At 73.8% G+C, this 57341-nt stretch carries 49 protein-coding genes, 1 tRNA gene, 1 pseudogene and 1 riboswitch (1 of these 52 running past the window's edge); of the genes and pseudogenes, 35 read left to right on the forward strand and 16 right to left on the reverse strand.

All coding sequences use genetic code 11. The annotated features are described in order from the left end of the window. From AB0L25_RS32055 to AB0L25_RS32065, 3 genes and pseudogenes are all read left to right on the forward strand, one after another. Positions 1 to 510 (forward strand): annotated as a pseudogene (locus tag AB0L25_RS32055) (IS5 family transposase); the annotation flags it as partial. Positions 511 to 1046: 536 nt separating this feature from the next. Next, positions 1047 to 2951, forward strand: a complete 1905-nt coding sequence (locus AB0L25_RS32060; RefSeq protein WP_500176485.1) for a TolB family protein — start codon at positions 1047 to 1049, stop codon at positions 2949 to 2951. Between the two features lie 1050 nt (positions 2952 to 4001). Next, positions 4002 to 4295 carry a hypothetical protein gene (locus AB0L25_RS32065; RefSeq protein WP_500176486.1) on the forward strand — a complete coding sequence of 98 codons (294 nt, stop codon included), beginning with the start codon at positions 4002 to 4004 and terminating at the stop codon, positions 4293 to 4295. A 208-nt stretch (positions 4296 to 4503) separates the two neighbouring features. Here AB0L25_RS32065 and AB0L25_RS32070 read toward each other — a convergent pair. Further along, positions 4504 to 4577, reverse strand: a tRNA-Arg gene (locus tag AB0L25_RS32070). Positions 4578 to 4691: 114 nt separating this feature from the next. Here AB0L25_RS32070 and AB0L25_RS32075 point away from each other — a divergent pair. From AB0L25_RS32075 to AB0L25_RS32090, 4 genes are all read left to right on the forward strand, one after another. Further along, complete coding sequence (locus AB0L25_RS32075) at positions 4692 to 5459, forward strand: phosphotransferase (RefSeq protein ID WP_500176487.1); 768 nt, start codon at positions 4692 to 4694, stop codon at positions 5457 to 5459. Further along, positions 5434 to 6339, forward strand: coding sequence for a cobalamin biosynthesis protein (locus tag AB0L25_RS32080; protein WP_500176488.1), 906 nt, complete (start codon positions 5434 to 5436; stop codon positions 6337 to 6339). Before AB0L25_RS32075 ends, AB0L25_RS32080 begins: the two co-directional genes overlap by 26 nt. Further along, positions 6324 to 7829, forward strand: a complete 1506-nt coding sequence (locus AB0L25_RS32085) for a cobyric acid synthase (RefSeq protein ID WP_500176489.1) — start codon at positions 6324 to 6326, stop codon at positions 7827 to 7829. Before AB0L25_RS32080 ends, AB0L25_RS32085 begins: the two co-directional genes overlap by 16 nt. A 79-nt stretch (positions 7830 to 7908) precedes the next feature. After that, complete coding sequence (locus tag AB0L25_RS32090) at positions 7909 to 8499, forward strand: DUF1444 domain-containing protein (protein WP_500176490.1); 591 nt, start codon at positions 7909 to 7911, stop codon at positions 8497 to 8499. Here AB0L25_RS32090 and AB0L25_RS32095 read toward each other — a convergent pair. Further along, complete coding sequence (locus AB0L25_RS32095) at positions 8483 to 10027, reverse strand: ArnT family glycosyltransferase (protein WP_500176491.1); 1545 nt, start codon at positions 10025 to 10027, stop codon at positions 8483 to 8485. The genes AB0L25_RS32090 and AB0L25_RS32095 overlap by 17 nt on opposite strands. Positions 10028 to 10136: 109 nt before the next feature. Next, complete coding sequence (locus AB0L25_RS32100) at positions 10137 to 11531, reverse strand: amino acid permease (RefSeq protein ID WP_500176492.1); 1395 nt, start codon at positions 11529 to 11531, stop codon at positions 10137 to 10139. Positions 11532 to 11699: 168 nt separating this feature from the next. Between AB0L25_RS32100 and AB0L25_RS32105 the strand changes: the two genes are divergently transcribed. Beyond that, a complete protein-coding gene (locus tag AB0L25_RS32105) occupies positions 11700 to 12671 on the forward strand; it encodes an alpha/beta hydrolase (protein WP_500176493.1) in 972 nt (323 codons plus the stop codon). A gap of 24 nt (positions 12672 to 12695) precedes the next feature. On the opposite strand, the gene AB0L25_RS32110 is transcribed toward AB0L25_RS32105, so the two are convergent. From AB0L25_RS32110 to AB0L25_RS32125, 4 genes are all read right to left on the reverse strand, one after another. Further along, entirely contained in the window at positions 12696 to 14549 is a 1854-nt protein-coding gene (locus AB0L25_RS32110) for a serine/threonine-protein kinase (protein WP_500176494.1), read from the reverse strand. A gap of 87 nt (positions 14550 to 14636) precedes the next feature. Then, entirely contained in the window at positions 14637 to 15998 is a 1362-nt protein-coding gene (locus AB0L25_RS32115) for a DUF4389 domain-containing protein (protein WP_500176495.1), read from the reverse strand. A 52-nt stretch (positions 15999 to 16050) separates the two neighbouring features. Then, complete coding sequence (locus AB0L25_RS32120) at positions 16051 to 17013, reverse strand: quinone oxidoreductase family protein (RefSeq protein WP_500176496.1); 963 nt, start codon at positions 17011 to 17013, stop codon at positions 16051 to 16053. A gap of 128 nt (positions 17014 to 17141) precedes the next feature. Continuing rightward, positions 17142 to 17804, reverse strand: coding sequence for a TetR family transcriptional regulator (locus AB0L25_RS32125; protein ID WP_500176497.1), 663 nt, complete (start codon positions 17802 to 17804; stop codon positions 17142 to 17144). A 282-nt stretch (positions 17805 to 18086) separates the two neighbouring features. On the opposite strand from AB0L25_RS32125, the gene AB0L25_RS32130 reads away from it, so the two are divergent. The 3 genes from AB0L25_RS32130 (at position 18087) to AB0L25_RS32140 (ending at position 22229) form a co-directional block, all read left to right on the forward strand. Continuing rightward, positions 18087 to 18377 (forward strand): hypothetical protein, encoded by a 291-nt coding sequence (locus tag AB0L25_RS32130; RefSeq protein WP_500176499.1) that lies wholly within the window; start codon positions 18087 to 18089, stop codon positions 18375 to 18377. Positions 18378 to 18517: 140 nt separating this feature from the next. After that, positions 18518 to 18793, forward strand: a complete 276-nt coding sequence (locus AB0L25_RS32135) for a DUF6504 family protein (RefSeq protein ID WP_500176500.1) — start codon at positions 18518 to 18520, stop codon at positions 18791 to 18793. 4 nt (positions 18794 to 18797) lie between these two features. Continuing rightward, complete coding sequence (locus AB0L25_RS32140) at positions 18798 to 22229, forward strand: DNA polymerase III subunit alpha (protein ID WP_500176501.1); 3432 nt, start codon at positions 18798 to 18800, stop codon at positions 22227 to 22229. Between the two features lie 168 nt (positions 22230 to 22397). Here AB0L25_RS32140 and AB0L25_RS32145 read toward each other — a convergent pair whose 3' ends face one another. The 4 genes from AB0L25_RS32145 to AB0L25_RS32160 form a co-directional block, all read right to left on the reverse strand. After that, positions 22398 to 23090 (reverse strand): DUF4328 domain-containing protein, encoded by a 693-nt coding sequence (locus AB0L25_RS32145; RefSeq protein ID WP_500176502.1) that lies wholly within the window; start codon positions 23088 to 23090, stop codon positions 22398 to 22400. 88 nt (positions 23091 to 23178) lie between these two features. Next, a complete protein-coding gene (locus tag AB0L25_RS32150; RefSeq protein WP_500176503.1) occupies positions 23179 to 23502 on the reverse strand; it encodes a hypothetical protein in 324 nt (107 codons plus the stop codon). A 78-nt stretch (positions 23503 to 23580) separates the two neighbouring features. Then, positions 23581 to 24231, reverse strand: coding sequence for a response regulator (locus tag AB0L25_RS32155; RefSeq protein WP_500176504.1), 651 nt, complete (start codon positions 24229 to 24231; stop codon positions 23581 to 23583). Between the two features lie 13 nt (positions 24232 to 24244). Continuing rightward, positions 24245 to 25498: a sensor histidine kinase gene (locus tag AB0L25_RS32160; protein ID WP_500176505.1), complete on the reverse strand. Its 1254-nt coding sequence runs from the start codon at positions 25496 to 25498 to the stop codon at positions 24245 to 24247. Between the two features lie 120 nt (positions 25499 to 25618). On the opposite strand from AB0L25_RS32160, the gene AB0L25_RS32165 reads away from it, so the two are divergent. From AB0L25_RS32165 to AB0L25_RS32185, 5 genes are all read left to right on the forward strand, one after another. Continuing rightward, positions 25619 to 25780 (forward strand): hypothetical protein, encoded by a 162-nt coding sequence (locus AB0L25_RS32165; protein WP_500176506.1) that lies wholly within the window; start codon positions 25619 to 25621, stop codon positions 25778 to 25780. After that, complete coding sequence (locus AB0L25_RS32170; protein WP_500176507.1) at positions 25777 to 26478, forward strand: ABC transporter ATP-binding protein; 702 nt, start codon at positions 25777 to 25779, stop codon at positions 26476 to 26478. Before AB0L25_RS32165 ends, AB0L25_RS32170 begins: the two co-directional genes overlap by 4 nt. Continuing rightward, positions 26478 to 28466, forward strand: a complete 1989-nt coding sequence (locus tag AB0L25_RS32175) for an FtsX-like permease family protein (protein ID WP_500176508.1) — start codon at positions 26478 to 26480, stop codon at positions 28464 to 28466. The genes AB0L25_RS32170 and AB0L25_RS32175 overlap by 1 nt, the downstream gene beginning before the upstream one ends. A 163-nt stretch (positions 28467 to 28629) precedes the next feature. Continuing rightward, the gene (locus AB0L25_RS32180; protein WP_500176509.1) at positions 28630 to 28830 is read left to right on the forward strand and encodes a hypothetical protein; all 201 of its coding nucleotides are present in this window, start codon (positions 28630 to 28632) and stop codon (positions 28828 to 28830) included. Between the two features lie 143 nt (positions 28831 to 28973). Beyond that, positions 28974 to 29771 carry a methyltransferase domain-containing protein gene (locus AB0L25_RS32185; protein WP_500176510.1) on the forward strand — a complete coding sequence of 266 codons (798 nt, stop codon included), beginning with the start codon at positions 28974 to 28976 and terminating at the stop codon, positions 29769 to 29771. A 17-nt stretch (positions 29772 to 29788) separates the two neighbouring features. Here AB0L25_RS32185 and AB0L25_RS32190 read toward each other — a convergent pair whose 3' ends face one another. The 5 genes from AB0L25_RS32190 to AB0L25_RS32210 form a co-directional block, all read right to left on the reverse strand. After that, positions 29789 to 31444, reverse strand: coding sequence for an acetolactate synthase large subunit (locus AB0L25_RS32190; RefSeq protein ID WP_500176511.1), 1656 nt, complete (start codon positions 31442 to 31444; stop codon positions 29789 to 29791). 98 nt (positions 31445 to 31542) lie between these two features. Continuing rightward, entirely contained in the window at positions 31543 to 32562 is a 1020-nt protein-coding gene (locus AB0L25_RS32195; protein WP_500176512.1) for an LLM class F420-dependent oxidoreductase, read from the reverse strand. A gap of 123 nt (positions 32563 to 32685) precedes the next feature. After that, positions 32686 to 32886 (reverse strand): DUF397 domain-containing protein, encoded by a 201-nt coding sequence (locus AB0L25_RS32200; protein ID WP_026404609.1) that lies wholly within the window; start codon positions 32884 to 32886, stop codon positions 32686 to 32688. Beyond that, the gene (locus AB0L25_RS32205; protein WP_500176513.1) at positions 32883 to 33725 is read right to left on the reverse strand and encodes a helix-turn-helix domain-containing protein; all 843 of its coding nucleotides are present in this window, start codon (positions 33723 to 33725) and stop codon (positions 32883 to 32885) included. Before AB0L25_RS32205 ends, AB0L25_RS32200 begins: the two co-directional genes overlap by 4 nt. A 6-nt stretch (positions 33726 to 33731) precedes the next feature. Beyond that, a complete protein-coding gene (locus AB0L25_RS32210) occupies positions 33732 to 34802 on the reverse strand; it encodes an RRXRR domain-containing protein (RefSeq protein WP_500176515.1) in 1071 nt (356 codons plus the stop codon). A gap of 280 nt (positions 34803 to 35082) precedes the next feature. Here AB0L25_RS32210 and AB0L25_RS32215 point away from each other — a divergent pair, with 280 nt between their 5' ends. The 19 genes from AB0L25_RS32215 to AB0L25_RS32305 form a co-directional block, all read left to right on the forward strand. Then, positions 35083 to 35715: an ATP-binding protein gene (locus AB0L25_RS32215; RefSeq protein WP_500176516.1), complete on the forward strand. Its 633-nt coding sequence runs from the start codon at positions 35083 to 35085 to the stop codon at positions 35713 to 35715. 57 nt (positions 35716 to 35772) lie between these two features. Then, positions 35773 to 35896: riboswitch (cobalamin riboswitch) on the forward strand. Positions 35897 to 35953: 57 nt separating this feature from the next. After that, positions 35954 to 38008, forward strand: coding sequence for a putative cobaltochelatase (locus AB0L25_RS32220; RefSeq protein ID WP_500176518.1), 2055 nt, complete (start codon positions 35954 to 35956; stop codon positions 38006 to 38008). A gap of 59 nt (positions 38009 to 38067) precedes the next feature. Continuing rightward, positions 38068 to 38682 (forward strand): cob(I)yrinic acid a,c-diamide adenosyltransferase, encoded by a 615-nt coding sequence (cobO, locus tag AB0L25_RS32225; protein WP_500176519.1) that lies wholly within the window; start codon positions 38068 to 38070, stop codon positions 38680 to 38682. 11 nt (positions 38683 to 38693) lie between these two features. Continuing rightward, the gene (locus AB0L25_RS32230; RefSeq protein ID WP_500176545.1) at positions 38694 to 40058 is read left to right on the forward strand and encodes a cobyrinic acid a,c-diamide synthase CobB; all 1365 of its coding nucleotides are present in this window, start codon (positions 38694 to 38696) and stop codon (positions 40056 to 40058) included. After that, positions 40055 to 40987 (forward strand): GNAT family N-acetyltransferase, encoded by a 933-nt coding sequence (locus tag AB0L25_RS32235; RefSeq protein ID WP_500176520.1) that lies wholly within the window; start codon positions 40055 to 40057, stop codon positions 40985 to 40987. The genes AB0L25_RS32230 and AB0L25_RS32235 overlap by 4 nt, the downstream gene beginning before the upstream one ends. Next, a complete protein-coding gene (locus AB0L25_RS32240) occupies positions 40984 to 41427 on the forward strand; it encodes a hypothetical protein (protein WP_500176521.1) in 444 nt (147 codons plus the stop codon). Before AB0L25_RS32235 ends, AB0L25_RS32240 begins: the two co-directional genes overlap by 4 nt. A gap of 2 nt (positions 41428 to 41429) precedes the next feature. Then, entirely contained in the window at positions 41430 to 42482 is a 1053-nt protein-coding gene (locus AB0L25_RS32245; RefSeq protein WP_500176522.1) for a hypothetical protein, read from the forward strand. A 20-nt stretch (positions 42483 to 42502) separates the two neighbouring features. Further along, positions 42503 to 43009 (forward strand): cobalamin biosynthesis protein, encoded by a 507-nt coding sequence (locus AB0L25_RS32250; protein WP_500176523.1) that lies wholly within the window; start codon positions 42503 to 42505, stop codon positions 43007 to 43009. Positions 43010 to 43026: 17 nt separating this feature from the next. Continuing rightward, positions 43027 to 43620, forward strand: a complete 594-nt coding sequence (locus AB0L25_RS32255; protein ID WP_500176524.1) for a precorrin-8X methylmutase — start codon at positions 43027 to 43029, stop codon at positions 43618 to 43620. 8 nt (positions 43621 to 43628) lie between these two features. Then, complete coding sequence (cobC, locus tag AB0L25_RS32260; RefSeq protein ID WP_500176546.1) at positions 43629 to 44651, forward strand: Rv2231c family histidinol phosphate aminotransferase CobC; 1023 nt, start codon at positions 43629 to 43631, stop codon at positions 44649 to 44651. Continuing rightward, complete coding sequence (cobT, locus tag AB0L25_RS32265; protein WP_500176525.1) at positions 44635 to 46437, forward strand: nicotinate-nucleotide--dimethylbenzimidazole phosphoribosyltransferase; 1803 nt, start codon at positions 44635 to 44637, stop codon at positions 46435 to 46437. The genes cobC and cobT overlap by 17 nt, the downstream gene beginning before the upstream one ends. Before the next feature lie 150 nt (positions 46438 to 46587). After that, positions 46588 to 47850, forward strand: a complete 1263-nt coding sequence (gene cobA / locus AB0L25_RS32270; RefSeq protein ID WP_500176526.1) for a uroporphyrinogen-III C-methyltransferase — start codon at positions 46588 to 46590, stop codon at positions 47848 to 47850. Then, complete coding sequence (locus AB0L25_RS32275) at positions 47847 to 49871, forward strand: GTPase family protein (protein WP_500176527.1); 2025 nt, start codon at positions 47847 to 47849, stop codon at positions 49869 to 49871. Before cobA ends, AB0L25_RS32275 begins: the two co-directional genes overlap by 4 nt. Continuing rightward, positions 49868 to 51568: a P-loop NTPase family protein gene (locus AB0L25_RS32280; RefSeq protein ID WP_500176528.1), complete on the forward strand. Its 1701-nt coding sequence runs from the start codon at positions 49868 to 49870 to the stop codon at positions 51566 to 51568. The genes AB0L25_RS32275 and AB0L25_RS32280 overlap by 4 nt, the downstream gene beginning before the upstream one ends. 170 nt (positions 51569 to 51738) lie before the next feature. Continuing rightward, entirely contained in the window at positions 51739 to 52137 is a 399-nt protein-coding gene (locus tag AB0L25_RS32285; protein ID WP_500176529.1) for a single-stranded DNA-binding protein, read from the forward strand. A 344-nt stretch (positions 52138 to 52481) separates the two neighbouring features. Beyond that, a complete protein-coding gene (locus AB0L25_RS32290) occupies positions 52482 to 53768 on the forward strand; it encodes a GGDEF domain-containing protein (RefSeq protein ID WP_500176530.1) in 1287 nt (428 codons plus the stop codon). Positions 53769 to 53868: 100 nt separating this feature from the next. Next, entirely contained in the window at positions 53869 to 55533 is a 1665-nt protein-coding gene (gene ettA, locus AB0L25_RS32295) for an energy-dependent translational throttle protein EttA (protein ID WP_500176531.1), read from the forward strand. Positions 55534 to 55672: 139 nt separating this feature from the next. Next, positions 55673 to 56104: an acyl-CoA thioesterase gene (locus AB0L25_RS32300; protein ID WP_500176532.1), complete on the forward strand. Its 432-nt coding sequence runs from the start codon at positions 55673 to 55675 to the stop codon at positions 56102 to 56104. A gap of 470 nt (positions 56105 to 56574) precedes the next feature. Then, positions 56575 to 57341 carry the 5' portion of a S28 family serine protease gene (locus tag AB0L25_RS32305; RefSeq protein ID WP_500176533.1) on the forward strand. The gene runs 661 nt beyond the window's last position, so 767 of the gene's 1428 nt are visible here — the first part of the coding sequence; it begins with the start codon at positions 56575 to 56577; its stop codon lies beyond the right edge, outside the window.

A 57341-nucleotide genomic window follows, 5' to 3' on the forward strand; every position in this document is an offset into this window, starting at 1 on the left:
AGACCGGGAGCCCGTCTCCGGGCCACGAACAAAGTAACGGGGAGCTGACGGGCCCGAATCCTGTCGACCGCGGCAAGCCCGGGTCGAAGATCCACGCGCTCACCGACCGTGCCGGTCTGCCCCCTCTCTGTCGGAATCTCAGCGGCCAACACCCACGACAAGCTCGGCCTGGAGCCGCTGGTGAAGGGCATCCCGCCCGTTCGCTCCCGCCGCGGCCCGCGCCGCCGCCGTCCGGCAAAGCTGCACGCCGACAAAGGCTACGACTACGCCGACCTGCGGAGATGGCTGCGCAGCCGCAACATCGTCCCACGCATCGCCCGCCGCGGCATCGAGACCTCCAACCGGCTCGGCCGGCACCGCTGGGTGGTCGAACGCACGGTTTCCTGGATGAACGGCTTCCGCCGCCTGCACCGCCGCTACGAGCGCAAGGCCGAGCACTTCCTGGCCTTCGTCGGCATCGCCGCCGCCCTCATCTGCTACCGCCACCTCACCAAAGGAGACGACGTCTAAAGGACGGCGGCACGAGTCCGATGCAGGACATCCGTTGGGCGACCAGGGCAAGGTGAACAAGGCCCCCTCAGCGGTGCCGAGTCGTAGATTCAGACCCTCGGGTGGCCGAGTTCCTCGGCCAGACGGCATATCCACGAAGTTCAGGCCCCAGCGGGAGTCCGTAGGACGATTCCGGGCTGGCCGCCCGAGGTTCGCCTCCCTGCAGCCCCACAGTTCCATGCCGCCGAAACCCTCGACACGAGGGTCCGTGCACGTCTTCCGACCGGCGGGGGTTCGTGCTGGCCCGGTGAGGTGGGTGAGGGCCGCCCTCCACCGCTCCACCATAGATTGACGCCCCTCCTGGACGGAATCCAGGTTCGCTCTAGCGAGAATCACATTCTTGACTAGCGAAAGTCGTACTGCCATTCTACTTCCACGCCTTCCTGTGACTCCGATCACTCCACCCTGGTGAAGGGACATGCATGCGGAATCGGATGCCGACCGTGCTGAAAAGAAGATGGTCACGCCGGTGGACGGCCGTCCTGCTCGTCAGTGTGATGACACTCGGCAGCACCGGGCACACGGCCACCGCCGCACCACCTGCCCCGGCCCAGGCAGGGCACTCATGGCCGGGCGGAGAACCGCGTCCGCCCAGGCCCGAGCCGATCAAGGTCCGCGAGCTGCCGCTCCCGCCGGTCACGCAATCCACCGAGCCCGGCGCGTGCACCCCCGAGATCAACCCGAACAGGACCGGATGCGTCGGCCGCAATGTCGGACTGGAGTCCGGGGACTTCCTTCCCGACGGGGAGCACGTCCTGGCGACCGTCCACTTCGCCGGAGCCCCCACGGCTCCGGACCCGGCGGCCGTTTACTCCGGCGACCAGACGATCATCGTCAAGACGAACGGACGGACCTTCCCCAACGGCGACGCCTGGAAGTGCATCACCTGCGGGCTCCCGGAGGAGAACACGATCGCTCGAACGGGGGAGTACGAGCACGCGGAGACCTCCTGGGACGGCAAGCGCCTGCTGGCCGGTGAGAACATCATCGAGTGCGGCGGGTACACCTTCACCGACCGGCGGTGCACCCCTGAAAGGACCCACGTCTACCCGTTGCGGTGGAACACCACCGCCGACGGATCCGGCCCCGGCGGCAGCATCCGCGAGATACGCCTGCACCCCGACGGTGTGCACGTGGGCTTCAGCAGCGTCGCCATCACCCGCAACGGCAAGCTCAATCAGTACTCCTACCTTGGGCGCCTGACGTTCAACCCGTCACCCACAACCGGCACGCCTCTCGCACCCCGCTACGACATCACCAAGGTGACACGGCTCTACAGCCCGGCCGCCGACCAGCAGCCGGTCCGCGTCGACCCCAAGAACCCACGCAAACTGCGCATCAATCCCGCCGTCCCGACCGTCGGCGAGCTACGCGGGTTCTCAGGCACCGGGGACGAGGTCACCTACGTCGGCTACCCCACCGAGTCCTCCAACATCGACGTGTACGCCGCCAACCTCAAAACCGGCAAGGTCCGCCGCCTCACCGCCCACCCCGAGTACGTCGACCCCGTCGACATCTCACCCGACGACAAGTGGACCGTCGCCATGGACACCCGCGGCACCGACCGTCAGATGTTCATGGCCGGCATGCGCGTCATCCCCCCGATCACCGACCTGATCACCACCAGCGCCGCCTCCTCCACCCGCAACAACGGGCAGCGCAGGTTCTTCCAGCCCTACCTCATCGACCGGCACGGCGACCGCGGAAGCTACGCCGGCCAGCAGATCAACGCCGGCGACGGCGCCCCGGGCAGCGTCAGCGATCCGTACTGGAACGGCAGGGCCGACCCCAAGTGGTCCCCCGACGGCACCCAGATCGTCTACTGGCAGGCGTTCGTCGTCCCACCCGCATGCGGCGGCACCAACCCGCTGCCCTGCCGACCCTCCACCGCCGAGGGCGGCCGCACCTCCCGCATGATGATCGCCGACCTCCCCTCCCGCAGGCCCCTCAAGCCGCGCAAGGTCGCCCCGATCTCCGACACCGTCCCCTGGGGCACCCCGTACGTGCCCGGCAGCGCCGCCCCCGAGCGCCCCTACCCCCCGCAGGGCGACTACTTCGTATCCGGCAAGAAGTCCGGCGTCGCCAAGGTGAAGATCACCGAGAACGCCGACCGCACCGCCATCAGCACCGTCGAGGTCGCTTACCGGAACTACTCCGACGATGGCCGCCACGTCCTCAACGGCACCGAGAAGGTCACCACCACTAATTCCACACCAACGCTGAACGAAGTCGACTGGTACTCCGACCTCGTCCAAACCGGTGCGGTCCGCGCCACCAAGAAGACCAGCCCCGACGGCTTCCACCTCACCATCGACGTCTTCACCAACATCTTTCAGGCCACCGGCACCCTGACCACCACCATCGACGGCCGCACCTACACCCAACCCGCCAACGGCACCTGACACCCCGCCCCGCACCGGGCCCGACCTCCGAGCCCGGTGCGGGGCCGGCCCGCTCCGGGCTCCTGAGCATTGAGCACGGTCGTACCCGGAAGGTCTGGACGGTTCCTCCCCAACTCGGCGTGGCCCGTAGGAACGCGCGTTCCCATCGCGACCAGCACGATCAGCCGGCTCACCCGGCCACGCAGCGCACCCGTGGTTCTGAAGTGCCGATCGGTTAGGGAGTGAAGGGTGTTGTTGACGGGCCCGCTCGGGGTGCGGCTATCACCATCCGGCCCCGCAATTGCCCGCTGCCGCCACCGGTGTCGGAGGTGCACGAAGGGGAGCGCATCGTGATGCCAACGGACGATCACGAACCGCAGCATGACGCGGCAGGCGGCCCCTGTCACCGTCATCGATCACGACCCGGACTGGGCGGGGCAGTTCCGGCGTGAAGCGGCCAGGACTGAGGCCCCACTCGCCGCCGCCACCCTCGTCTGCTGCCGCCACCGCTCCAAATGAGACGACGTCTAAGGCCCTGACGGACCGGTGAAGCAGCGGGACGGGAGCACTGTGGCGCTGGCGAGGAAGGGATCACGGCTCATCACCGTCGACGGCGTCGAGTTCCGTTGGAAGGTGCGCGGTCGGCCGACCTACCACCAAGCGATGGGGTGGTCTCCCCTCTCCTTCGCCGTACAGCAGAACGATCGGCCTGGTGCTCGCTTGGTGGTCTCACTGTCGTGCGCTCATCCGGGCAATGCCGTAGGTCTCCCGGCAGCAGTGGTTCTTCCGCATACGGTGGCTACCGCGATCACCAAGGCAATGGACCAGGGGTGGCGACCGTCGAAGCCTGGGCCCCAGTTCATGTTGGCGCTGCTGAAGCCCGAAGAGGGCTAGAAACGGCGACGTGCCGCAGCACGGTCCACCCGTCCATGCTTCACAGACGCGACCACGGTCCCTTGCCTGGTTGAGGCGTCCACGCGAATAAGCACTTCCCCTGCGCCCGTCCCGCCTGAACTGGTCGCCATCCTTCGCGATCACCTCGACGCGTTCGGGACGGCCGAGGACGGGCGCATGTTTGTCACCAGCGGGGGCCAATCGTTCTCCGGCTCGGCCTACGCGCAGGTGTGGAAGCGGGCTCGGGCCTTGGCGCTGACTCCTGATCAGGTCGAGTCGCCGTTTGCGGCCCGTCCGTATGACCTTCGCCATGCGGCGGTGTCGCTGTGGCTGAACGCCGGGGTCCATGCTCCGGAGGCGGCCGAACGGGCTGGGCATGGGGTCGATGTGATGTTGCGGGTCTACGCCAAGTGCATCGACGGGCAACGGGACGTGGCCAACCAGCGCATCGAGGACGCGTTGGCGGCATGATCGGCAACTATCGTGGAGGGGCTCCGGAGCGTTCCGGGGTCCCTCTTCGCATGCGGGCTGACCTGGGGAAACGTCGGGGTGGTCATTCCGTGTATATTCCGGGAACCGTGCTCTGGGGCTGCATCCGGTGGCATACGGCTGCGTCCGGCCGGACGTCGTCCGGGTGGCGTTCTGCCTGGTCATAGGCTGGATCGCCTGGTGAAGAGAGCGCGCCCGGCAGGATTCGAACCCGCGACCGTCGGATTAGAAGTCCGATGCTCTATCCAGCTGAGCTACGGGCGCTCGGCGACCGGCTGGGCGCCGGGACACAGTGTAAGGCGGAGCGTCGTCAGGCTCCACATCCATATCGCCGCTCGTGGCCGCGCCGCTGTGGTAGGGGGCATATCTTTGGTGGCCGTGGAAGGTGAGGTTCCGCTCTCCGGGACGGGGGGCGTGGTGCGGGTGGCGGACACGGTGCGGCGGCCGGTGGGGGCGCACAGTGCGGCCGTGCGGGGGTTGCTGCGGCATCTGGAGGAGGTCGGGTTCGAGGCGCCGCGGGTGCTGGGGACGGACGAGTCGGGCCGCGAGGTGCTGAGCTGGGTGCCCGGGGAGGTGCCCGGACGGCCGTTGCCGCGGTACGCGGGGACGGACGACGCCCTGCGGGGGGTCGCGGGGCTGCTGCGGCGGTACCACGAGGCGGTGCGGCCGTTCGGGGTGCCGGACGGCCCGTGGGATCAGGGTTCGTATCTCGATGGGGACCCGGAGGTCGTCGGGCACTGCGATGTGACGCCGGAGAACGTGGTCTTTCGCGGGGGGACGCCGGTCGCGTTCATCGACTTCGAGTTGGCGCGGCCGACGCGGCGGTTGTACGACGTGGTGACGGCGCTCCGGCATTGGGGGCCGATCGCGGATCCGGCGGATCGGGACGCGGTGTGGTACGGCGTCGACGTGGGGCGGAGGCTTCGGGTGTTCTGCGACGCGTACGGGCTGTCGCGGGGTGAGAGGGGCGAGGTGCTGCCGGCGGCTCGGGTGCGGTTCGAGCGGTCGTACGAGTCGATGCGTGCGAGGGCCCGGAGGGGCGGGAGCTGGGCACGCGTCTGGCAGGGTGGTGCGGGGCTCCGGATAAGGCGGGCTCAGGATTGGCTGGAGCGTCACTGGGATGAGCTTGATTCGTGTCTCTGCTGAGGGTCTCGTTCTCGGGGTGCTTCTGGACGCGGTGGTGGGGGATCCGCGGCGGGGGCATCCGGTCGCGGGGTTCGGGCGTGTGGCGTCGCGGGTGGAGCGCGCGGTGTATCGGGATTCGCGGGCGGCGGGGGTCCTGTACGTGGGGCTGCTCGTGGGCGGGGCGGGTGTCGCGGGGTTCGCCGTGGATCGGGTCTGCAGGGGGCCGTGGGTGACGGCTCTCGCGACGTGGGCGGTCCTCGGGGGGACGTCGCTGGGGCGTGAGGGTTCGGTGATGGCGGATGCTCTGGGGCGGGGCGATCTCGAGGCGGCGCGGGCTCGGTTGCCTCATCTGTGCGCTCGGGATCCCGAGGGGTTGAAGGCGGACGAGCTGGTGCGGGCGACGGTCGAGTCGGTGGCGGAGAACACGAGTGATGCGGCGGTCGCGCCACTGCTTTGGGGCGCGGTCGCAGGGGTCCCGGGCCTGTTCGTGTATCGGGCGGTGAACACGCTTGACGCGATGGTGGGCTATCGGAACGCGCGGTACGAACGGTTCGGGTGGGCGGCTGCGAGGCTCGACGATGCGATGAACTGGGTGCCCGCGCGGGTGACGGGGGCGCTCGTGGCGTTGTTCGGCGGGCCCGACGCGTGGCGGGTGCTGCTGCAAGACGGCGGGAAGCACCCGAGCCCGAACGCGGGGCGGTGCGAGGCCGCGTTCGCGGGGGCGCTGGGTGTGCGGCTGGGCGGGACGAACGCGTACGGGGGGCTGGTGGAGCGGCGTCCGGAGATGGGGGACGGGCGGGCGCCGGAGGTGCGGGACATCGGGAGGGCCGTCCGGTTGTCGGCGGCGGTGACGTTCGCGGCGGCGGGGCTGGCCGCGGTGGCGGCGTGGAGGCGCAAGTGAGCGGGCTGCTGGTGGCGGGGACCACGTCGGACGCGGGCAAGAGCGTGGTGACGGCGGGGTTGTGCCGGTGGTTGCGGCGGAAGGGCGTGCGGGTGGCGCCGTTCAAGGCGCAGAACATGTCGCTGAACTCGATGGTGACGGAGGACGGCGCGGAGATCGGGCGGGCGCAGTTCATGCAGGCGCAGGCGGCGGGGGTGACGCCGCGGGCGCTGATGAATCCGGTGCTGCTGAAGCCGGGGAGCGACCGGCGGAGCCAGGTGGTGGTGCTGGGGCGTCCGGTGGCGGAGGTCGACGCGCTGGAGTACGGGCGTCACAAGGAGCGTCTGCGGGAGGTCGTGGGGGAGTCGCTCGCGCGACTGCGTGACGAGTTCGACGTGGTGGTGTGCGAGGGGGCGGGCAGCCCGGCGGAGATCAATCTGCGGGCGGGGGACATCGTGAACATGGGGCTGGCGCGGGCGGCGAACCTGCCGGTGGTCGTGGTGGGGGACATCGACCGGGGCGGTGTCTTCGCGTCGCTGTTCGGGACGGTGGCGCTGCTGGAGCCGGAGGACCAGGCGCTGATCGCGGGGTTCGTGATCAACAAGTTCCGGGGGGCGCCCGAGCTGTTGGAGCCGGGGCTCGAGCAGTTGCGGGAGCTGACGGGGCGGCCGACGCTGGGCGTCCTGCCGTGGAAGCTCGGGCTCTACCTCGATTCGGAGGACACGCTGGCGCTGGACGCTCCGCGGCCGGACGCGCGGGCCCCGTACGGGCGGGAGACGCTGCGGGTGGCGGTGGTGCGGTTCCCGCGGATCTCGAACTTCACGGATCTGGACGCGCTGGCCTGCGAGCCCGGGGTGGTCGTGCGGTACGCGGCGAGCGCGGGGGATCTCGCGGACGCGGATCTGGTCGTCCTGCCGGGCACGCGGGCGACGGTGAGCGATCTGGCGTGGCTGCGGGAGCGGGGGATGGCGGACGAGGTCCTGCGGCGGGTGCGGGAGGGCCGGCCGGTGCTCGGGGTGTGCGGCGGGTACCAGATGCTCGCGCGGGAGATCCGGGACGACGTGGAGTCGGGCCGGGGGCGCGTCGAGGGGCTCGGCGCGCTGCCCGCGAGCGTGGTGTTCGGCCGGGAGAAGGTGCTGGGACGTCCGAGCGGGGCGGCGTACGGGGAACCGGTGGAGGCGTACGAGATTCATCACGGCGTCGTGGCCGTGGAGGGCGGCGAGCCTTTCCTGGACGGGTGCAGGTCGGGCAACGTCTGGGGGACGACGTGGCACGGCGCGATGGAGAACGACGGGTTCCGGCGGGCGTTCCTGGGGGACGTCGCGGGGGCGGCGGGGCGCGATTTCGTGCCGGCGCCGGACGTGTCGTTCGCCGCGCTGCGGGAGGCGACGCTGGACGCGCTCGGCGATCTGGTGGAGGAGCATCTCGACACGGACGCGGTGTGGCGGCTGATCGAGCAGGGCGCGCCGGCGGATCTGCCGGTGGTGCGTTCCGGTGTCAAGGGTCGGTAAGGCCCGGGACGCGTGAGACGGGCGCGGCGGTAGGGTGATCCACTCGAAGGTGCGGCCGACGTATCAGGAGGAATACCCCGTGACGGACCCGAGTCTCATCGTCCCGCTGATGAAGGCGCGGGTGCCGGCCGAGGTGCAGCTCGAGTTCCCGCTCCCGGCGGACGAGGAGCCGGTGCGCGACCCGTTCGCCGGCGACCTGTACGTGACGTACGCGCTGGAGCACGCGGACGAGAACGGCCGCCGCTACGAGCATGTGGCGCGGCGGCACTGCGCGGAGCTGGGCGTGGAGCCGGGCGACTTGCGCACGCGGGCGGTGCTGAACCTGCGGGACCGGCGCCCCGAGCTGGGCCTGAACTGGTATCCGGACGTGCGCGCCGTGACGGTCGCGCTGGGCGGGCTCGAGGCGAGCCTGCTCCTGGACGACGGTTTCCTCGACAAGCTCGCGCAGGGCGTGGAGGGCGACCTGGTGGTGGCGGCGCCCGCGCGGGACGTGTTCGTCGCGTCGGGCACCGGTCACCCGGAGGGCGTCGACAAGCTGCGCTGGGCGGTCGCCCAGGTGTGGGCGCGGGACGCCGACCCGGCGTGGGACTCCCCGGCGTCCGCACTGCTGGGCCACGACCTGCTGGTCCGCCGGTCGGGGTCCTGGGAGATCCTCACGACAGTGTCTTGAACTCGGGCCACAGGTCGGTCCAGGTGCCGCGGAGGCCGCGGCAGATCCAGACGGGCTTGCCCTGTTCCTCGTTGTCGAGGTCGACGCCGTTGTCGATGCGTCCGGCCGGACGGACGTCCGTCCAGAAGCGCCGTAGCTGGGCGGCTCCCGCGACGGTCTCCGGGCCGACGACGATCGCGGTGGTGGCCGTGTCGGGCGGGCGTCCGAAGTACCAGTAGCCGTTGTGGCCGCTGTAGGCGCGGGGGAGGCCGTGGCCGGGCCCGTAGCGGTCGAGCGCCCCGGCCTCGCCGTAGTTGCTCACGATGATCGTCGCGGGTTCGCCCGGGGGGAGCGTGCGGTGCACGCGGGCCACCTCGGCGGCGAACCGGGGCCAGCCGACGGTCTCGGCGCCGTCGGAGTTCACGGCGGGCTGCGGGGTGTCCGCGAGCGTCGAGACCGGGTAGACGGGCAGCGTGAGCAGGACGGTCGAGACGCCGGTGACCGCGTAGGCGGGGACGGTCGCGGCCCAGCCCCAGCCGCGGGGCGCGCCCCGCCGTTCGACCTCGACGGCGCCCGCCGCCCACAGCGCGGCCCACAGCCCGGACAGGTAGTACGGCTTGCCCGCGGTGGCGAGGAAGACGACGTTCAGCAGCAGGTAGGCGTGGCCGACGAACCGGTAGGGGGCGAGGTCGGCCGACCGGTAGAGCCGCCACAGCCCGTAAATCCACAGCCAGGACAGGACGACGCCGGTCAGCACGAGCTGGAACGGGAGGAAGCCGGGCCGCCCGCCGAAGTCGGCGTCTCCGGCGATGGCGTCGGCCATGTCGAGCTGGGGCCAGTCGTGCCGGGCCTGCCAGAGCAGGCCGGGGACGGCGGCCGCGAGCGCGAGGGCGGCCCCGGCGGCGAGCAGGGGGCGGCGGAGGAGGTCGCGGGGCCCGGCGATCAGCAGCCCGGCGACGAGCGCGGCCAGCGCGACGGGCGCCAGGTACTTGACGTTGACGGCGACGGCGGTGACCGCGCCGGCGGCGAGGAGGAGCCGCTGGTCGCGGGTCCGCACCCAGCGGATCGCCAGGAAGGCGAGCACCGTGGTGAGCAGCATGTCGAACGTGGCCGTGGAGAGGGTGTGCCCGGACGCGATCGCGAACGGGCACACGGCGTACGCCCCGGCGGTGAGGAGCTGCGCGCGCCGCCGCCCGCCCAGCTCGCGGGCCGTCAGTCCCGCGACGAGGACCCCGGCGGCGACGCAGAGCGCGGACGGGACGCGCAGCGCGACGAGGGAGTCGCCGAACAGCGCGGTGATCGCGCGGGCGAGCAGCGGGACGAGCGGCGGCTGGTCCGGGTAGCCCCAGTCGAGGTGCCGTCCGGCGACGCGGAAGTACAGCTCGTCGCGGTGGTACCCGTAGCGGGCGCTGAGGGCGAGGAGGACGAGCGCGGCGCCGCCCGCGACGAGCAGCAGCGGCCGCCACGCGGGCGCCGCCGGCGCGGTGCTCCCGGGATCGGACGGGTCGGATTCGGACGGGTCGGGCGCCTTGGAGGCGGGGGCGGACACATGCGCACCATATGCCGTGATGTGGCCCACGTCACGATATATCTGGTGTCCAGGCCCGGTCACGGATCCGCGCGCCGATATCCGGTGGGAGTTCCGCGGCGTCCGGGCCCTACGGGTTCTTCGCGAGCGTCTGCGGCGCGTCGACCGGCGGCGTCTTCCCGAACCGCCTGCGCAGCGGGTAGGCGGCGGCGACCACCGCGAGGCTGACCAGGGACGCGACGAGCTGCGAGCGGCGCTCGTCCATGAGCGCCATCGAGACCAGGACGGCGCCCAGCGCGGCGATGACGACCCAGGTGAGGTACGGGAACAGCCACATGCGGTAGGTGAGGCTGCCCGGGTCCTCGCGCTGCAGGCGCGCGCGCAGCCGCAGGTGCGAGAACAGGATCGCCAGGTAGACGAACGCGAGCACGACCCCGATCGAGTTCATCAGGAACGCGAAGACCTGGTCGGGGGAGGTGTAGGAGGCGATGACCGCGGCCCACGCGGCGACCGTCCCGAGCAGGATCGCGCGGACGGGGACGCCGCGCCGGTTCAGCTTCACGAGCCCGGCGGGGGCGTCGCCGTCGCGGGTCAGCACGTACAGCATCCGCGACGAGACGTAGATCGCCGAGTTCAGCACGGACAGCACGGCGGTGAGGATCACGGCCTGCATCAGCGTTCCGGCGGCGGGGACGTCGAGGTGCTCCAGGGCGCTGACGAACGGGCTGGTGAGGACCTCGGCGGCGTTCCACGGCAGGATCGCGACGACGAGCAGGATCGAGAACACGTAGAAGATCGCGACTCGCCACAGCACGTTGCCGGTGGCCTTCGCGACGGCGCGGCCCGGCTCGTTGCTCTCCGCGGCGGCGACGGTGACGATCTCGGTGCCGCCGAACGCGAACATGACCGCGACGATCGCGGTGAAGATCGCCCCGACGCCGTTCGGCGCGAACCCGCCGTGCGCGGTGAGGTTGCCGAGGCCGCCGGGGGAGTCGGGCCACAGGCCGAGCACCCACAGGACGCCGAGCACGATGAACACCAGGATCGCGGCGACCTTGATCGAGGCGAACCAGAACTCGAACTCGCCGAACGACCGGACGGACACGAGGTTCACGGCCGTCATCACGACGAGCAGCGCGGCGGCGAGCGTCCAGGCCGGGAGGTCGATCCACTCGGCGAGGATCGCGGCGCCCGCGACCGCCTCCGCGCCCACGAGGATGACGTACAGGTACCAGTAGATCCAGCCGATCGTGAACCCGGCGAACGGGCCGAGCGCCATCCGCGCGTACTCGGCGAGCGACCCCGCGACGGGCCGCGCGACGACCATCTCGCCGAGCGCCCGCAGGACGCACAGGACGAGCGCGCCCGCGGCCGCGTAGGACAGGACGGCCGCGGGGCCCGCGGTGCCGATCACGGCGCCGCTCCCGACGAACAGGCCCGCGCCGACCGCGCCGCCGATCGCGAGCATCGTCATGTGCCGGCGGCGGAGCCCGGTCCGCAGCCCCGCGTGTTGAGTTTCGGACATTCCCTCGCGTTCCCGTGCTCGCGTCTTGGACGGATCCACCCTAGATGACCTGTGCGAGTGTCGATATCCGTCATATGGGGCGTCCGAAATGTGGACGGCGGGCCGACGCCGTACGCTGAGGCCCTGCACGAAGATCGAGACCGGAGATCGAGACCGAGGGAGGCCCGGATGGGCGAGGTCGTGGCGACGGACGTGCTCGGCCCCGGCTACGAGGCGATCGAGCTGCCGATGGGCCGGGACGCCGAGGGCGAGGTCGTCGCGACGCTGGTGCGGCGCCGCAGGCCCGAGCCGTCCCGCCGCGCGGTGCTCTACCTGCACGGGTTCGTCGACTACTTCTTCCAGCGGCACCTCGCCGACTTCTACACCGGCCTCGGGTTCGACTTCTACGCGCTCGACCTGCGCAAGTACGGGCGCTCGCTGCGGCCCCACCAGACGCCGAACTACATCGAGAGCCTCACCGAGTACTTCGCCGAGATCGACGCGGCCGTCCGGATCGTCCGGGACCGGGACGAGCACGGGACGCTGCTGCTCAACGGGCACTCCACCGGCGGCCTCGTCGCCGCCCTGTACGCCGACCGGGTGCGCGGCAAGGGGCTGATCGACGGCGTGTTCCTCAACAGCCCGTTCCTGGACATCAACGAGCCGTGGCCCATGCGCAAGATCGGCGCCGGGCTGGCCCGCGCGCTGCGCTCCCGCCTGCCGAAGGCGCCGCTGCCCGCCGGGCTGTCCGACCTGTACGCCCGGAGCCTGCACCGCGAGCACGAGGGCGAATGGGACTTCGACCTCTCCTGGAAGCCGCTGCTGGGCTTCCCGGTCCGCGCCGCCTGGCTGGACGCCGTCCGGCGCGGGCAGCTCCGCCTGCACCGCGGCCTCGCGATCGACGTGCCGGTGCTGGTGATGGCGTCCACCCGCAGCGTCCGCCCGTCCCGCCGGTCACCGGACGTCTCGGGCGCCGACGCGATCCTCGACGTCGAGCACATGGCCCGCTGGGCGCCCCGGCTCGGCCCGCACGTGACGCTCGTCCGGATCGAGGGCGGCCTGCACGACCTGGTGCTGTCGCCCGAGCCGGTGCGCGGGCGCGTGTTCGAGGAGCTGGCGCGCTGGACGAACGGGTACCTGCCGCCCGAACCGGCCCGCTGACCGCCCGCCGCGCGGGGCCGGCGGCTACTCGAGGATCTTCGACATGTCGAAGTCGTCGAACTCGGCGGTGACATCCTCGGCCTGGTTCCCGCCCCGCTCGATGCGCAGCCCGACCCAGCCGTTCGGCAGCGGCTGCTCGCCGTCGGTCTCGTCGATGACCTGGTCGCCGTTCACCCACAGCCGCAGCCGGACGCTGTCGTCGTCCTGCCCCTCGCAGGCGATCTGGACCTCGTTGGGGCCCTCCTCGTCCCATCCGCCGGACGAGTCGACCGTCGCCAGGTCCTTGGTGCCGAGGTCACCGTTGACCTTGCGCAGCAGCGCGCCCTGGCCGTCGTTGCGGACCAGGAAGACGTACTGCCGGGCGCCCTCGTCGTTCGACCGGCACGTCATGCCGAACCGGGCGTCGGCGGGGCCCTCGCGGACGGCGACGGTGACGGTCGCCAGGAGCGGGTCGGGGAAGTCCTTCACCTCGCCCTTCGGCACGAACGCGTTCAGCGACGAGTCCGAGCCGGAGGTCCGCATCCGGTACCGGTCGTTCGCGTAGAGCTGGTTCTCGCCGAAGGTGTACCAGCCGGAGTCGTCGCTGGTGAAGGTGTCGCTGAACGCGGTCGCGAGCTTGTCCGGCGGCCCGCCGCCGATCACCTTGTAGCCGATGAACCCGATCAGCACGCCGACCGCGAGGACGCCCGCGCCGATGGCCAGCGCCCGGCGCGGCACCCCGCCGCCCGGACGTCCGGACGACCCGGACCCGGACGGCGGCCGCGACCCGGGCGGGACGGGCGGCGTCGGGGACGCGTCGTCACGGGTGGAGTCGCCGCGGGTGGAGTCGCCGCGCAGCAGGACCGTCCGCGCGGGGTCGGCCGGGCCGCCGCCCGCGGCGGGCGGCGGCTGCACGGACGGCGACTGGAGGGTCGGCGCGTCCTGCACGCCCGCGCCGACGACGCCGGCGCCGATCCCCGCGCCGGCCGCGGCGCCCGTCCCGGCCGCCGCGCCGTGGCGGGGCCAGCCGCTCGCGACCGTCTCGGCGAGCGTCGCCGGGTCGGGGGTGGCGCCGGTGCCGACCAGCCGGGCGAGCAGCTCCTGGACGGACGGGCGGTTGCGGGGGTCCTTGTCCAGCGCGGCCTCGACGACGTCCCGCAGGCCGGGGTCGAGCGCGTCCAGCTTCGGCTCGTCGTGCACCACCCGGTAGAAGATCGCGGGGACGGTGTCGCCGGCGAACGGCGCGACGCCCGTCCCGGCGTAGGCGACGACGCAGCCCCACGAGAAGACGTCGGAGGCGGGGGTGATCGGCTCGCCGCGCAGGATCTCCGGCGGCAGGTAGTTCGGGGTGCCGACGAACTGCCCGGTGCGGGTGGGCCCGTCGGCGGCGTCGAGGGCGCGGGCGATGCCGAAGTCGATCACCCGGGGGCCGGTGGACGACAGCAGGACGTTCGCGGGCTTGAGGTCGCGGTGCACGATGCCCGCGCCGTGGATCGCCGACAGCGCGGTCGCGACGCCGACCGCGAGGCCCTCCAGGTCGGAGCCGGGCAGCGGCCCCCGCTCCCGCACGGCCTTCTCCAGGCTCGGCCCGTCGATGAACTCGGTGACGACGTACAGCGGGTCCCGGTCGAGCTCGGCGTCCAGGACGGGCGCCGTGCAGAACCGCCGGACCTGCCGGGCGGCGGTCACCTCGCGCCGGAACCGCTCCCGGAACGCGCCCTCCCCGGCCAGCTCCCGGTTGATCACCTTGACCGCGACGCGGCGGCCGCCGTCGTCCTCGCCCAGGTAGACGGTCCCCATGCCGCCGCGTCCGAGCCGTCCCGTCAGCCGGTACGGGCCGAGCCGGTCGGGGTCCCCGGGGCGCAGCGCCTCGCCGTTTTCTCCTGGGTGCGTGGTCATCCTGATCCTGTGGGGGGAATGGGGGAACTGTCCGTCAGAACCCTAGCGGTCCTCGGTGAAATGGGACGTGCGAAGCCTAGTGGTGGTTCAGCGTTCGCGCCGGGCGCGCGGCAGCGTCCGGAACGGCGGCAGCTTCTCGCCGGTGAGGCCGAACGCGTACGCGACGACGCGCGCCGACCAGCGCTGGCAGCCGACGACCAGGGCGTACAGCGGGCGCGGGTAGCGCCCGGTGAACGGGATGACCAGGCAGCTCGGCAGCAGCACGACCACCAGCAGGACGTGCATGACCAGCATGACCACCAGGTGCGGGATCACCAGCAGGGTGCGCAGCAGGGTCAGCCAGCGCCGCGCCCCCCGCCACGCCTCCGGGTACGGCAGGTCGACCAGGACGGTCGGCTCGGCACCGCCCGCCGCCGTGCCGCCCGCCGTGCCGCCCGAGGTCGCGGCCTCGGCCGCGGCCTCCGGGACGGGCGCCGGGAGCGGGACGGGCGGCGCGGCGGAGTCCGGGTCCGGTGCGGGCACCGGCGGCGGGAGCGGGTGCCCGCCCGTCGCCGTGGCCGCGCCGCCCGCGCCGTCCCGCCGCCAGGTCGCCGACACCGACTCCGCGAGCCGCTCCGGATCCGGCCGCTCCCGGCCGACGAGCCGCGCGAGGACGTCCTGCGCGGTCGGGCGCTCGCGCGGGTCCTTGGTGAGCGCCGCCGCGACGATCTCCCGCAGCCGCGGGTCGAGCCCGTCCAGGTCGGGCTCCTCCGCGCCGATGCGGTGGAACGTCTCCGCGACCGTCTCGCCCCGGAACGGCGGCCGTCCCGTCCCGGCGAACGCCACCACGCAGCCCCACGCGAAGACGTCCGAGGCCCGCTCGACGGGCGCGCCCTCCAGCACCTCGGGCGCGATGTAGGACGGCGTCCCGACGAACTGCCCGGTGCGGGTGAGGCCGTCGGCGGCGTCGAGGGCGCGGGCGATGCCGAAGTCGATCACGCGGGGGCCGGTGGACGACAGCAGGACGTTCGCGGGCTTGAGGTCGCGGTGCACGATCCCGGCGCCGTGGATGGCGGTGAGCGCGGTCGCGACGCCGACCGCGAGGCCCTCCAGGTCGGAGCCGGGCAGCGGCCCGCGCTCGCGGATCGCGTCGTGCAGGCTGGGCCCGTCGATGTACTCGGTGACGATGTACGGCGGGTCCTGGTCGAGTTCGGCGTCCAGGACGGGCGCCGTGCAGAACCGGTGGACGCGCCGCGCCGCCGTCACCTCCCGGCGGAACCGGGCGAGGAACGCCGGCTCCCCGGCCAGCTCCCGGTTGATCACCTTGACCGCGACGCGGCGCCCGTTCGGCTCCGCGCCCAGGTAGACGGTCCCCATGCCGCCGCGGCCCAGCCGTCCGAGCAGGCGGTAGGCGCCGAGGACGCGGGGCTCGTCCGGCGCGAGGGGTTCGGCGGTGGTGGTGGCGGTCATGGGGGGCTCGGGCTCCTCGGATGATCAGCTCTCCGGGCCCACTCTAGGCCCGTCAGGGAGTCAGCAAGAGCTTTCCGGTGGTTCGCCGGGCTTCGAGGTCGGTGTGGGCCGCGCGGGCGTCGGCGAGGCCGTACCGGTGCCCGACGTGCACCCGCACGCGTCCGTCCGCGACCCACCGGTACACCTCGCCGGAGCGTTCGAGCAGCTCCGCGCGGGTCTCGATGTGGTGCGCGAGCGTCGGGCGGGTGAGGAACAGCGACCCGGCCGCGTTGAGCCGCTGCGGGTCGAACGGCGGCACCGGGCCGCCCGCCGCCCCGTACAGCGCCAGGACGCCGCGCCGCCGCAGGCTCGCCAGGCTGCCGTCGAACGTGGGCGCGCCGACCCCGTCGTACACGGCGGCGACGCCCTCGCCGCCGGTCAGCTCCCGCACCCGGTCGGCGAACCCGTCGTAGCCGAGCACCGCGTCGGCGCCCGCCGCCCGCGCCAGCTCCGCCTTCTCCGGGGTCGACGCCGTGCCGATCACCCGGGCGCCGAGCATCGCGGCGACCTGCGTGAGCAGCAGCCCCATGCCGCCCGCGGCCGCGTGCACCAGGACCGTGTCGCCCGCCCGGACCGGGTACGTCGAACGGGTCAGGTAGTGCGCGGTCATGCCCTGCAGGAGGACGGCCGCCGCGTCGTGCGGGTCGACGCCGTCCGGCACCGGCACGAGCTTCTCCGCCGGGACGACGGCCCGCTCCGCGTAGGCGCCCTGCACGTTCGCCCACGCGACGCGGTCGCCGACGGCGAGGCCGTCCACGCCCGGCCCCACCGCCGCGACCGTCCCGGCGGCCTCCATGCCCGGCGTGTAGGGGAGCGGCTGCGGGTAGGCGCCCGTCCGGAAGTACACGTCGATGAAGTTGACGCCCGCCGCCGCGACGTCGACCAGCACCTCGCCGGGCCCGGGCTCCGGGTCCGGGCGCTCGGCGGGCACCAGCACCTCCGGGCCGCCGTTCTCCGACACGACGATCGCGCGCATGCTTCTTCTCCCTCTCGACGGTGACCTGTCTTGATCAGCGGGCTACCGAACGCGGTAACCGCGCCCCCGCACGGGTTGTTCCATGCCCGGGACGGTCGCGTCCACCGCGGGGCCGCGCCGCCGGTGCGTCACGTCCAGTCGCGGACGGTCGCGTCGACGAGCGCGACGGTCTCGTCGACGCGCGCGGCGATCGTCCCGGGGTCCCAGATCGAGCGGCGGGAGCAGTCCTCGAATCCGACGCGGGTGGCGGCGGTGAAGAGCGCGACGACGAGCCGGGGCCGCAGGTCGCGTTCGGGGTCGACGCCTTCGCGGCGTGCGACCTCGGCGACCAGGGCGCCCTCGGAGGCGGCGTAGCGGGTGAGTTCGGCCGACAGCAGCGGGGGCGTCGCCTCGATGACCTGCCGGATCCGGCGGAACCGTGCGACGTCTTCCTCGTCGCCCGCGGCGATCGTCTGCAGGACGGTGCGCAGCGCCTCGAACAGGGCGGTGAAGGGGCGTTCGTCGGCGGGGCGTGCGGCCAAGGCGTGTTCGAGGGCCTGGTAGCGCTCGGTGACCTGGCTGAGGATGACGTCTTCTTTGGAGGCGAAGTAGCGGAAGAACGTCCGCTGGGAGACCGGGAGCGCGGCGACGATCTCGTCGATCGTGGTGTCCTCGTAGCCGTTGCGGGCGAACAATTCCAGGGCGGCGTCGATCAGGGCCATGCGGGTCCGCCGCTTCTTGCGCTCGCGGACCCCGCCGGTGGAGGGTCCGTGCGCGGGCCCCGGCGGCCCGCCGGCCGCGTCGGCGGTCATCGCAGCTCCTCCTGCCCCGGTGCACGGGCCGTGCCCGCCCGCTCTCACAGTGCTTCTATCACGGCGGCGCGCCCCCCATGCGTGTGACATTTCAACTATTCGATTGCGATTGGCCCCGGCGCGCTCCGCGTGTCGCCCGTCCGGCGGCGGGCCAGCGCCCGCGGCGGCGGGAAAGGGCAGACCGTTCTCCGCGTTTTCGCTGCGCAGACGGTCTGCTCGGGTCATGCTGAGACCGGTCACGAATCGTTGCCGAACGGTAGCCCATCGTTACCGTCCGGCGGGATGAGGTGGGTGAGCGGCATGTCCGTCGTCGGCGGGCCGGACCTCGCGCGGGTGCGCCGGAGGCACCTCGCGGCGCTCGCGTACGAGGTGGAACTGCGCGGGCTGGCCTGGCGGCTCGCCGGGCCGGGAGAGTCGGTGCTGAGCGTCCGCGGCGCCCGCTCCGGCCGGAGCGTCATGGTGGTCGCCACGCCGTCCGGGGACGGCTGGTCGTACCTGTGGCCGGGCGGCGGCATCGCCGACGTCGCCGCCGCGGCCCAGGTCGCGGACCGGCTCGCCCGCCTGCTCTCCTGAGCCCGGCCCGGGCCGCCCCGGGCGCCCCGGGGAGGGGCCGCCTTGCCTCCCGCTCCGCGACCTCTCTAGACTCGGCTGCGAACGTATGTTCGATTGGCCGCATGCCCTTCCCCCGTGCGGTGAACGCGAGGGGGAGGCAGATGACGCGCGTGTTCGGCGATCCCGTGGACGTCTCGGTGCGGGACGGGCGTCCGGTCCGGTTCGTCTGGCGCGGCCGGTGCTACACCGTGCGGCGCGTGCTGGAGCACTGGGTCGCCACCCGCGACTGGTGGCGCGAACAGGACCCGGACGGCGACGTCCTCGGCGAACGCGAATTCTGGCGCGTGGAGGCCGCCCCCGGCACGGAAACGGGGGTTTACGAGCTGAGATGCGACGTTTCGACGCAGACTTGGCTGCTTTCCCGGGTATGGGACTGACACGATGCATCTGCACGTCGCGTCCGCGTACTCGCTGCGCCACGGCGTCGCGCCGCCCGCCGCGCTGGCGGAGCGCGCCGCCGAACTGGGCATGGAGACGCTCGCCGTCACCGACCGCGACGGCCTCTACGGGGCCGTCCGGCACGTCCTCGCGTGCCGGGACGCCGGCCTCGGCGCGGTCGTCGGCGCCGACCTCGCGCTCGCCGGCGGCGGCCGGATCGTGGTCCTCGCCGCCGGGCGCGCCGGATGGCGGTCGCTGTGCCGGCTGGTCTCGGCGGCGCACGCGCCCGGGCACGCGGCCGTCCGCGCGTCCGGCACCGGGCCCGCGGTCACCCGGGAGCTGGTCGGGGCGCACGCCGAGGGCCTCGTCGTCCTGCTCGGACCCGCCTCCGACGTCGGACGGGCCGTCGCCGAGCGGCGCCCGGACGAGGCCGCGCGGCGGCTCGCGGCATGGCGCGCGGCCGCCGAGGTCGCCGTCGAGATCGTCAACCACTTCGACCGGGGCGACGGGCACCGCGCCGCCCGGATGCTCGCCCTCGCCCGCGAGGCCGGGGTCCCCGCCGTCCTCGGCAACGCCGTCCGCTACCTGGACCCGGCCGACTACCCGGTGGCGCAGGTCCTGGACGTCACCCGCCGGCTCGTCCCGCTGGACCGCCGCCACCTGGAGGAGCGCACCGGCCACGCGTACCTGAAGTCGATCCCCGAGATGCGGCGGGTCGCCGAGCTGAGCTGCGGCCCGGGGGACGGCCCGGACGCGCTGCTCGCCGCGACCCGGCGGCTGTCCGAACGGTGCGTCCTCGACCCGGACCGCGACCTCGGCATGGACCGGGTCCACCTGCCCGCCGTCGCCGGCGACGCGCACGCGCGCCTCGCCGCGCGGTGCGCGGACGGGCTGGTGCGGCGCGGGATGGAGCACTCCGAACGGGCCGCCGCCCGGCTCGCCGACGAGCTCGCCGTGATCGCCCGCAAGGGCCTCGCCGCCTACTTCCTCACCGTCGCCGACGCCGCCGCGCTGATCCGCTCCCGCGGCATCCGCTGCGCGATCCGCGGCTCCGGCGCGGGCAGCCTCGTCAACCACCTGATCGGCATCGGCGACCTCGACCCGCTCCGGCACGACCTGCTGATGGAGCGGTTCCTCGCCGACAGCCGCGAGGGCCTGCCCGACATCGACCTGGACGTCGAGTCGGCGCGGCGGCACGAGGCGTACCGGGCGCTGTTCGACCGGTACGGCGCCGACGGCACCGCCTGCGTGTCGATGATGGAGACCTACCGGGCGCGCAGCGCGCTCCGCGACGTCGGCAACGCCGTCGGGCTGCCGCCGCAGGAGATCGACGCGATCGCCAAGGCGTTCCCGCACATCCGCGCCCGGCAGATCCGCGCCGCCCTGCACGACCTGCCGGAACTGCGGCAGAGCAACCTCGCCCAGGGCCGCCTCGAGGTCCTGTTCCGGATCGCCGAGCGGCTCGACGGGATCCCCCGGCACGTCGCCATGCACCCGTGCGGGGTGCTGCTGTCGAACCCGACCCTGCACGACCGCACCCCCGTCGAGGAGAGCGCCCTCGGGTTCCCGATGAGCCAGTTCGACAAGGACGACGTCGAGGCGATGGGCCTGCTCAAGCTGGACGTCATCGGCGTGCGGATGCAGTCGGCGATGGCGCACGCGGTGGACGAGGTCGCCCGCACGACCGGCGAGCGGCTCGACCTCGAGGCCGTCCCGCGCGACGACCCCGCCACGTTCGAGCTGATCCGCACGTCCCGCACCCTCGGCTGCTTCCAGATCGAGTCGCCCGGCCAGCGCGAGCTGATCGGCCGCCTCCAGCCGCGCGACCTCGACGACCTCGTCATCGACATCTCGCTGTTCCGGCCCGGCCCCGTCAACTCCGACATGGTGAGCCCGTTCCTGGACTCCCGCGCCGGGCTCCGCGAGCCCGACTACCCGCACCCCGACCTCGAACCGGCGTTGCGCGAGAGCCTCGGCGTCGTCGTCTTCCACGAGCAGGTCCTGCGGGTGGTGGACGTCATGACCGGCTGCGGGCTGTCGACGGCCGAGGCGGCCCGCCGCGCCCTCGGCGACGCGGAGGGCCAGGCCGTCGTCGGCGCGTGGTTCCGCGAGCGGGCCCGCGCGCGCGGCTACGACGAGGCGTCCGTCGACCGCGTGTGGCGGACGCTCACCGCGTTCGGCGCCTTCGGGTTCTGCAAGGCCCACGCGGCGTCGTTCGCCCTGCCCACCTACCAGTCGGCGTGGCTGAAACGGCACCACACCGCCGCGTTCTACGCGGGCGTCCTCACCCACGATCCCGGCATGTACCCCAAGCGGGTCATCCTCGACGACGCCCGGCACTTCGGGGTGCCGATCTTGCCGCTGGACGTCAACCGCTCCACCGCCGACTGGCACGTCGAGCCGGTGGCGGAGGGCGGGCCCGCCGGGATCCGGGTGGCGCTGTCGGAGGTCAAGGGGATCAGCGAGGCCGAGGTCGGGTCGATCGTCGAGGCGCGCGGCGGCGGCCGTCCGTACCGGTCCCTCACCGACTTCTGGCGGCGGGCGCGCGTGTCCCGGCCCGTCGCGGAACGGCTCGTCCTCGCCGGCGGCTTCGACGCCCTCTACGCCCCGCACCGGCCCGCGCCCGGCGGCGCGGCGGCGCCCCGGCGGGACCTGCTGTGCCGCGTGGGGGCGCTCGAACGCGTCACCGCGCGGCCCCGGCGGGGCGGCGGGGCGGCCGACGGCCAGCTCCCGATCGGCTTCGACGACGGTGAGCTCGACCCCGTGCTCGCCGAACCCCTCGCGGACCCGGCGCTCGGCGACGTCGCGCCCACCGGCCTGCCGCCGATGACGCCCGCCGAGATCGTCGAGGCCGAGCTGGAGATCCTCGGCATGGACGTCAGCCGGCACGTCCTGACCTTCTACCGGCCGCTGCTGGCCGTGCTGCGCGCCGTCCCCGCCGCCGACCTGCCGCGCCACCCGCCCGGCACGGACGTCCTGGTCGCGGGCGTGAAGGTCGCGACGCAGACACCGGCCGTCCGCTCCGGGCAGCGGGTCATCTTCGCGACGCTCGACGACGCGACCGGCCCGGTCGACCTGGCGTTCTTCGAGTCCGTGCAGGACCGCTGCGCCGCCACCGTGTTCGGCTCGTGGCTGCTGGCCGTGCGCGGCCGGATCCGCCGCGCCGGGGGCCGCGCGGTCTCCATCACCGCGACGGCCTGCTGGGACCTGGCGTTCCTCGAGGAGCAGCGGCGGCACGGCGGCCCCGCCGCCGTCCGCGCGGCGATGGCCCGCCCCGGCCCGTCCGGACGCCCGGTCGGCCGCCGTATCGTCCAGCCGACCGGGTTCGCGATGTCGCCGTACTCCGACATCGGCCCCGCGGGCCCGCCCGCCGCCTCCCGCCCGCCGGCGAAACTGTGGCACGCCAGCACAGGCAGCTCCGGCCCGACCCCCTGATCGCCCCGAGCGCCGCCGACCCCGGCGCGCGTGGGCGTCGCCGATCTTGTTCCGTGCGCTGTCGTCCCCGCTTCCGCGCGGCGCCGCCTCTCCCCGCGCGGGCCGTGGCGTTCCGGGGCGGCCGAACGGCCGGAGCGAGCGTAGGGAGCGGAGGTCGTTCGGCCGCCCTCAGCGCTGCGGCATGACCTCGCGGCCGGTTTGCAGGCGGGTGATCTGGAAGACGTTCGCCATGCAGAGTGCGGCGGCCAGCGCCAGGCAGCCGGCCGCCGCGACGCCGAGGTGGACGTCGAAGCGCGCCTCGGCGAGGCTGTCGGTGCTGCCGTGCGCGAACGCCCGCGCCAGCAGGACGCCGAGGAGGGCGCAGCACCACCAGGCCGCGACGACCGCCCCGGCGGCCTGCCGTTCGGCGAGGCGGTACCGGCCGCTGTTGACCCACACCTCGTACACCAGGCGCGGCGGCAGCCACAGGTTCACGATCGGCGTGAACCAGCCGAACAGCGCCCACGCGCGGTGGTGGCGGTGCGGGCCGGGCGACTGCCCGTAGGCGCGCCAGAACCAGAACAGGTAGAGCACTCCGGTCACGACGGCCAGGAGCGCGTACACGGTGAACACCTCGGTGTAGGGGGCGATCGCCTGGCCGGTCGCCACGGCGTCGTACGTCCCGTGGGTCTCCTGGCGCAGCGGATGCGCCATCCGCAGCAGGCTGATGCCCGAGCCGAGCGCGACGAACGCGTCGAACCCGAGCAGCATGAACACCGCCACGCCGACGGCGCGGAAGTCGCGCCGCCGGGCCCACGCTCCGCACGCCGGGCAGCGGTCCACCTCGGCGGGGATGATGTCGCCGCAGAGGGCGCACGGCATGGTCGACCTCCGGGGGCTGGGGGGTGCGGCACATTCTGTCTACTACGAAGGTACGACTTGTCCGCGGCCCGAGCGGTTCGGACCGTTCTCAGAACACCGTCCGCATCGCCGCGAACGCGAGGACGGCCGAGAGCGCGAGCCACCCGGCGAGGCGCCGCAGGCCGCCGGACGCCACGAGCCGTTCGGGGCGCAGGCCGGTGACGATCGCGAGCGCCCACCACTGCGCGGCGAGCCAGATCGTCGCGTACAGGTTCCCGTGGCCGACGTGCGCGCACAGCAGGACGACCGCCGCGGGGGTGACCGTGTGCGCGAACAGCGACGGCCCGCGGGCCGGGCCGTGCACGCCGCGCCGCAGCCCCGCCAGCACCGCGACCCAGCCGGCGCCGCACAGCGCCCACAGGGCCACCACCACGGTGGGCAGCCCGCTCAGCGACTCCGGTGCCAGCGCCGTCCCCCTCGTCCAGTCCCCGTCGGCCGCGTCCCGTTCCCGTCAGCGCATCAGGCCCGATTCCCAGGCCCACGCCGCGGATTCGACGCGGTTCCGGGTGCCCAGCTTGCGGTGGATGCTCCCGACGTGGGTCTTGACCGTGGACAGCGACACGAACAGCTCCCCGGCGATCTCCTCGTTCGTCCGGCCGCGCGCGACGAGCCGGACGACGTCCAGTTCGCGCTCGGTGAGCGGTTCGCGCGGCCGGACGGGCGGGGCCTGCACGGGCCGCGCGAGGTGCTCCAGCAGCCGGACGGTGATCGACGGCGACACCAGCGACTCGCCGTTGGACGCCGCCCGGATCGCCTCCACGAGCAGCGCGGGGCCGCCGTCCTTGAGCAGGAACCCGACGGCGCCGCCGCGCAGCGCCCCGTACACGTACTCGTCCATGTCGAACGTCGTGACGATCACGATGCGGAGCGGGTCGGGGACGCCGGGCCCGGCGAGCAGCCGGGTCGCCTCCAGGCCGTCCATCACGGGCATCCGGATGTCGAACAGGCAGACGTCCGGACGGAGCCGGCGGGCCAGCTCGACGGCCTGCCGGCCGTCGGGGGCGTCCCCGACGACGGTCATGTCGGGCTGCGAGTCGACGATCATCCGGAATCCGGTCCGGACCATTTCCTGGTCGTCGGCGATCAGTACGCGGATGGTCACGTGTCCGATTCTTTCAGCATTCGCCGAGGGGCAGCACCGCCACCACCTCCCAGCCGCCCTCGGGACGCGGTCCCGCGTGCAGCCGCCCGCCGAGCGCGGTCACCCGCTCGGCCAGTCCCGTCAGCCCGAACCCGCTGGACGGGAGCCGCCGCCCGCGGCCCCGCCCGTCGTTGCGCACCGCCACCTCGACGCCGCCGCCGAGCCGCGCCAGCGACACCCGCACGTACGTCGCGTCCGCCGCGTGCTTGCGGATGTTGGTCAGCGCCTCCTGCACGACCCGGTGCGCGGACGTCGCCACCTCCGGCGGGAGGGCGCCGAGGTCCGGCGCCAGGGACAGGACGGCGGGCGGGTGCGTGAACCCGGCGACGAGCTCGCGCAGCCGGTCGAGGTCGCCGATCGGCCGCGTCGCCGACCCCCGGTCGGGCGGGCCGCCGGACGCGTCCGCGTGCGGGCCCGCGGGGTGCGGGGCGCCCGGGTACGGGCCGTACGGGCCCGCGGCGTGCGGGTCGTCCACGTGCTGGGCGTCCCGCAGCAGGCCGACCATGCGGCGCATCGACGTCAGCGCCTCCGTCCCGGCCTTCTCGATCCCCTCGAACATCGTGTCGAGCTGCTCGGGCGACTGCGCGGCCCCCGAGCTCGCCGCGAACCGCGCCGCCTGCGCCTGCACGACGATGCCGGTGACGTGGTGGGCGACGAAGTCGTGCAGGTCGCGGGCCAGTTCGAGGCGCTCGTCCCGGCGCGCCGCCGTCACCGACCGGGCCCGCCGCGCGTCCACCGCCCGCAGGTACAGCCCGATCCCGATCGCGATCGCGAGGAGCACGCCGAGCGGCGCGGTGAACAGCACGCCGGTGATCAGCGACCAGCGCAGCGGCATGATCAGCAGCGCGGCGCCGAGCAGCACGGTGACGGGGACGACCCGGTCCCGCGGCGTCCGCCACACCGTCCGGACGGTCAGGATCAGCAGCCCGCCGATCTCGGCGAACATGCTCGGGGTCCCGGCGGTCTCGATGATGACGGCCGTCCCGAGGAACAGGGTGCTGAACAGCGACAGCGACCCCGCCGCCACCACCCAGGGGATCAGCCGCCCGCGGCTCACCACGGCGACGTTGACGCCGGCGGCGATCAGCACCATCCACAGGTCCGCCATGCGGCTCACGGCCAGCAGGCACAGCAGCAGGAACAGGGCGGCGAAGCCCCCGTACGCGATGCGCGCCACCCATCCGCCGGCCGTGTGGATGCGGTCGAGACCGGCCCCTGTGTCACTCACGGATATGCAGGCTACGACCCTGAGCCGACCGCCGGATCGGTCATTCGGCCGATGGCGGCCCGCCCGGGACCGGCCCCGCGCCCGATGTGCCGGGGCGGTGCGCTCCCGCACGCTGGGGGCATGGAAATCATCTACGTCCCGCTCGCCGTCGCCTTCCTCACCGCGTTCGCCGTCTTCGTCGTCTACGGCGGCGTCGTGATGCCGGTGACCGAGATCGCCGAATCGTGGCGGTCGCGCGGAACCCGCAGACCCGACACCGACGACCCGAAGGAGAACAGGTGACCGACCTCACCCCGGAACCCGAACCCGTCCTGGTGGGACGGGGGCTGGCCAAGCGGTTCGGGACGGCCGTCGCGCTCGACGGCGTGGACCTCGCCGTCGCCCGCGCCGAGACCGTCGCGATCATGGGCCCGAGCGGCTCCGGGAAGTCGACGCTGCTGCACTGCCTCGCCGGGATCGTCCGGCCGGACGCCGGCGAGGTGCGGCTGCTCGGGGAGCGCGTCGACGCCCTCGGCGAGCGCCGCCGCAGCGTCCTGCGCCGCACCCGCTTCGGGTTCGTCTTCCAGTTCGGCCAGCTGCTCCCCGAACTGCCCGCCGAGGAGAACGTGGCGCTGCCGCTGATGCTGAACGGGACGCCGCGCCGGGAGGCGGTGCGGGCCGCCCGCGGCTGGTTCGGGCCGCTCGGCCTCGCCGGGATGGAGGGCCGCCGTCCGGGCGAGCTGTCGGGCGGGCAGGCGCAGCGCGTCGCGATCGCCCGCGCCCTCGTGACCCGCCCGGCCGTCGTGTTCGCCGACGAGCCCACCGGCTCCCTCGACCAGGCCACCGGCCGCGAGACCATGGCGCTGCTGGCCGACGCGACCCGCGGCAACGGCGCGTCCCTCGTCGTCGTCACGCACGACGCGTCCGTCGCGGCGTGGTGCGACCGGACCGTCGAGGTCCGCGACGGCCGCGTCCGGTCCGCCCTCGCCGGAGCGGCGTGATGCGCACGACCCTGGGCCTGTCGTGGCGGCTGCTGCGCGGCGGGGGAGCCCGCGACCTGCTCGGGTCCGCGCTCACCCTCGCCGCCGTGGCCGTCTCGACGGGCCTGCTGCTGTTCGCGCTCGGCGCCCACCACGCGTTCGCCGAGCGCGCCGCCGCCGACGCGTGGCGGCACCCGGCGGAGGCGTCCGGGACGCCCACCGCCGTGCAGGCGCTCTCCACCGACCACGTCGACGCGGGAGGCGCGCACGCCACGCCGATCACGATCGTCGATCTCGCCGCGCTGTCGGACGACGCGCCCGTCCCGCCCGGGATGCCGCGCTTCCCGGCGCCGGGCGAGCTGTGGGCGTCCCCCGCGCTCGCCGACCTGCTGGCGGAACTGCCCGCCGAGCGGCTCGCCGACCGGTTCCCCGCACCAGCCGGGACACTCGGCGACGACGCGCTCGTGCACCCCGGCGAGCTCGTCGCGGTCATCGGGCGGGACGCCGCCGCGCCCGTCCTGACCGCCCCGCGCACCGACACGACCGGGCTGGAGACCACCGCGGCCCCCACCCGCATCGACGCGTACGGCACGGACACGTCCGCGTGGATGAGCGTCTACCGGGGGCTCGCCGGGATCGCGTCCGTCCTGATGATCGCGCCGCTGCTGGTGTTCGGCGGCGCCGCGGCCCGGCTCACCGTGGCGCGCCGCGACGGGCGGCTCGCCGCGCTCCGGCTGGTCGGCGCGACCCCCGGCCAGGTCGTCGCGATCACCACCGCCGAGGCCGTCCTCACCGCCGCCGCGGGCGCCGTGCTGGGCGCCCTGCTGTACGCGGCGGCCGTCCCGGCCCTCGCGCACATCACCATCCAGGGCGGCGGCTGGTTCGCCGGGGCCCTGTGGCCGGGCCTCCCGACCCTCGCGGCCGTCCTCGTCGCCGTCCCGGTGCTCGTCGGCGCCAGCGCCGTCGTCGGGCTGCGCCGCGTCGTCGTCGGCCCGCTCGGCGTGGCCCGCCGGGAGACGCCGCCCGCGCTGCGCGCCGTCCGGCTCCTGGCGCCGCTCGCCGTCCTCGCCGCGTTCGCCGTCGTCGGCGGCGGGCTCATGGGGATGCGGTACGCCGGGCTCGCGATCCTCCTCGTGCTGATGACGCTGGCCTTCCTCGCGATCAACTACGCCGGGCCGTGGGCGGTGTCGGCCATCGGCGGGGTCATGGTCGCGGCCGCCCGCGGCCCGTCCCGGCTGCTCGCGGGCCGCCGCCTGCGCGACGACCCGCGCTCGGCGTGGCGGACGGTCGCGGGCGTCGCGCTCACCGGGTTCGTCGCCGGGTTCCTCGCGCTGCTCAACCCGGGCGCGATCGAGAACGCGCCGTCCGACCGGCTGCGGATCGGCGTCCCGGACGGACGCGCGCCCGCGGCCGTCGCCGCCGCGGCGAAGGAGCGCCTCGCCGGGATCGACGCCGCCGTCACGACCGGCGACGGCGACCCGCTCCACGAGGGCCGGACGGTCGTGACGATCACCGTGCGGGGCGGCGGCGCCGCCGTCGACCGCGCCCGCACCGCGCTGCACGGCCTCGTCCCCGGCGGCGTCGCCACCACCCCGGCCGACGACGACACCGGCGGGCGGAACCTGCTCGGCGACCTGCGGACGGGCGCGCTGACCGTCCTCGCCGTCTCGTTCCTCATCGGCACCACGAGCGCGGGCGTCACCGGGGCGTCCGCCGTCCTGGACCGCCGGCGGGAGTACGCGATGCTCCGCCTCGCCGGGACGCCGCTGAGCGTGCTCGACCGCGCGCGCCGCCAGGAGACGCTCGTCCCGCTGGCGGTGATGGGCGGCGGGTCGCTGCTCGCGGGCCTGTTCTTCGCGTCCCCGTTCGCGGTCGGTGTCGGGGTGCCGGGGCTGGCGACGCTCGCCGCGTTCCTGGTGCTCGGCTTCGGCGGGATCCTCGGCGCGAGCGCGCTCAGCCGCCCGCTGCTGCGGGCCGTGACGACCGACCCCGCGCCCCGTCCGGACTAGCCGGAAATGTCAGTGGCGCTCTGTAGTTTGTGCATGTGATCACAGGTTCCGGTGGGAACAGATGCGGAACCGTGACGCTTGTTACGACGTACCAGGGGGTACGTCACAGGCGACGGCCCCGCCGGGCGGCGGTGCCGTCGGCGTACAGGAAGGGGTGTTGGCAGTGGAGGCGACTTTCCATATCTCTCGCCCGCGGCTGGACGGGCCCGCCGAGCGGACCGTCGTGCAGCCGTGGCTGACCGAGCTCACCCACGCGACGATGAACGCCTACGCCGAGCCGCCTCGCGCGCTCGCCCCGGTCGAGACGCTTCCCGTGCGGGAAGTCCGTCACCGGCCGGCGAGGGTCGCGGTGGCCGCCGCCTGACGGGGGAAACCGTAGCGTAGAAAGGGCCGGGACGACAGCGTCCCGGCTTTTTCTTTGATCACGTGTCTCAATATGTGAGACATGTTTCTCAGGATATGGGAACGCGTCGTAGGGTGCGGTCATCTCGGAGGAGAGGTGAACCCATGGCCGACCAGGCGACCTACACCCACGGACACCACGAGACCGTCCTGAGCGCGCACCGGTGGCGGACGGTCGAGAACTCGGCCGCGTACCTCGTCGAGCACCTGCGCCCGGGCGCGTCGGTGCTGGACGTCGGCTGCGGGCCCGGCTCGATCACCGCGGGGCTGGCGGAGCGCGTCGCGCCGGGCCGCGTCGTCGGCGTGGACGCCGCCGAGGCCGCCGTCGCGCAGGCGCGGGCCGCCGCCGGCGCGGCGAACCTCGAGTTCGCCGTCGGCGACGTCCACGACCTGCGGTTCGACGACGGCGCGTTCGACGTCGTCCACGCCCACCAGGTGCTGCAGCACATCGCCGACCCGGTCGGGGCGCTGCGCGAGATGCGCCGCGTCGCGAGGCCCGGCGGGGTCGTCGCCGTCCGGGAGGCCGACTTCGGCGGCATGGTCTGGCACCCGAACCCGCCCGGCATGGACTCCTGGCTGCCCGTCTACCACGCGGTGGCGCGCGGCAACGGCGGCGAGCCCGAGGCCGGACGGCGCCTCATCGCGTGGGCCCGCGAGGCCGGGTTCGCCGACGTGCGCGCGTCCGTCTCGGCCTGGTGCTTCTCGACACCGGACGAGCGCGAATGGTGGAGCGAGTCGTGGGGCGGGCGCCTCGCCCGCTCGGCCGTCGCCGACACCGCCGTCGCCGAGGGCCACGCCACCCGCGCGGAACTGGACGAGATCTACGCGGGCTGGAAGGCGTGGGCGGCGGCGGAGGACGGCTGGTTCGCCGTCCTCCACGCCGAGATCGTCTGCCGCGCCTGACCGCCCCCGTCCGCGCGTCAGAACGGGTCGGTCAGCTCGCCGAGCTTGTCGGTGAGGCGCAGGTTGTGCGAGTAGTCGACGGGGACGGTGACCACCGACACCCCGTCGTCGGCGAGCGCCTTGCGCAGCGTCGGCAGCAGCTCGGCGGCCGACTCGACCCGGTACCCGTGGGCGCCGAAGCTCTCCGCGTACTTCACGAAGTCCGGATTGCCGAACCTGATGTGGGAGCTGCGGCCCAGTTCGAGGTCCATCTTCCACTCGATCAGTCCGTACGCGGAGTCGTCCCAGATCAGCACCGTGATCGGGACGTTCTCCCGGACGGCGGTCTCGAGCTCCTGCGAGTTCATGAGGAACGCGCCGTCGCCGGTCGCCGCCAGCACCTTCCGCTCCGGGTGGGCCAGCTTGGCGGCGATCGCGCCCGGCACCGCGAACCCCATGGACGACAGCCCGTTCGACACCAGCAGCGTGTTCGGCTCGTACGTCGGGTACATCCGCGCCATCCACATCTTCACCGCGCCGGTGTCGGCGAGGACGATGTCCTCCCGGCCCATCGCGGCGCGGACGTCCGCGACGATGCGGCGCGGCGAGAGCGGGAAGCCCTCCTCGGCGGCCCCCTCGGCCAGCTCGTCCCGCATCAGCTCGCGGATCCTGCGGCCCGTCCCGTTCACGTCGAACCGCCGGTGGACCGAGTCGGCCAGCGCGTACAGCGACCGCGGGATGTCCCCCTGGATCCCGACCTCGACCGCGTAGTGGTCGTCCACCTCGGCGGGCGACGGATGGATGTGGATGATCTTCTTGTCCCCGGACGGGTTGATCTTGACGGGGTCGAACTCCTGCAGCTCGTAGCCGACGGTGATGAGCACGTCCGCCTCGTCGAACCCGAAGTTCACGTAGTCGTGCCGCATGAACCCGACCGCCCCGAGCGCGTTGCGGTGGTCGTCCGGGAACACGCCCTTGCCGTTGAACGTCGTCGCGACCGGCAGCCCCAGCCGCTCCGACAGGTACACCAGCGCCGCGCTCGCGCGGTGCCGCGTCGCGCCGTGCCCCGCCAGGACGATCGGGCGCCGCGCGAGCGCCAGGACGTCCGCGGCCCGCGCGATCTGCGACGGCGACGGCTCCTGCGGGCGCACGACGTTCACCGGCAGCGGCGCCAGGTCGGCCGCGACCTTCGCCGACTCGACGTCCTCCGGGATCGCCAGGTACACGGCGCCGGGACGCTCGGTCTGCGCCGTCTTGAACGCCTTGCGCACCATCTCCGGCAGCGCCTCGGCGCGCGGCGCCAGCTCCGACCACTTCGTGATCGGCCGGAACAGCGACACCAGGTCGACGATCTGGTGCGACTCCTTGTAGATGCGGTCCAGCCCGACCTGCGCGGAGATCGCGACGACCGGGGTGCTGTTGGTGGTGGCGTCCGCGACGCCGAGCTGCAGGTTGATGGCGCCCGGGCCGAGCGTCGCCGACGCCACGCCCGCCTTCCCGGTGAGCCGGCCGTAGATCTCGGCCATGAACGCGGCGCCCTGCTCGTGCCGGACGAGGACGTAGCGGATCGACGAGTCGTTCAGCGCGTCGACGAAGTGGATGTTCTCCTCGCCGGGGATGCCGAAGACGTACTCGACGCCCTCTGCCTCCAGGGTGCGGACGAGCAGGCGGGCGGCGTCTTCCTGCGCGGACATCGTGTGTCCCTCTTCCCACGTGTGATCTTCGGGGTGCCTCCCGTGCAGCGCACCGCGGGCCGTCCGCATTCCCCGGCGAGAACGCGTTCCACCGCGCCTCAGCCGTCGACGATCTCCTTGATCGCCCGCAGCGTCGGCTCGTCCTTCACCCCGGCGATCAGCAGCGTGGTGACGGGGCTGTCGCGCCACAGCTGCATGCGCTCCTTGATCCGCCCGATCGGCCCGAGCAGCGAGATCGAGTCGGCGAGGTCGTCCGGCACCGCCTTGATCGCCTCCTGACGCCGCCCGTCCAGGAACAGCTCCTGCACCCGGGCCGCCTGCTCCGCGTAGCCGAGCCGCCCGATGAGGTCGAGGTGGAAGTTGCGCTCCCGGGCGCCCATCCCGCCGATGTAGAACGCGAGCGGGACCTTCGCGAACTCCAGCGCGGACGCCAGGTCGTCGGTGACGATCGTGGTGACGGTCGCCGCGATCTCGAAGCCGTCCGGGCGTCCGGCGAGGGACGCGCCGAACACCGGCTCGATCTGCTCGGGATCGACGAACAGCGGCAGCCAGCCCTGCGTCGCCTCGGCGGCCAGCGCGACGTTCTTCGGACCCTCGGCGCCCAGGTAGACGGGGATCTCCGGGCGCACCGGATGCACGATCGACTTCAGCGGCTTGCCGAGGCCCGCGCCGCCCGGCAGCGGCAGCGGGTAGTGCGGCCCGCCGCTGGTCACCGGCTCCTCGCGCCGCCACACCTGCCGGACGATGTCGAGGTACTCGCGCGTCCGGGCCAGCGGCTTCGGGAACGGCTGCCCGTACCACCCCTCGACGACCTGCGGACCGGACGCGCCGAGCCCGAGGATCACCCGTCCGCCCGACAGCGCGTCGAGGGTGAGGGCGTGCATCGCGGTCGCGGCCGGCGTCCGCGCCGACATCTGCACCACCGCCGTGCCCAGCTTGATCCTGGACGTCCGCGCCGCGTACCAGGTGAGCGGGGTGAACGCGTCCGACCCGTACGCCTCGGCGGTGAACACCGCGTCGTAGCCGAGCCGTTCGGCCGCCAGCACGGTGTCGGTCTGGTCCTCCGGCTCGCGCTGCCAGTAGCCGACGTTCACGCCCAGCTTGAGATCCGCGCTCACGATGCAACCCCTTCTCCGCGGTGACGACGCGACACGATGGTAGAACACGTTCTACTTTCGCGGAAGCGGGCGGGCATGCCGAGGGGCCGCGGCCGGGGGAGACCGCGGCCCCTCGGTACCGGGCTATGCCTCCCTGGCGATGGTCAGGAGGGCCTCGAACGCGGCGGGCGTCAGCACCAGGGCCGGCCCGCCGGGGTCCTTCGAATCACGGACAGCGCGCAGATCGCGGGAGAGGGGGGCCACCTCGACGCACTGGTCGCCGCTCCCGCTGTGGGAGGACTTGCGCCATGCGGCCCCGGTCAGGTCGCGCTGCAGGTTGGTCACGGGCTGCTCCTTGCTGCCTCGGCGATGAGGTGCGCGGATTCCTCGGTGGACAGAGCGGCCGCCTCGATCCGATCAAAGCGGTCCCTATGTTTTGCTATTGCCTCCGCGCTCTCAAGGTAAACGTCGCCCATGGTGCCCTCTACGTAGGCGATATCTGGGTCCGCGGGGTCCGGATACGACAATATGGTGAAACGTCCGTCTAGGCCCGCATGCTCCTGCGCCGAGTACGGAAGTACCTGAATGGTGATCGTCGGGCGTTCCGCCGCGGCGACGAGCGCCTCCAGCTGCCCGCGCATCACGCCCGGCCCGCCGATCGGCCGCCGCAGCACCCCCTCATCGAAGATCACGTGCAGCTGCGGCGCGTTCTCCCGGGTGAGCAGCCCCTGCCGGTGCTTGCGCGCCGAGATGCGGCGCTCGATGTCCTCCTGGTTCGGCAGCAGCCGCCCCGCGGTGATGACCCGGCGCGCGTACTGCTCGGTCTGCAGCAGCCCGTGGATCAGCTGGGGGTCCCAGGTGCGGATGTGCGACGCCTCGTCCTCGAGCGCGACGTAGCTGCCCGCGAACACGTCCTGGTAGGCGGTCCACCAGCCCCGCTGGCCCGCCTGCCGCGCCAGCGTGATCAGCGAGTCCCGCTCCGGACTCGGCACCCCGTACAGATCGAGGATGTCGGCGATATCGCCCGGTTTCGGGCGGGTCTGGCCCGTTTCGAGCCGGGAAATGGTGGCCCGCGACCAGTCGAGCCGGTCCGCGACCTCCTGCAGGGTGAGCTTCTGCTCCTCGCGCAGCCTGCGGATCTCGCGCGCCAGACGACGGCCGCGGACGGTGGGACGGTAAGTCATGCGAGTTCAGGGACGTTCCCCACCCTCACGGGCGAGTGACGATCCCTGCCTCCTTTCCGGTGGTGTAGGCATAGCCGTCCGCTCGCTGGAGCAGCCGGAAGCGGATGTGCCGAGCGGTGAACAGCCCGCCTCTCGAGCGGACGGTGAACTTTCCGGAGGAGCGGACGGCGATGCGCCCGGTGTGCGTTCCGGCGTTCTTGCCGGACGGGACCACGGCCCGGACGAGGTCCCCGGTCCGGAACCCGAAGACGTCCTTGCGGCGAGGGAGGAGAAGGCGGGGACGACCTCGGTGATCGAGTCGAGTTCGCCGACGGCCAGCGCGTCGAGCGTGTGAGACTTCGGCAGGTCGTTGCGGGTCCGGTTCCACTTGGTGCGGCCGCCCGACGAGGTGTGCACCGGCAAGCGTGCGTCCAACACCCGCCACAGGGCCTGGCGTGTGGCGTTCAGTGCGGCGGCGTCCCGCAGGGGCGCCATGGCACGAGCCTTGATCGCGGCGGCCTCGGCGGGAGCGAACTCCTCCACGGGCCGGTCGCCCTTGGCCAGGTTGCAGGGGATGCACCGATGGTCGAGCCCGACGCCGAATCGGGCCCGCCTCTCTCCTTGTCGGGAGGTGAACACGGCCATGCCGGTATGACGGGAACCGGGATCGATCCCGATCTCCACGCCGTCCACCCGCGATTCTCGGACAGTGCGGTCCCTGATGCGAATGACGAACGGCGTGTGCCGTGCGACCGCCGCCCGTCCGCTCCTGAGCAGCTTGCGCGCCCGTGGAGGAGTGGTCGGTTGCAGCGGCCTGCCGTCCTTGTCCAGGACGAATACGGCGGGTTGACGTGTGCGGACCTCACGGCCCTTCTCCCCACCCCCGTGTGGGGCGGGGGTGACGTCACGGCCGCCAGGTGAAGCGGCCGCGGTCTCCCCTCGACCATGGTCCGTGCCGGGTGCCGCGGTGCGGCGTCCGCGCCTCGTTTCGTCCCTGTTCCCGGGGGTGTCTGCCGACGCGGATTCCAGAGCCGCCTGCTGAGGAAGCACAGACGGGTGGGTCTGCCGTCCTGCACGGAACGTAGCCAACCAGGTCACCTCCAAACGTCGTCGGCTCGGTCTGGTAACGGCGCGCCACCGGCCTCACGGCCGACGGCGCTCGCCCTCGGGCGGGAACCCGTTACGGGAGTGGAGTCTCCTCACTCGGCGGGTGCGCCACAACGAGATTGCCGCAACCCGGTGCGAAGGCAGGTCGATTTCCCGAAGGCAGTTGCAAAGGTGAGAATCTCACGTAACGCTGGGATCCGTGACTGCTCGGGGACCGAAAGTGACGAGCGAGCCCGCCGCGCACCCCTGGCATGTAGTTGCGGGAGGACCCGTGAAGACCTCGTCAGCCCACGTTGCGGACGTCCGGACGCCCCACGCGGACGTGCCCGTGGAGGCCGAAACCCGCACCGCTCCCGGACCGGCCCCGGGTGCGGCGCCGCGATCCGAACCCGCGCCGGATTCCGGGCACGCCGCGCAGAGCATGGCGGACGCGATGGCCGACGAGCCCGGCGCCCCCGCGGGCACCCGTCCCGGCTGGGTGTGGGCGCTGCCCGGCGGACCCGGCTGCGCCGGCCACGCGCGCCGCGTGCTGCACGACGCGCTCGCCGCGCTGGGCGTCCCCCGCGACGTGATCGGCGACGCCCAGCTGATGGTCAGCGAGCTCGCCACCAACGCCCACCAGCACGCCGGCGACCACGGGCCGCACGAGCTGTGGCTGTACTTCGGCGACGACGGGACGGGCGGCGAGGGCGCGGGCGAGGTGCGGTGCGCGGTGTTCGACGCGCTCGCGGACGCCGCCCTGCCCGGCTACTCGTGGACGTCCGGCGACTGCGGCCGCGGCCTCGGGATCGTGCGCGAGCTGTCGGGCGGCCGGTGGGGGGCGCGCCGCACCCGGTCGCGGCTCGGGCCGTCGGTGCGGGGCAAGGCGGTGTGGTTCGCGATCCCGCAGGCGCCGCCGTCCTGAGCGGGGCCGTTCCCCGCGCGGCGCGCCGGTGTGCGATCCTTGCGGGCGACGGACGCGGAGGAACCCGGTGCGAATCCGGGGCTGTCCCGCAACTGTGACCAGGGGAGTTCCCTCTCGACAGGGCCACGGCGCCGATGCCGGAAGGCCGAGGGGGAGCGGTGATCCGGGAGCCAGGAGACTCCGGCCGTCGGACAGCACCGCCATCGGGCGTGGACACCCGAGGAAGGACGAACCCGCGATGCCCCCTGCCGCGCCGGTCCCCGGCTACCCGTTCTCCGCCGTCGTCGGGATGGACGACCTCAAGCTCGCGCTCCTGATCAACGCGGTGTCGCCCGGTGTCGGCGGCGTCCTCGTGCGGGGCGAGAAGGGCACCGCCAAGTCGACGATCGTCCGGGCGCTGGCCGCTCTGCTCCCACCGGTGCGGACCGTTCCCGGGTGCCGCTTCTCCTGCGATCCGGACGCCCCCGACCCGGGCTGCCCGGACGGACCGCACGGCGCGGGCGCCGATGCGCGGGCCGCCCGGCTGGTCGAACTGCCCGTGGGCGCGTCCGAGGACCGCCTCACCGGCTCCCTCGACATCGAGCGGGCGCTGACCGAGGGCGTCACGGCGTTCGAGCCGGGCCTGCTCGCCGCCGCGCACCGCGGCGTGCTGTACGTCGACGAGGTCAACCTCCTGCACGACCATCTGGTCGACCTGCTGCTGGACGCCGCCGCGATGGGCGAGTCGCACGTCGAGCGGGAGGGCGTGTCGGTGCGGCACGCCGCGCGGTTCCTGCTGGTCGGCACGATGAACCCCGAGGAGGGGGAGCTGCGGCCGCAGCTCCTCGACCGGTTCGGCCTCACCGTGGAGGTGGCCGCCACCCGCGACCCGGCCGAGCGGGCCGAGGTCGTCCGGCGGCGGCTCCGCTTCGAGGACGATCCGGCCGGGTTCGCGGCCGGGTGGGCCGCGGCCGAGGCCGATCTCGCGGCTCGCATCGCGGCCGCGCGGGACCGGCTGCCCGGTGTCGAGCTGACCGACGCCGCGCTCCGCCAGATCACCGCCGTCTGCGCGTCCTTCGAGGTCGACGGGCTGCGCGCCGACCTAGTGACCGCGCGCGCCGCGATCGCGCTCGCCGCCTGGCACGACCGTCCGTCCGTCACCGCCGACGACGTGCGGACCGCCGCGCGGCTCGCCCTGCCGCACCGCCGCCGCCGCGACCCGTTCGACGCGCCCGGCCTGGACGCCGCCAAGCTGGACGAGATCCTCGACGAGCACGCCGACCCCGAGCCCCCCGAGGCTTCCGGGGAGACGGACGATCGTGACGGTTCGCCCGGCGGCCCCGCGCCTTCCGACGGTCCGGAGGATCCGGACGGTCCCGACGGCCCGGACGGGCCCGATGACGGCGGGCCCGGTGGTGGCGGCGCTCGTCCGGACGGGCCCGTGGAGTCGGACGGGACGAACGGGGCCGCGCCTCCGGCGCCCGAGCCGTCCGGCGGGAAGGGCGGGGCGACCGAGAGCGAACCCGCGCCGGCGGACGCCGCGTTCAAGCCGCGCCTGTTCACCGTTCCCGGTGTCGGTGCGGGCGCGCCGGGGCGGCGTTCCAAGGCGCGCAGCCCGTACGGACGGGTCTCGGGTGCGCGTCCGGGCGCGCGCGGGCTGCACTTGACCGCGACGCTCCGCGCTGCGGCCCCGCACCAGAGCGTGCGTGGCCGGAACGGCACGGGCTTGATCGTCCGGTCGGGGGATCTGCGCGAGGCCGTCCGGGACGGGCGCGAGGGGAACCTCGTCCTGTTCGTCGTCGACGCGAGCGGTTCGATGGCCGCGCGCGCCCGGATGCGGGCGGTGAAGGGCGCGGTCCTGAGCCTGCTGCTGGACGCCTACCAGCGGCGCGACAAGGTCGGGCTGATCACGTTCCGGGGTTCCGCGGCCGAGGTGGCGCTGCCGCCGACCTCGTCGGTGGAGGCCGGGGCGCGCCGCCTCGAACGGCTGCCCACGGGCGGCCGGACGCCGCTGTCGGCCGGGCTGCTGCGCGCGGCGGACGTCCTGCGCGTGGAGCGGCTCCGGGACCCGGCCCGCCGCCCGCTCCTGGTCGTGGTGACCGACGGCCGCGCGACGCACGGTCCCGATCCGGCGGCCGCGGCGGCGCGGCTGGCCGGCGTCGCCTCGGTGGTCGTCGACTGCGAGTCCGGCCCGGTGCGGCTGGGGCTGGCCGCGGCGCTCGGCGCGCGCCTCGCCGCCGAGGTCGTCCGGCTGGACGACCTGGCCGCCGACTCGCTCGCCGGCCTGGTCCGGGCCTCCCGCTCCGCCGCCTGACCCGGCCGCCGGGGGCGGCCGAGGCGAGCGAAGTTCTGACGATGTGGAAGGGATCGAGGATGCCGCAGGGGAAGCCGGAGTACGTGCCGGAGGACGGGCTCACGACGAGGCAGCGGCGCAACCAGCCGCTGGTGATGGTGCATACGGGGCCGGGCAAGGGAAAGTCGACGGCGGCGTTCGGGCTGGCGTTGCGGGCGTGGAACCAGGGGTGGCCCATCGGGGTGTTCCAGTTCGTCAAGTCCGCCAAGTGGCGCATCGGTGAAGAGAACGCGCTGCGCGCGCTTGGGCGGCTGCACGGGGAGACGGGCGAGGGCGGCCCGGTCGTGTGGCACAAGATGGGCGAGGGCTGGTCGTGGATCCAGCGGCCGGGCAGCGAGGACGACCACGCGGCGGACGCGCGTGAAGGCTGGGAGCAGATCAAGCGGGATCTGCAGGCCGAGACGTACCGCCTTTACGTCCTGGACGAGTTCACCTACCCGATGAAATGGGGATGGGTGGACGTCGACGACGTCGTGGCGGCGCTCCGGGAGCGGCCCGGCAACCAGCACGTGGTGATCACCGGGCGGGACGCCGATCCGCGGCTGGTCGAGTTCGCCGATCTGGTGACGGAGATGGGCAAGGTCCGGCATCCGATGGATCGCGGGCAGAAGGGGCAGAAGGGCATCGAGTGGTGAACGTTCCGCGGCTGGTGATCGCGGCGCCGGCGTCCGGAAGCGGCAAGACGACGGTCGCGACCGGGCTGATGGCGGCGTTCGCGGGCCGGGGCGCGGCCGTCTCGCCGCACAAGGTGGGGCCCGACTACATCGACCCGGGCTACCACGCGCTGGCCACCGGGCGGCCGGGCCGGAACCTGGACCCGTGGCTCGCCGGGGAGGAGCGGGTCGTGCCGCTGTTCCTGCACGGGGCGGCGGGGGCCGGCATCGCGGTCGTCGAGGGCGTGATGGGCCTGTACGACGGGCGGACGGGCGGCGGGGACTTCGGCGGCGGCGACTTCGCGTCGACGGCGCACGTGGCGGCGCTGCTGGACGCGCCCGTGGTGCTCGTCGTGGACGCCTCGGCGGCGGCCGGGCGGTCCGTCGCGGCGCTCGTCCACGGCTTCCGGTCGTTCGGGCCGGTGCGGGTCGGGGGCGTGATCCTCAACCGGCTCGGGTCGGACGCGCACGAGGCGATGTGCCGGGACGCGCTCGACGACCTGGGCGTGCCGGTGCTCGGGGCGCTGCGGCGGCACGCGGACGCGGCGACGCCGTCCCGGCATCTGGGGCTGGTCCCGGCCGCGGAGCGGGACGCCGACGCGGTCGCGAGCGTGCGGCGGCTGGGGGAGCTGGTCGCGGCGTCGTGCGACCTCGAGGCCCTGGAGGCGCTGGCGCGGTCGGCCCCGCCGCTCGCGGCCGAGCCCTGGGACCCGGCCGCGGAGACCGGGGTGGCCGGGAACGCGGGCGGGGGACGGCCGCGGATCGCGGTGGCCGGGGGAGCGGCGTTCACGTTCGGGTACGCGGAGAACGAGGAGCTGCTGGCGGCCGCGGGCGCGGAGGTCGTCCGGTTCGACCCACTGCGGGACGAGGCGCTGCCGGAGGGCACGCGCGGCGTGGTCGTGGGCGGCGGGTTCCCCGAGGTGTACGCGGCGGAACTGGCCGCGAACGAGCGGCTGCGCGCGGAGCTGGCGGCGTTCGCCGGTTCGGGACGTCCCGTCTACGCCGAGTGCGCGGGGCTCCTTTACCTCGCGCAGGAGCTGGACGGTGCGCCGATGTGCGGCGTCTTGGACGGTGTTAAAGCGGCCATGGCCCCGCGCCTGACGCTGGGCTATCGTGCCGCCGTGGCGGTGGCCGACTCCGTCGTCGCCCGGGCGGGCGAGCGGGTGCACGGTCACGAGTTCCACCGCACGGTGACGGATCCCGTCCACGGGGACACGGCCGCCTGGCAGTGGTCCACGTCCGGCCCGGCGGGGTTCGTGCAGGGCGACTGTGTCGCGTCCTACCTCCACCTGCACTGGGCCGGGTCGCCCCGGTTCGCGAGCAGACTGGTCCACGCCTGCGGTAGGGAGCGCGGTTGAACGCCTTCGAGGGAAATGTGCGCCTGGAGGGGGAGCGGCTCGTCCTGCGCCCGTTCGGCCTGGACGACGCGGCGCAGCTCATCGAGGTGATCCGCGCCCGGGAGGACTGGCTCCCGCCCAACTTCCCCACCGCGCTCAACGCCGAGACGATCGCGTGGTTCCTGCGGGAGGGCATTCACAAGGTCCAGCAGTACGGCCTCGGCATCCACCTGGCGATCACCGCCGGGGACGGCGGACTCCTCGGGACGATCGGGCTGTTCAAGGTCGACTGGACGCAGGGCACCTGCGAGGTCGGATACGGGATGCGGCCAAGCGCGCGCGGGAAGGGGTACGCGACCGAGGCACTTCGCCTGGTCTCGGACTGGGCGCTGCAAGACTGCGGCCTGTACCGGGTGGAGCTGCGCGCCCTCGTCAGCAACGCGCCGTCCATCCGGGTGGCGGAGAAGGCCCGGTTCTGGCGGGAGGGACGCGCGCGCGGCGCCGAGGTCGACGACGGCGCCAACCGGGACATGTTCGTGTTCAGCCGCATCGCGCCCGACCTGCGGGACGAGCGTCCCGCGCGGCTCGTGCCCGTGGACGTCGGCCCGGGCGATCCCGACCTGGTCACCGTCCGGGCGCTGCGGCTGCTGCACGAGGCCGACGCCGTGCTCGTCGCCGACGCGCCCGACGCTCCCGTGCGCGCGCACACGACCCGGCTCCGGCGCGTGGACGGCGACCCCGCCGCCGCCGTGCTCGCCGCCCTGGACGACGGCGCCCGCACGGTCGCGTTCGCGCTCGGCGACCCGGACGTCTTCCGGGACGCGGCGCGCGGCGTCGCGGCGGCGCGCCCCGACGTGCTGATCGATCCGCCGTTCCCCGGCGCGCCGCGTCCGTCCGCGGACCGTCCCTCCGGGAGGCTCGTCGCCCACGACGGGGAGGGACGGGCATGAACGACGAGACGCTGGTGATGTACGGCGGCGGCGCGGAGGACGCGGCGCGCAGGATGCTGCCGAAGCTGCCGGACGGCTGCTTCGCGCCGGTCGACCTGGACGCGCTGCGGGAGGCCGCCGGGCGCGGGCTCCGGCAGGTCGTCCTCGTCGCCGGGATGGCCGACCAGGCCGCCATCGTCGGGCCGGTGCTGGGCGAGATCACCGCCGACATGGCGGGCGACGGCGGCGGCGCGCTCGCCGCCGAGGTCGCCGCCGCCGACCCGGGGCGCGCCTACGAGCTGTGGGAGTCCGCCGGACGGCTCGGGCCGTGCGGCCGCGAGCTGTGCCGCCGCACCGCGGGCGAGCTGGAGCGCCGGGCCGGATCGGTGGCGGCCCAGGTGGTGCTGGTGGACGCCTCGGGGCAGCGCATGGTCGGCATGTTCGGGCGCATGGCGCGGTAAACATGGACGGATCCCTCGTGGTCCGCGCGTGCGCGCGCGCCGGTCTGCCCTGGGAGGACGCGTTGATCGTGTCGGCGCACGAGCTGCGCCGCGCGGTGAACGCGTGCCGCGCCCACCCGAAGGTCGCGGTGCTGACCGCTCCCGGCGCGGGCCCAGCGGAACTGGCGCGCGCGCTGTTCCCGCAGACCCCGCGCACCTTCGTCGTCTGCGAGGACCTCGACGGACCGGACGAACGCGTGGTGCGCGTCCGTCCGGCCGAGGCGACGACGCGCCCCTGGAACGCCCCGCAGGTCGTGCTCGTCCTGGACGAGCGCCGCTCGCCGGACGTCCCCGGCTGGACCGCGCGCCCGCCCGGCCCGGACGGCTGGGCGCTGGACGGCTTCGACGGCGCGGCCCTCGCGCCTGAGACCAGGGCGTTCGTCCTCGCCCGGCTCGGCCCGCGCACGGGCGACCTGGTGTGGGACCTCGGGTCCGGCGACGGCTCCGTCGCGGCCGAGTGCGCCCGGTTCGGCGCGGCCGCCGTCGCCGTGGGCCCGGACGCGGCGTCCTGCGAGCGGATCCGCGCGGCCGTCCGCGCCCGCCGCGTGCGCGTCGCGGTGGCGCGCGGCGCGCTCCCGTCCGTCCTCGACCACCTCCCGGACCCGGACGCGGTCTTCCTGGCCGACGCGGAACCCGCCGCCGTCGGCGCCTGCGCGCCCCGTGCCCTGGACCGGTTCGTCGCGACGGCGGACGAGCGCCGCGCCCCGGAGATCGTGGACGCCCTGGCCGACGCGGGCTTCACCGCCCGCGCCGCCACATTCGCCGTAACCCCGCTCGCCCCGCCGCGGGCCCTGGGTTCGCTGGCCTCGGGTTCGCGAGCGGCGGACTCGCAGGCCACCGACTCGCAGGTCGCGGGTTCGCAGGGCCTGGGTTCGCAGGCCAGCGACTCGGGGGCCGCCGACTCGGGGGCGCAGTACCCGCCCGTGACCATCGTGTGGGCGCGCCGCAGCGCTCCCGAACCCGTGCGGCCCGCCCCGCCAGCGGGGCGTCCGGTCGAGAGGACGCCGCCGTTGTGACCGGTACGACGCATGTTGCGGTGATCGGTGTCGGTGTGTCCACGGCGGCCGGTGCGGGCGAGGTCGGCGCGCTGCTGGACGCCGTGCTGCGGGAGGCGGGCGTGCGCCCGGACGCCGTCTGGTGCGCCGCGACCGCCGAGGGGCGGGGCGGCGAGCCCGCCGTCCGCGCCGCTGCACGAGACCGCGGCCTGCCGCTCGTCGCCTACCCTGTGCCCGTGCTGGCGCAGGTCACGGTGCCGAACCCGTCAGACGTCGCGCGCTCGCGGGCGGGGACGCCGAGCGTCGCGGAGGCCGCGGCCCTGCACGCGGCGCGCGCGCTCTGCGGCGGGCCCGTCCGCCTCGCGGTCCCCAAGCGCGCGTCCGGGCGTGCGACCGCCGCCCTGGCGATGGCCGCCGAACCGGACGCGGCGTGCCTATCCCGGCATGTGCCCGCATCCCGGCATGACGGGGCAGAAGCCGTGAAACCCTGGTACTTCCTCCCGGAGCGGCACGCGCCCGGGGACGGCGACAGCGAGGATGGCCCGTGACCCAGCAGGAGGCTCCTGTGAGCGTACGCCAGCCGCATCCGGTGGAGATCCGGTCGTATGAGATCCTGCGGTCCCGTGTCGACCTGTCCCCGATGCCGCCGCTGTGGCGGGCGGTCGCCGAGCGGGTCATCCACGCCACCGCCGACCTGGAGTACGCGGTCGACCTGGTGACCGAGGAGGAGTCCCTCCGGCGCGGCTGGGAGGCGCTGCACTCCGGCGCGCCGATCGTGACCGACGAGGGCATGGTCGCCGCCGGGATCACCGCGCGGGAGACCGTCTGCCACGCCGCCGACCCGGCCGCCGCGCGGATGTCGCGGGCCGCGGGCATCACCCGTCCGGCCGCGGCCGTCCGGCTCGCGTACGCCGACGTGGGGCCCGGCGCGGTGTGGGTCGTCGGGTCGGCGCCCGAGGCGATCTTCGAGATCATCGACCGGCGGGTCGGCCCGGCGCTGGTCATCGGCGTCCCGGTCGGGTTCGTCGGCGCCGCCGAGGCGAAGGAGGCGCTGCGCGCGAGCGGGCTGCCGCAGCTCAGCAACGTGTCCGAGAAGGGCGGCTCCGCGGTCGCCGCCGCGGCCGTCAACGCCCTGCTGTATCACGAGGAGGGCCGGTGACCACGGGCATGGCGGGACGCGACGTCGACCTGCGGCACCACGGGGACGCCGAGATCGGGGACGGCCTCGCCGACTTCGCGGTGAACGTGCGGACCGGCATGCCGCCCGCGTGGCTCGCCGACCGGATCCGGGCGTCGGTCGCCGACCTGGCCGCCTACCCCGATCCGCGGGCGGCGCGCCGCGCGGTGGCGCGGCGGCACGGCCGCTCGGTCGAGGAGGTACTGCTCACGGCGGGCGCCGCCGAGGCGTTCGTGCTGCTCGCGCGGGTGCTGGCACCGGAACGGGCCGTCGTGGTGCACCCGCAGTTCACCGAGCCGGAGGCCGCGCTGCGGGCGGCCGGGCACGACGTCGAGCGCGTCGTGCTCGGCGCCGACTTCGTGCTCGACCCCGCGGCGGTGCCGCACGCCGCCGACCTCGTCGTGATCGGGAACCCGACGAACCCGACGTCGGTGCTGCACCCCGCCGCGGCGGTCGCGGCGCTCGCCCGTCCCGGCCGGACGGTCGTGGTGGACGAGGCGTTCATGGACTGCGTGCCCGGCGAGCCCGAGTCGCTCGCCGCGCGGCTGCCCGCCGGGGTCGTCGTCATCCGGTCGCTCACCAAGACGTGGGGGCTGGCGGGGCTCCGCGCCGGGTACGTGCTGGCCGCGCCCGGTCTCGTGGCCCGGCTGGCGGAGGCGCAGCCGCTGTGGGCCGTGTCCACGCCCGCGCTCGTCGCCGTCGAGGAGTGCTCCGCGCCCGAGGCCGTCGCGGAGGCCGAGAAATGGGCCGTCGAACTCGGGACCGAACGGGACCGGCTGGCCGCCGAACTCACCGGACGGGGCCTGTACGTCGTTCCCGGCGCGCGCGCGTCGTTCCTTTGCGTCCGCATCCCGGACGCCCTCGGCATCAGGGCACTGCTACGGCAACGCGGTTACGCGGTCAGGCGCGGCGACACGTTCCCCGGACTCGGCCCCGACTGGCTCCGCATCGCCGTCCGCGACCGCACGTCCAACGATGCGCTTCTGGAGGTCATGGGTGAGCTCGGCATCTGACGGCCCCGAACCGGGCACCCCCGAACCGGGCGATCTCGCGCACGCCTTCGCGCCGGACGAACGTCGAGCCGTCCACCGCGCCATCGCCGAACGGCGCGACGTCCGGGAGGGCTTCCTGCCCGACCCCATCGACGACGACGTCCTCACCCGGGTCCTGGAGGCCGCGCACCGGGCGCCGTCCGTCGGGCTGACCCAGCCCTGGGACTTCCTCATCATCCGGGACGCCGCCAAACGCGAACGCATCCGCGCCCTGGCCGAACGTCAACGCGACGGCTACGCGGCCACGCTGCCGCCCGCGCGCGCCGCCCGCTTCGACGGGCTCAAGATCGAGGCCATCCGCGAGGCCCCGGTGAACATCGTCGTCACCTGCGACCCCACGCGCGGCGGACGCAACCCGCTCGGCCGCCACGCCCAGCCGAGCACCGCCCAGTACTCGGTGGCCTGCGCCGTCCAGAACCTGTGGCTGGCCGCCCGCGCCGAAGGGCTCGCCGCCGGCTGGGTCAGCTTCTTCGACGAGCGCGAACTGGCCGCCGAGCTCGGCCTGCCCGCCGACGTCGAGATCGTCGCCTACCTGTGCGTCGGGCACGTGACCGGGTTCCCGCCCGCGCCCGTCCTCGACCTGACCGGCTGGGCGCGCCGCCGGCCCCTCGCCTGGGCCGTCCACGAGGAGGAGTACGGGCGGCGCGCGCTGCCCGGGAAGGAAACCGTGCACATGATCGAGCAGACGGTCGCCGCGATCGCGCCGCCGGACGAGGCCGCGATCCGCGACGCCCGCGAGCACCAGGCCCGCCTCACCAAGCCGCCCGGGTCCCTCGGCGTGCTGGAGGAGGTGTCGGTCCGGCTCGCCGGGCTCGCCGGGCACTGCCCGCCGCCGCTGCCCGAACCGGCCGCCGTCGCGGTGTTCGCCGCCGACCACGGCGTCCACGCGCAGGGCGTGACCCCCTGGCCGCAGGAGGTCACCGCGCAGATGGTCGCGAACTTCCTCGCGGGCGGCGCGGTCGTCAACGCGTTCGCCGGGCAGGTCGGCGCCGAGGTCAGCGTCGTGGACGTCGGCGTCGCCGCCGATCTGGACGCCGCCCCCGGCCTGCTCCGCCGCAAGATCGCGCACGGCACCGCCGACATGACGCTGGGCCCCGCGATGACCGGCGAGCAGGTGCGCCGGGCCGTCGAGACCGGCATCGAGGTGGCCCGCGAACTGGTGTCCGCGGGCGCCCGCTGCCTGGTCACCGGCGACATGGGCATCGCGAACACCACCGCGTCCGCCGCGCTGATCGCCGCGTTCACCGGCCTGCCGCCCGAGCGCGTCACCGGCCGGGGGACGGGCGTGGACGACGCCACGCACGCCCGCAAGGTCGAGATCGTCCGCGCGGCGCTCGTCCGGCACGGCCTGCTGGACGGCGCCCGCGACCGGGACCCCCTGGACGTCCTGGCCGCGGTCGGCGGCCTGGAGCACGCCGCGCTCGCCGGGTTCGTCCTCGGCGGCGCCGCGCTGCGCGCCCCGGTCGTCCTGGACGGCGTGATCGCCGGGGCCGCCGCGCTCGCCGCGGCCGCGCTGTGCCCGGACGCCCTGCACGCCTGCGTCGCCGGGCACCGCTCCGCCGAACCCGGGCACGCCGCCGCCATCGAGCGCCTGGGCCTGCGCCCGCTGGTCGACCTGGAGTTGCGGCTCGGCGAGGGGACCGGCGCTCTGCTCGCGCTGCCGCTGGTCCAGGGCGCCGTTCGGGTGCTGCACGAGGTCGCCACCTTCGATTCGGCGGGCGTCAGCGGGAAGGACGCGGCCCCGTAACGACATGATCACGGACTGAGTCACGCTCGGCTATCGACTCGCCGGAGCCCCTCTCCATGGACTCCCCAAGCCGAGTAACGTTGTTGAACGAAGAAACTTGTCGGTCACCGGCGCCCGCAAGTCAACCGTACGAGCGAGAGATTTCCCGACGTGCCCCCGTACCTGCTAGGCCTGCGACTCGCCGGGCGACGCGTCGTCGTCGTCGGCGGCGGACGGGTCGCCCAGCGCCGCGTTCCCGCGCTGCTGGCGGCCGGAGCCGAGGTCGTGCTGGTGTCCCCCGAGGTGACCGCGTCCCTGGAGGCGCTGATCGACGACGGCCGGGTCGTCTGGCACCGCCGCCGCTACGCCCCCGGCGACTGCGCGGACGCCTGGCTCGTCCAGGCCGTCACCGACGACGCCAAGGTCAACGGCGAGGTCGTCGCCGAGGCCGAGGCCGCCCGGATCTGGTCCGTGCGGGCCGACGACGCCGAGTCGTCCCCCGCCTGGACGCCCGCGAGCGGCCGCGCCGGCGACGCGACGGTCGGGGTGCTGCTCGGCGGCGACCCGCGCCGCGCCGCCGGCATCCGCGACGCCGTCGTGGACGGCCTGCGCGACGGCGCCCTCGAGTCGCGGGAGTCCCGCACGAAGCCGGCGGGCGTGGCGCTCGTCGGCGGCGGCCCCGGCGACCCGGGGCTGATCACCGTCCGCGGGCGGCAGCTGCTCGCGATGGCCGACGTCGTCGTCACCGACCGGCTCGCCCCCGCCGAACTGCTCGACGAGCTGCCCGACGACGTCGAGGTCATCGACGCCGCGAAGATCCCCTACGGGCGCACGGTCACCCAGGAACGCATCAACGACCACCTCGTCGAGCAGGCGAAACGCGGCCGGTTCGTCGTCCGGCTCAAGGGCGGCGACCCGTTCGTGTTCGGCCGCGGCGGCGAGGAGGCGCTGCACTGCGCCCGGCACGGCGTCCCGGTGACGGTCGTCCCCGGGATCACCAGCGCCGTCGCCGTGCCCTCGGCCGCGGGCATCCCGGTCACCCACCGGGGCGTCGCGCAGGAGTTCCACGTTGTCTCCGCGCACGTCGCGCCGGACCACCCCGACTCCACGGTCGACTGGGCGGCGCTCGGCCGCGCCCACGGCACGCTCGTCCTGCTCATGGCGGTCGAGCGGATGCCCCTCATCGCCGAGACCCTCGTGCGCTATGGTCGAGCGTCCGACACGCCGGTCGCCGTGATCCAGGACGGCACCCGGCCCGCCCAGCGGACCGTCACGGCCACCCTCGCCACGGTCGCGGACGCGATGGCGGCCGCCGGCGTCCGGCCCCCGGCGATCGTCGTGGTGGGCGACGTGGTGGCCGTGGGACGCGAGATCGACATGATCCGAGCCGACGAACGAGCCGACATTCCAGCCGACATGGGACGGGATCCGTGACACCCCCCGCAGAGCAGAGCGCGGTTCACGACGAGGAGGCGGGCACCGGCCCGGGTACCGGCGAACGGGACCCCGCGGCGCCCGAGCCGCGGGCGGCGTCCGAGGGACGCGCCGTGCCCGCCGTCCGGGACGAGCCGGACGCCGCGTCCGGCGCCGCCCCCGAGCACGACGCGAGCCGGAAGGAGAAGGCCAGGGGCAAGCACGCGCGCAAGGAGGACCCGGCCCGGGAAGAGCCGCGCGAGGAAAGCGCGCGCGAGGAAGACGCGGACGGCGAGAAGGCCGCGGCGGAGGTCGCCGAGCGGCCCGCGCGGCGCGACCCGCGCGACGGCGCCGGGACCGTCCGGCAGGGCGAGCTGATCCAGGCGCTGACCGCGCTCCGCGAGCGGCTCGGCGCGTTCGAGTTCGTCCTCGACCTGCCCGGCGCCGCCGCGGCGAAGGAGCTCCGCGACGAACTGCGCGCCCAGATCGAGGACTACGTCCTCCCGCGCATCCAGGCGGCCGGCACCCCGCTGCTGGTGGTCCTCGGCGGATCGACCGGCGCGGGCAAATCGACGCTGGTCAACACGCTCGTCGGGTCCCGCGTCAGCGCCACCGGCGTGCTCCGCCCCACCACCAGCAGCCCGATCCTGGTCTGCCACCCCGACCACGCCGACTGGTTCCTGGAGGGGCCGCTGCTGCCCGGCATGGGACGCGTCCGCGGCCCCGCGCCGGACGCCATCGCCGGCGACCAGCTCGTCGTCATCGCCAGCGACGCGCTGCCGCCCGGCCTCGCCCTCCTCGACAGCCCCGACTTCGACTCCGTCTTCGAGGACCACTACGAGTTCGCCACGAAGCTGATGGCGGCCGCCGACCTGTGGCTGTGCGTCACCACCGCCGCCCGGTACGCCGACGCGATGGTGTGGCAGATGATCGAGCGCGCGAAGGAGAACGGCGCCACGGTCGGCGTCGTCCTGTCGCGCATCCCGCAGGGATCCGCGGGAGCCGGAGCCGCCGAGGTCGTCGAGCACTTCGGCGAGATGCTGGACGAGCACGGCCTCGGCGACGCGCGGCGGTTCACCGTCCCCGAGACCCGCATCGAGGAGAGCCGGCTGCCGGAGGAGGCCGTCGCCGACGTCCGCGCCTGGCTCACCGGCGTCGCCGCCGACACCTCCGGCCGCGAGATCGTCGTCGGCGACACCCTCGCCGCCGTCCTGGACAGCATCCGCGACCGCGTCGCCGAGATCGGCGAGCACGTCGAGGCGCAGGCCGGGCAGCGCGCCGAACTCGCCCGCGCCGTCGAGACCGGCTACGGCACCGCCCTCGCCGAACTCGACGAGGCCACCCGCAACGGCTCCCTCCTGCGCGGCGAGGCGCTCGCCCGCTGGCAGGACTTCGCCGGGACGGGCGACCTGCTCCGCTCCCTGCACGTCCAGCGCGCGCGCAAGGGACGCGGCTCGAACCGGCGGCGCCGCAGCCCCACCCGTGTGCGCGCGCTCAAGGCCGCCCTGCGCAGCAGCCTCGAATCGACGATCATCGCCTCCGCCGAGCGCGGTGCCGAACAGGTCCTCGCCCTGTGGCGCGAGCACCCCGCGGGCGGCCCTGTCGTGTCCGGCCCCGCCGCCGAGATCGGCACGGTCTCCCCGGAACTCGCCCGCCGCGTCACCCGGGCCGTCAGCGCCTGGCAGGACCACGTCCAGGAACTCATCCGCACCGAGGGCGTCACCAAGCGCTCGGTCGCGAAGCTGGTCTCGTTCGACACCGAGGCGGTCTCGCTCGTCCTGACCGTCGGGCTGCTCGGCCACGGCGCCGCCGACGACGAGGGCGGCGCCGTCCCGCAGCGCCTGCTCAAGGCCCTGTTCGGCGCCGAGTCCCTCCGCGGGATGGGCGCCAAGGCCCGCGCCGACCTGCGCAGCCGCATCGGGATGCTGTTCGACGAGGAGGCGATCCGGTTCGGGCAGGTCCTCGACACCGTCGGCATCCCCGACGAGACCGTCCCCGTCCAGCTGTACCAGGCCACCTACAACCTCGAGGTTGCCCGATGACGACATCGGCCGTCCCCGCGAACTCACCGGCGAGCTCCCCGGCCGGCACCGGCCCGATCCCCGTCGCCTCCGACGCCGTGCCCCCCGAGCCCGCCGCCGCGCCCGCCCTCACCGACCGCCTCGACGGCCTCGACCGGCTCGTCCGGGCGGGCGCCGGACGGCTCGACCGGCCCCTCCTCGAGGAGGCCGGGGCCCTCCTCGACCGCGCCGGGCAGCGGCTCAAGCTGTCCGGGGAGCACACCGTCGTGACCCTCGCGGGCGGCACCGGCAGCGGCAAGTCGTCCCTGTTCAACGCCATCTGCGGCCTCGAACTGTCGCCCCCCGGCATGCGCCGCCCGATGACGTCCAAGGCGCACGCCTGCGTCTGGGGCCTCGACGGCGCCGGCCCCCTCCTCGACTGGCTCGACGTCGACAAGAAGCACCGCTTCGCCCGCGCCGGCGCCGCCGACCGCGCCGACGGCTCCCTGCAGGGACTCGTCCTGCTCGACCTGCCCGACCACGACTCGATCCAGGCGATGCACCGCGCCGAGGTCGACCGGTTCGTCACCGTCGCCGACCTGCTCGTCTGGGTCGTCGACCCGCAGAAGTACGCCGACGCGTCCCTGCACCGCAACTACATCGTCCCGTTCGCCCGGCACACCGGCGTCACCCTGATCGTCCTCAACCAGGTCGACCGGCTCGGCCCCGCCGAGATCGACGACTGCGTCGCCGACCTGCGCCGCCTCCTGGAGGCCGAAGGGCTCGCCGACCCCCGCATCGTGACGTCGTCCGCCGTCGCCGAGGGCGGCGTGACGGGCTTCCGCGAGGTCCTCGTCGACACCGTCGCCGCGCGCCGCGCCCGCACCGAGCGGCTGTCCACCGACATCGACCGGATCGCCGAACGCTTCGCCGAGCACCGCCTCGACGCCGAACCCCCGACCACGATCGACGACGGCCGCCGCGTCGAGCTCGTCCAGGCGTTCGGCGACGCCGCGGGCGCCCCCGCCGTCGCCGAGGCCATGGAGAGCGCCTACGAGCTGCGCGCCGCCGACTTCATCGACTGGCCCGTCACGACCCTGATCACCCGCCTCCGCTCCGACCCGCTCCGCCGGATGCGCCTCACCGAGCTCCGCGAGGAACTCCGCGGCGCCTTCACCGGCCCCGTCGGCGCCCAGCAGGGCGACGTGGACGTCGCGCTCCACGGCGTCGCGGAGGGCGTCGCGGCCGAACTGCCCGTCCACTGGGCCCGGTCCGTCCGGATGGCGGCCCGGTCCCGCGCCGCGGAGATCCCCGAGGCCCTCGGCGAGTCCCTCCGCGCCGCCCTGCCGAGCTTCAACCAGGTGCCGCGCTGGTGGTGGCTGGTCAAGACCTGGCAGTACTTCCTCGCGCTCGTCGCGGCCCTCAGCGCCGTGTGGATCGCCGTCCTCATCGGCTTCGGCGTCATGGACGCCACCGCCCCCGGCCCCCTCGGCGACGCGGGCCTGATCCCCTACGTCGCCGTCCTCGTCCTGTGCACCCTCGGCATGGGCCGCCTCACCACCTCGGCCTGCCGCAACCTGGTGGCCCTCTCATCGGCCAAGCACGGCGAGAAGATGGAGGACCACATGCGCGAGGGCATCGAGCGGGTCGCCCGGGAGAAGGTCATCGACCCCATCGAGGCCGACCTGCGCGCCTACGCCGACTTCCGCCGCGACGTGGACGTGGCCCTCGGCAAGTAGCGCGGACGGACCCGCGACGGCGCGAATCCGGAGAACCGGGACGAGACGACGCGACCTTTCCGGGCCGCGGCGGCCCGTCCGCGCGAAGTTATCCACAGCCCCGGATTTTCCTTCCGGGTGTCCCTTCGCCGCGTCACCGTGGAATCACCACGCGGACACCGGAGGGCACCATGAACGAAGCGCACGTCACCGTCATCGGCTGGGCCGTCGCCGACCCCGCGTACGTGGTCACGGCGAGCGGCGCCCCTTTCCTCTCGCTGCGGATCGGCTGCACGCCCCGCCGCTACGACCGGGAGACCGGCGAGTGGGTCGACCAGGAGACCCAGTTCATGACCGCGATCTGCCGCCGCGCCCTCGCCGACAACGTCCAGGCGTCGCAGATCGGTCGCGGCACGCCCGTCGTCGTCACCGGCCGCCTCCGCGTCCGCCAGTACGAGCGGGACGGCCGGTGGCGCACCGCCGTCGACATCGAGGCGGCCACCCTGGGGCACGACCTCTCCCGGGGCACCGCCGAGTTCACCCCCATGCGAAGAGCGGCCCTCACGGATCGAGAACCCCGGGCCGCCTGACCGCGGCCGCCGCCTGCCCGTCGATCGTCGAACGAGTCATGGAGGTGAGGCATACGGGGATCGTCCCGGAGCGGCCGAGGCGGTCACGTTGCAGACCGGTCCGGCGCCCGGCGGGGCGTCCGACGGCCGTGGGCGACTCGATGAGCGCGAGATGTCAGATCCAGGAGACGCCGCGCATGATCCTTCCCCTTTGGGTGGATGTGGGCCGCGCGTTCCGCGGGGACCGCCGGCGGGTGCCCGCGAAGGTCAGCCGCATGTGCCCTACCGAAGGTACCTGTTTCACGCCCCTTCCGCACACCTTGCAACTATCGTGTTACACAACGTGATGCGTGTAAGGGGGAAGGATGACGGCAGTGCAGTCGTCAGCCGAGGACCGTGGTGGGGAACTGGCCCGCAGGCCCCGGCGCAGGGCGATCACGGGACGTCCGTCCCTGCTCGTGGTGTACGTGCCCACGGTCGTCGCCGTCCATGTGGCGCTCCTCGTCGCGGGGGTGGTCACCGCCTCCTGGCGCGCCGACGACCTGGTGACGTTCGGGGCGCTGGTGGCCTGCGGAGCGGTGTGCATCGAGGCGACGCGCCGGCTCGGGATCCCGGCCGGGGTCGCGCGGGACCTGCTGTCGGCCTGGTGGCTGCCGGTGGCGCTGCTCCTGCCGCCGGTGTACGCGCTGCTGATGCCCATTCCGCTGCAGGCACTGCTGCAGTTCCGGGTGCGGCGGACGCTCGTGTACCGGCGGGTGCTGGTGGCGTCGGCCCACGGCCTGGCGGGGGCCTGCGCGTCGGTCGTCTTCCACCAGGTGGTGCCGAATCCGCTCGCGGGCGCGCAGTGGGTGGTGGAGGCGTGCCCGGAGGTCGCGGCGGCGGTCGGCTGCGCGGCGCTGTTCACCGTGGTGAACGCCGCCCTGGTCGGGATCGCGGCCCACGCCGCCAACCCGCAGGGGCGCTGGCGCGACGTCCTCTGGACGCGCGAGAGCCTCCTGCTGGACGTGGTGGAGCTGTGCGTCGGCATCCTGGTGGCGGTGACCGCGGCGCTGACGCCGTGGCTGCTGCTCCTGGCGCTGCCTCCGGTGATGCTGCTGCAACGCAGCCTGATGCACCAGCAGTTGCAGGCGGCGGCCCGGACCGACGCCAAGACCGGTCTGCTGAACGCCGCGGCCTGGCAGCGGGAGGCCGACACCGAGCTGTCCCGCGCCCAGCGGACGCATGCGGGACTGGCCCTGCTCCTGATCGACATCGACCATTTCAAGCGGGTCAACGACACCCACGGCCACCTGGTCGGCGACCAGGTCCTCGTCGCCGTCGCGAGCACGCTGTGCCACCAGCTGCGCGACTACGACGTGGTGGGGCGGTTCGGCGGCGAGGAGTTCGTGGTCCTGCTCCCCGGCGCCGACACGGTCGAGGCGTGCCGCGTGGCCGAACGGCTGCGGGGCCGCATGAAGCGGCTCGCGGTGCCCGCGGAGGACGGCACGGTGACGGTCACCGTGTCGATCGGCGTCGCGCTCTTCGACACCCACGGGGAGGACCTGATCGAACTCCTCGCGGCGGCCGACCTCGCGCTCTACCGCGCCAAGTCGTCCGGCCGCGACCGCGTCTGCCTCCCCGCCCTCGAAGGCCCCCGAACCACCGAAACCTGACCCGCCCCACCCCGCCGCCCCGCCACCCGGGGGGTCGGTGGGGGCGGGATGTCCGGCGAGTGAGACCAAGCGGTGCCGCGGACCCTCTAGGCTTGAATATATGGCCGAGTACATCTACACGATGCAGCGTGTGCGCAAGGCACATGGCGACAAGGTCGTCCTGGACGACGTCACCCTGCATTTCCAGCCCGGCGCCAAGATCGGCGTCCTGGGGCCGAACGGCACCGGTAAGTCGACGCTGCTGCGGATGATGGCCGGTCTGGAACAGCCGTCGAACGGCGACGCGCGTCTCATGCCGGGCTTCACGGTGGGGATGCTGCAGCAGGAGCCGCCGCTCAACGAGGAGAAGAACGTTCTGGAGAACGTCCAGGAGGGCGTCGCCGAGACGAAGGCGATGCTCGACCGGTTCAACCAGATCGCCGAAGAGATGGCGACGGACTACTCCGACGAGCTCATGGCGGAGATGGGCAAGCTGCAGGAGCAGCTCGACCACCGCAACGCCTGGGACCTCGACAGCCAGCTCGAGCAGGCGATGGACGCGCTGCGCTGCCCGCCGCCGGACGCCGACGTGACGAAGCTGTCGGGTGGTGAGCGGCGCCGGGTCGCGCTGTGCAAGCTCCTGCTGGAGGCCCCCGACCTGCTGCTGCTGGACGAGCCCACCAACCACCTGGACGCCGAGAGCGTGCAGTGGCTCGAGCAGTTCCTCGCGAAGTACGAGGGCACCGTCCTCGCCGTCACCCACGACCGGTACTTCCTGGACAACGTCGCGACCTGGATTCTGGAGCTCGACCGGGGCCGCTGCTACCCGTACGAGGGCAACTACTCCGTCTACCTGGAGAAGAAGCAGGAGCGGCTCAAGGTCGAGGGCAACAAGGACGCCAAGCGCAAGAAGCGCCTGCAGGACGAACTGGAGTGGGTCCGCTCGAACCCGAAGGCGCGGCAGACGAAGAGCAAGGCGCGTCTGGAGCGGTACGAGGAGATGGCCGCTGAGGCCGCCAAGACCCGCAAGCTGGACTTCGAGGAGATCCAGATCCCGCCGGGTCCGCGGCTCGGCAACACGGTGATCGTGTCCGACAAGCTGACCAAGGGCTTCGGCGACCGGGTCCTGATGGACGGGCTGACGTTCAACCTGCCGCCGAACGGCATCGTCGGCATCATCGGCCCGAACGGCGTCGGCAAGACCACGCTGTTCCGGATGATCGTCGGTGAGGAGAAGCCGGACGGCGGCGACCTGCGGCTCGGCGAGACCGTCCAGGTCTCCTACGTCGACCAGGGGCGCGGCGGCATCGACCCGAAGAAGACCGTGTGGGAGGTCGTGTCGGACGGGCTCGACCACATCAACGTCGGCCAGGTCGAGATGCCGTCCCGCGCGTACGTCGCGGCGTTCGGCTTCAAGGGCCCCGACCAGCAGAAGCCGTCGGGCGTCCTGTCGGGCGGCGAGCGCAACCGGCTGAACCTGGCGCTGACGCTGAAGCAGGGCGGCAACGTCCTGCTGCTGGACGAGCCGACCAACGACCTCGACACCGAGACCCTGTCGAGCCTGGAGAACGCGCTGCTGGAGTTCCCCGGCTGCGCCGTGATCACCTCGCACGACCGGTGGTTCCTCGACCGCATCGCCACGCACATCCTGGCGTGGGAGGGCGGTTCGAGCTGGTTCTGGTTCGAGGGCAACTTCGCCGACTACGAGAAGAACAAGATCGAGCGGCTCGGCGCCGACGCCGCGCGCCCGCACCGCGTCACGCACCGCAAGCTGACGCGGGACTAGCGGTCTTCCGGACGGTCGCCGCCGCGCGTGCGCGTGGCGGCGACCGTTTTTTGTCACGTCCCGCAGTACGGAGGCGCCACCGGCCGCCGGTAGCATCGGGCCGATCACATCAATCCCCCCAATAACCCCAGGCGAGGACATGACGGACAAGCCCGCGGTCGAGTACCGGCACGTCTACGAGTTCCACATCCGCTTCGGGGACATCGACTCCCAGGGGCACGTGAACAACGTCAAGTTCCTCGGCTACCTGGAGGACGCCCGCCTGGAGATGCTGCACGGCGACCCGGTGCGCAAGGGCGAGGAGCCCGTCCGCGGCATGGTGATCTCCCGGCACGAGATCGACTACCGGCTCCCGCTGCTGCCGACCGTCTACCCGATCCGGGTCGAGACGTGGGTGACCGAGGTCCGCGCGGCGTCGTTCAAGCTCGCCTACGAGGTCCGGGACGACGACAACGTCTACGCCGCGGCCACGTCGACGCTCGTCGCGTTCGACGTCGAGGCCAACCGCCTGCGCCGGTTCACCCCCCACGAGCGCGAGTTCATCGGCCGCTACCTCGCCCCCGACGCCTGACCCGCTTCGTTCGGCGTCGGCTCGCCCGGCGCCGCCCGCCCGCCCGCCCGACGGCCTGCTCCGGCAGGGCTGCTTCCCCGTTTCGCGGTCGGTTTCGGGCGCCGAGCTTGATCTTCGATGTTGCGTCCGGTCACGGGTGTCGCGGTCGATTGCCGGCCTCGCGGTTGATCTTCGATGGCGTGGTCGCAGCTTGGGGCCGCCGCTGTCCAAAGGCCGGGCTCCTGATCTCCGGTGCGGCGTGTGCCGATCGGACGTCGGCGCCCGCCCGTCCCGGCCGAACGCGGTGTCCGGACGCTGCCGGGGCCGTGACCACCCAGTGTCCTGCGTGTCTTCTTTCTGCCCTTCCAAGGGAAAGTTCGGTCGTCGTCCGCATGACACTGGGTGATCACGGATAAGTAACGAGCGGCGCAGGAATCCGTTTTTGCCCGGGTTTTCGCTCTAGTGTCGCGACGCAAATGTGGCGAACCCACGTGGAAAGGGACACAATGCGGCGCGTCTCACAAGGGGCGGTGGCGCTGCTGCTCGCGGCGGGTCTGGCCGGAACCGGCCTCACCGCTGCGCAGGCGGCGACCACGACGCAGGTCACGGCGCAGGCGGGCGACATCGGCGCCCGGCTCGACGCGATCCCGGGCATGGAGGTGACGGAGAAGCCCTCGACGATTCCCGGGCAGCGGTGGTTCTGGCTGACCTACCGGCAGCCCGTCGACCACCGCAGGCCGTCGGGGCGGTGGTTCGAGCAGCGGATCATGCTCCAGCACGTCTCGACCGACCGGCCGATGGTCTTCTACACCAGCGGCTACCACACGCCCGAGGTCATGTTCACCGCCGAGCCCACCGCGCTGGTGAACGGCAACCAGATCTCGATGGAGTACCGCTACTTCAGCCCGTCGCGGCCGGAGCCGACGGACTGGCGCAAGGACACGATCTGGCAGGCCGCGACCGACCAGCACCGCATCATCGAGGCCCTCGAGCGGATCTACCCGAAGAAGTGGATCACGACGGGCGCCAGCAAGGGCGGCATGACGGCCGTCTACCACAAGCGGTTCTACCCGGACGACGTGGACGGCAGCGTCGTGTACGTGGCGCCGAACGACGTGCGGAACGAGGACGACCGGGCCTACGACGCGTTCTTCGAGACGGTCGGGAGCCCGGAGTGCAACGCGCACGTGAAGGCGCTCGCCCGGGAGTTCCTGAAGCGGCGGCCGGCGATGCTCGAGCGGTTCGAGGCGGCCGCGGC

Origin of the sequence: Spirillospora sp. NPDC052242 (assembly GCF_040679555.1) — a bacterium.
Lineage (GTDB): Bacteria > Actinomycetota > Actinomycetes > Streptosporangiales > Streptosporangiaceae > Spirillospora.

Excerpts from the sequence above, each read along its gene's own strand:
- AB0L25_RS32060 (WP_500176485.1), top strand. The coding sequence starts at position 1,047 with ATGACACTCGGCAGCACCGGGCACACGGCCACCGCCGCACCACCTGCC.
- AB0L25_RS32065 (WP_500176486.1), top strand. The coding sequence starts at position 4,002 with ATGTTTGTCACCAGCGGGGGCCAATCGTTCTCCGGCTCGGCCTACGCG.
- AB0L25_RS32080 (WP_500176488.1), top strand. The coding sequence starts at position 5,434 with ATGAGCTTGATTCGTGTCTCTGCTGAGGGTCTCGTTCTCGGGGTGCTT.
- AB0L25_RS32100 (WP_500176492.1), bottom strand. The coding sequence starts at position 11,531 with ATGTCCGAAACTCAACACGCGGGGCTGCGGACCGGGCTCCGCCGCCGG.
- AB0L25_RS32105 (WP_500176493.1), top strand. The coding sequence starts at position 11,700 with ATGGGCGAGGTCGTGGCGACGGACGTGCTCGGCCCCGGCTACGAGGCG.
- AB0L25_RS32110 (WP_500176494.1), bottom strand. The coding sequence starts at position 14,549 with ATGACCACGCACCCAGGAGAAAACGGCGAGGCGCTGCGCCCCGGGGAC.
- AB0L25_RS32115 (WP_500176495.1), bottom strand. The coding sequence starts at position 15,998 with ATGACCGCCACCACCACCGCCGAACCCCTCGCGCCGGACGAGCCCCGC.
- AB0L25_RS32120 (WP_500176496.1), bottom strand. The coding sequence starts at position 17,013 with ATGCGCGCGATCGTCGTGTCGGAGAACGGCGGCCCGGAGGTGCTGGTG.
- AB0L25_RS32125 (WP_500176497.1), bottom strand. The coding sequence starts at position 17,804 with ATGACCGCCGACGCGGCCGGCGGGCCGCCGGGGCCCGCGCACGGACCC.
- AB0L25_RS32130 (WP_500176499.1), top strand. The coding sequence starts at position 18,087 with ATGAGGTGGGTGAGCGGCATGTCCGTCGTCGGCGGGCCGGACCTCGCG.
- AB0L25_RS32135 (WP_500176500.1), top strand. The coding sequence starts at position 18,518 with ATGACGCGCGTGTTCGGCGATCCCGTGGACGTCTCGGTGCGGGACGGG.
- AB0L25_RS32140 (WP_500176501.1), top strand. The coding sequence starts at position 18,798 with ATGCATCTGCACGTCGCGTCCGCGTACTCGCTGCGCCACGGCGTCGCG.
- AB0L25_RS32145 (WP_500176502.1), bottom strand. The coding sequence starts at position 23,090 with ATGCCGTGCGCCCTCTGCGGCGACATCATCCCCGCCGAGGTGGACCGC.
- AB0L25_RS32165 (WP_500176506.1), top strand. The coding sequence starts at position 25,619 with ATGGAAATCATCTACGTCCCGCTCGCCGTCGCCTTCCTCACCGCGTTC.
- AB0L25_RS32175 (WP_500176508.1), top strand. The coding sequence starts at position 26,478 with ATGCGCACGACCCTGGGCCTGTCGTGGCGGCTGCTGCGCGGCGGGGGA.
- AB0L25_RS32185 (WP_500176510.1), top strand. The coding sequence starts at position 28,974 with ATGGCCGACCAGGCGACCTACACCCACGGACACCACGAGACCGTCCTG.
- AB0L25_RS32190 (WP_500176511.1), bottom strand. The coding sequence starts at position 31,444 with ATGTCCGCGCAGGAAGACGCCGCCCGCCTGCTCGTCCGCACCCTGGAG.
- AB0L25_RS32205 (WP_500176513.1), bottom strand. The coding sequence starts at position 33,725 with ATGACTTACCGTCCCACCGTCCGCGGCCGTCGTCTGGCGCGCGAGATC.
- AB0L25_RS32220 (WP_500176518.1), top strand. The coding sequence starts at position 35,954 with ATGCCCCCTGCCGCGCCGGTCCCCGGCTACCCGTTCTCCGCCGTCGTC.
- cobO (WP_500176519.1), top strand. The coding sequence starts at position 38,068 with ATGCCGCAGGGGAAGCCGGAGTACGTGCCGGAGGACGGGCTCACGACG.
- AB0L25_RS32240 (WP_500176521.1), top strand. The coding sequence starts at position 40,984 with ATGAACGACGAGACGCTGGTGATGTACGGCGGCGGCGCGGAGGACGCG.
- AB0L25_RS32245 (WP_500176522.1), top strand. The coding sequence starts at position 41,430 with ATGGACGGATCCCTCGTGGTCCGCGCGTGCGCGCGCGCCGGTCTGCCC.
- cobC (WP_500176546.1), top strand. The coding sequence starts at position 43,629 with ATGGCGGGACGCGACGTCGACCTGCGGCACCACGGGGACGCCGAGATC.
- AB0L25_RS32280 (WP_500176528.1), top strand. The coding sequence starts at position 49,868 with ATGACGACATCGGCCGTCCCCGCGAACTCACCGGCGAGCTCCCCGGCC.
- AB0L25_RS32285 (WP_500176529.1), top strand. The coding sequence starts at position 51,739 with ATGAACGAAGCGCACGTCACCGTCATCGGCTGGGCCGTCGCCGACCCC.
- AB0L25_RS32290 (WP_500176530.1), top strand. The coding sequence starts at position 52,482 with ATGACGGCAGTGCAGTCGTCAGCCGAGGACCGTGGTGGGGAACTGGCC.
- ettA (WP_500176531.1), top strand. The coding sequence starts at position 53,869 with ATGGCCGAGTACATCTACACGATGCAGCGTGTGCGCAAGGCACATGGC.
- AB0L25_RS32300 (WP_500176532.1), top strand. The coding sequence starts at position 55,673 with ATGACGGACAAGCCCGCGGTCGAGTACCGGCACGTCTACGAGTTCCAC.